The 55,433-nt window shown below is 58.7% G+C and carries 56 protein-coding genes and 1 pseudogene (1 of these 57 running past the window's edge); 28 read left to right on the top strand and 29 right to left on the bottom strand.

All coding sequences use genetic code 11. The features are described 5' to 3' along the window. Together AC2FFA_RS16225 and nth are read right to left on the bottom strand one after the other, a co-directional pair. Window positions 1-688: the 5' portion of an adenosine kinase gene (locus AC2FFA_RS16225; protein ID WP_299899522.1), read on the bottom strand. Its footprint begins 302 nt before the window's first position; the window shows 688 of its 990 coding nt (coding positions 1-688); it begins with the start codon at window positions 686-688; its stop codon lies off the left edge, out of view. Next, window positions 685-1,329 (bottom strand): endonuclease III, encoded by a 645-nt coding sequence (nth, locus tag AC2FFA_RS16220; protein WP_496852399.1) that lies wholly within the window; start codon window positions 1,327-1,329, stop codon window positions 685-687. Before nth ends, AC2FFA_RS16225 begins: the two co-directional genes overlap by 4 nt. Window positions 1,330-1,445: 116 nt before the next feature. Between nth and AC2FFA_RS16215 the strand changes: the two genes are divergently transcribed. Beyond that, a complete protein-coding gene (locus AC2FFA_RS16215; protein ID WP_496674629.1) occupies window positions 1,446-2,297 on the top strand; it encodes a bifunctional helix-turn-helix domain-containing protein/methylated-DNA--[protein]-cysteine S-methyltransferase in 852 nt (283 codons plus the stop codon). 175 nt (window positions 2,298-2,472) lie between these two features. After that, entirely contained in the window at window positions 2,473-2,910 is a 438-nt protein-coding gene (locus tag AC2FFA_RS16210; protein WP_371415287.1) for a glyoxalase superfamily protein, read from the top strand. 59 nt (window positions 2,911-2,969) lie between these two features. On the opposite strand, the gene AC2FFA_RS16205 is transcribed toward AC2FFA_RS16210, so the two are convergent. Further along, the gene (locus AC2FFA_RS16205) at window positions 2,970-4,409 is read right to left on the bottom strand and encodes an aldehyde dehydrogenase family protein (RefSeq protein ID WP_496852398.1); all 1,440 of its coding nucleotides are present in this window, start codon (window positions 4,407-4,409) and stop codon (window positions 2,970-2,972) included. Window positions 4,410-4,622: 213 nt separating this feature from the next. Here AC2FFA_RS16205 and AC2FFA_RS16200 point away from each other — a divergent pair, with 213 nt between their 5' ends. Then, window positions 4,623-5,273: a peroxiredoxin gene (locus AC2FFA_RS16200; RefSeq protein ID WP_152459391.1), complete on the top strand. Its 651-nt coding sequence runs from the start codon at window positions 4,623-4,625 to the stop codon at window positions 5,271-5,273. Between the two features lie 225 nt (window positions 5,274-5,498). Here the strand turns inward: AC2FFA_RS16200 and AC2FFA_RS16195 are convergent, their stop codons facing one another. The 3 genes from AC2FFA_RS16195 to AC2FFA_RS16185 form a co-directional block, all read right to left on the bottom strand. After that, complete coding sequence (locus AC2FFA_RS16195; RefSeq protein WP_496852397.1) at window positions 5,499-6,188, bottom strand: outer membrane protein; 690 nt, start codon at window positions 6,186-6,188, stop codon at window positions 5,499-5,501. Window positions 6,189-6,327: 139 nt separating this feature from the next. Beyond that, window positions 6,328-6,828, bottom strand: a complete 501-nt coding sequence (locus AC2FFA_RS16190) for a helix-turn-helix transcriptional regulator (protein ID WP_299899514.1) — start codon at window positions 6,826-6,828, stop codon at window positions 6,328-6,330. A 23-nt stretch (window positions 6,829-6,851) separates the two neighbouring features. Next, entirely contained in the window at window positions 6,852-7,124 is a 273-nt protein-coding gene (locus AC2FFA_RS16185; protein WP_496852396.1) for a PepSY domain-containing protein, read from the bottom strand. Between the two features lie 235 nt (window positions 7,125-7,359). Here AC2FFA_RS16185 and AC2FFA_RS16180 point away from each other — a divergent pair, with 235 nt between their 5' ends. Continuing rightward, the gene (locus AC2FFA_RS16180; RefSeq protein WP_117872943.1) at window positions 7,360-7,995 is read left to right on the top strand and encodes a DUF1326 domain-containing protein; all 636 of its coding nucleotides are present in this window, start codon (window positions 7,360-7,362) and stop codon (window positions 7,993-7,995) included. Window positions 7,996-8,208: 213 nt separating this feature from the next. Here AC2FFA_RS16180 and AC2FFA_RS16175 read toward each other — a convergent pair. Next, a pseudogene (locus AC2FFA_RS16175) lies at window positions 8,209-8,640 on the bottom strand (Hint domain-containing protein); the annotation flags it as partial. Between the two features lie 546 nt (window positions 8,641-9,186). Further along, complete coding sequence (gene pnp, locus AC2FFA_RS16170; protein WP_496852395.1) at window positions 9,187-11,337, bottom strand: polyribonucleotide nucleotidyltransferase; 2,151 nt, start codon at window positions 11,335-11,337, stop codon at window positions 9,187-9,189. A gap of 482 nt (window positions 11,338-11,819) precedes the next feature. Here pnp and AC2FFA_RS16165 point away from each other — a divergent pair, with 482 nt between their 5' ends. Then, the gene (locus AC2FFA_RS16165; RefSeq protein WP_117871802.1) at window positions 11,820-13,421 is read left to right on the top strand and encodes a BCCT family transporter; all 1,602 of its coding nucleotides are present in this window, start codon (window positions 11,820-11,822) and stop codon (window positions 13,419-13,421) included. Window positions 13,422-13,765: 344 nt separating this feature from the next. Further along, window positions 13,766-14,518, top strand: coding sequence for a class I SAM-dependent methyltransferase (locus tag AC2FFA_RS16160; RefSeq protein ID WP_117871804.1), 753 nt, complete (start codon window positions 13,766-13,768; stop codon window positions 14,516-14,518). A gap of 159 nt (window positions 14,519-14,677) precedes the next feature. Here AC2FFA_RS16160 and rpsO read toward each other — a convergent pair whose 3' ends face one another. From rpsO to rbfA, 6 genes are all read right to left on the bottom strand, one after another. Then, window positions 14,678-14,947 carry a 30S ribosomal protein S15 gene (gene rpsO, locus AC2FFA_RS16155; protein ID WP_117871806.1) on the bottom strand — a complete coding sequence of 90 codons (270 nt, stop codon included), beginning with the start codon at window positions 14,945-14,947 and terminating at the stop codon, window positions 14,678-14,680. A 144-nt stretch (window positions 14,948-15,091) separates the two neighbouring features. Next, complete coding sequence (locus AC2FFA_RS16150) at window positions 15,092-16,105, bottom strand: calcium-binding protein (RefSeq protein ID WP_496852394.1); 1,014 nt, start codon at window positions 16,103-16,105, stop codon at window positions 15,092-15,094. 91 nt (window positions 16,106-16,196) lie between these two features. After that, entirely contained in the window at window positions 16,197-16,703 is a 507-nt protein-coding gene (locus AC2FFA_RS16145; protein WP_117871811.1) for a DUF1643 domain-containing protein, read from the bottom strand. A gap of 21 nt (window positions 16,704-16,724) precedes the next feature. Then, the gene (truB, locus tag AC2FFA_RS16140) at window positions 16,725-17,630 is read right to left on the bottom strand and encodes a tRNA pseudouridine(55) synthase TruB (protein WP_117871813.1); all 906 of its coding nucleotides are present in this window, start codon (window positions 17,628-17,630) and stop codon (window positions 16,725-16,727) included. Window positions 17,631-17,690: 60 nt separating this feature from the next. Further along, a complete protein-coding gene (locus tag AC2FFA_RS16135; protein ID WP_496852393.1) occupies window positions 17,691-18,428 on the bottom strand; it encodes a phosphodiester glycosidase family protein in 738 nt (245 codons plus the stop codon). Beyond that, window positions 18,425-18,820, bottom strand: coding sequence for a 30S ribosome-binding factor RbfA (gene rbfA, locus AC2FFA_RS16130; RefSeq protein ID WP_117871818.1), 396 nt, complete (start codon window positions 18,818-18,820; stop codon window positions 18,425-18,427). The genes AC2FFA_RS16135 and rbfA overlap by 4 nt, the downstream gene beginning before the upstream one ends. 91 nt (window positions 18,821-18,911) lie before the next feature. Between rbfA and dapB the strand changes: the two genes are divergently transcribed. After that, window positions 18,912-19,721: a 4-hydroxy-tetrahydrodipicolinate reductase gene (gene dapB / locus AC2FFA_RS16125; RefSeq protein WP_496852392.1), complete on the top strand. Its 810-nt coding sequence runs from the start codon at window positions 18,912-18,914 to the stop codon at window positions 19,719-19,721. 342 nt (window positions 19,722-20,063) lie between these two features. Then, the gene (locus AC2FFA_RS16120) at window positions 20,064-20,747 is read left to right on the top strand and encodes a hypothetical protein (RefSeq protein WP_496852391.1); all 684 of its coding nucleotides are present in this window, start codon (window positions 20,064-20,066) and stop codon (window positions 20,745-20,747) included. A 328-nt stretch (window positions 20,748-21,075) separates the two neighbouring features. On the opposite strand, the gene AC2FFA_RS16115 is transcribed toward AC2FFA_RS16120, so the two are convergent. The 3 genes from AC2FFA_RS16115 to tmpA are packed head-to-tail and all read right to left on the bottom strand — an operon-like array spanning window position 21,076 to window position 23,464. Beyond that, window positions 21,076-21,744: an ureidoglycolate lyase gene (locus tag AC2FFA_RS16115; RefSeq protein ID WP_496852390.1), complete on the bottom strand. Its 669-nt coding sequence runs from the start codon at window positions 21,742-21,744 to the stop codon at window positions 21,076-21,078. Next, window positions 21,741-22,331 carry a (R)-1-hydroxy-2-trimethylaminoethylphosphonate oxygenase gene (gene tmpB / locus AC2FFA_RS16110; protein WP_496852389.1) on the bottom strand — a complete coding sequence of 197 codons (591 nt, stop codon included), beginning with the start codon at window positions 22,329-22,331 and terminating at the stop codon, window positions 21,741-21,743. Before tmpB ends, AC2FFA_RS16115 begins: the two co-directional genes overlap by 4 nt. Continuing rightward, complete coding sequence (gene tmpA / locus AC2FFA_RS16105) at window positions 22,328-23,464, bottom strand: 2-trimethylaminoethylphosphonate dioxygenase (RefSeq protein ID WP_496852388.1); 1,137 nt, start codon at window positions 23,462-23,464, stop codon at window positions 22,328-22,330. The genes tmpB and tmpA overlap by 4 nt, the downstream gene beginning before the upstream one ends. A gap of 98 nt (window positions 23,465-23,562) precedes the next feature. On the opposite strand from tmpA, the gene AC2FFA_RS16100 reads away from it, so the two are divergent. Further along, window positions 23,563-24,417 carry a LysR family transcriptional regulator gene (locus AC2FFA_RS16100; protein WP_496718927.1) on the top strand — a complete coding sequence of 285 codons (855 nt, stop codon included), beginning with the start codon at window positions 23,563-23,565 and terminating at the stop codon, window positions 24,415-24,417. A 4-nt stretch (window positions 24,418-24,421) separates the two neighbouring features. On the opposite strand, the gene AC2FFA_RS16095 is transcribed toward AC2FFA_RS16100, so the two are convergent. Beyond that, window positions 24,422-24,604, bottom strand: coding sequence for a DUF1674 domain-containing protein (locus tag AC2FFA_RS16095; RefSeq protein ID WP_496852387.1), 183 nt, complete (start codon window positions 24,602-24,604; stop codon window positions 24,422-24,424). Window positions 24,605-24,692: 88 nt separating this feature from the next. On the opposite strand from AC2FFA_RS16095, the gene AC2FFA_RS16090 reads away from it, so the two are divergent. The 7 genes from AC2FFA_RS16090 to AC2FFA_RS16060 all read left to right on the top strand — a co-directional run bounded on the left by AC2FFA_RS16090 (window position 24,693) and on the right by AC2FFA_RS16060 (window position 33,165). Further along, a complete protein-coding gene (locus AC2FFA_RS16090; protein WP_496852386.1) occupies window positions 24,693-25,952 on the top strand; it encodes an RsmB/NOP family class I SAM-dependent RNA methyltransferase in 1,260 nt (419 codons plus the stop codon). A 90-nt stretch (window positions 25,953-26,042) separates the two neighbouring features. After that, window positions 26,043-27,782, top strand: coding sequence for a heparinase II/III family protein (locus AC2FFA_RS16085; RefSeq protein WP_496852385.1), 1,740 nt, complete (start codon window positions 26,043-26,045; stop codon window positions 27,780-27,782). 22 nt (window positions 27,783-27,804) lie between these two features. Then, complete coding sequence (purH, locus tag AC2FFA_RS16080; protein WP_496852384.1) at window positions 27,805-29,394, top strand: bifunctional phosphoribosylaminoimidazolecarboxamide formyltransferase/IMP cyclohydrolase; 1,590 nt, start codon at window positions 27,805-27,807, stop codon at window positions 29,392-29,394. Then, window positions 29,394-29,870 carry a signal peptidase II gene (gene lspA / locus AC2FFA_RS16075; RefSeq protein ID WP_496852383.1) on the top strand — a complete coding sequence of 159 codons (477 nt, stop codon included), beginning with the start codon at window positions 29,394-29,396 and terminating at the stop codon, window positions 29,868-29,870. The genes purH and lspA overlap by 1 nt, the downstream gene beginning before the upstream one ends. 50 nt (window positions 29,871-29,920) lie before the next feature. Then, a complete protein-coding gene (locus AC2FFA_RS16070; protein WP_117871842.1) occupies window positions 29,921-30,436 on the top strand; it encodes a DUF3035 domain-containing protein in 516 nt (171 codons plus the stop codon). A gap of 81 nt (window positions 30,437-30,517) precedes the next feature. Next, on the top strand, window positions 30,518-31,858 hold the full coding sequence (locus tag AC2FFA_RS16065) for a M16 family metallopeptidase (protein ID WP_496674671.1): 1,341 nt from the start codon (window positions 30,518-30,520) through the stop codon (window positions 31,856-31,858). Then, complete coding sequence (locus tag AC2FFA_RS16060) at window positions 31,855-33,165, top strand: M16 family metallopeptidase (protein WP_496852382.1); 1,311 nt, start codon at window positions 31,855-31,857, stop codon at window positions 33,163-33,165. Before AC2FFA_RS16065 ends, AC2FFA_RS16060 begins: the two co-directional genes overlap by 4 nt. Window positions 33,166-33,187: 22 nt before the next feature. Here the strand turns inward: AC2FFA_RS16060 and AC2FFA_RS16055 are convergent, their stop codons facing one another. The 3 genes from AC2FFA_RS16055 to deoC form a co-directional block, all read right to left on the bottom strand. Then, complete coding sequence (locus AC2FFA_RS16055; RefSeq protein WP_496852381.1) at window positions 33,188-33,997, bottom strand: SDR family oxidoreductase; 810 nt, start codon at window positions 33,995-33,997, stop codon at window positions 33,188-33,190. 24 nt (window positions 33,998-34,021) lie between these two features. After that, on the bottom strand, window positions 34,022-36,355 hold the full coding sequence (locus AC2FFA_RS16050) for an aldehyde dehydrogenase family protein (RefSeq protein WP_496852380.1): 2,334 nt from the start codon (window positions 36,353-36,355) through the stop codon (window positions 34,022-34,024). A 74-nt stretch (window positions 36,356-36,429) separates the two neighbouring features. Then, window positions 36,430-37,428, bottom strand: a complete 999-nt coding sequence (deoC, locus tag AC2FFA_RS16045) for a deoxyribose-phosphate aldolase (protein ID WP_496852379.1) — start codon at window positions 37,426-37,428, stop codon at window positions 36,430-36,432. 198 nt (window positions 37,429-37,626) lie between these two features. On the opposite strand from deoC, the gene AC2FFA_RS16040 reads away from it, so the two are divergent. The 6 genes from AC2FFA_RS16040 to AC2FFA_RS16015 all read left to right on the top strand — a co-directional run bounded on the left by AC2FFA_RS16040 (window position 37,627) and on the right by AC2FFA_RS16015 (window position 44,937). Continuing rightward, window positions 37,627-38,580, top strand: coding sequence for a metal ABC transporter solute-binding protein, Zn/Mn family (locus AC2FFA_RS16040; RefSeq protein WP_496852378.1), 954 nt, complete (start codon window positions 37,627-37,629; stop codon window positions 38,578-38,580). 3 nt (window positions 38,581-38,583) lie between these two features. Next, entirely contained in the window at window positions 38,584-39,387 is an 804-nt protein-coding gene (locus tag AC2FFA_RS16035) for a metal ABC transporter ATP-binding protein (RefSeq protein ID WP_117871854.1), read from the top strand. 3 nt (window positions 39,388-39,390) lie between these two features. Further along, window positions 39,391-40,596, top strand: a complete 1,206-nt coding sequence (locus tag AC2FFA_RS16030; RefSeq protein WP_299899466.1) for a metal ABC transporter permease — start codon at window positions 39,391-39,393, stop codon at window positions 40,594-40,596. Beyond that, entirely contained in the window at window positions 40,593-41,522 is a 930-nt protein-coding gene (locus AC2FFA_RS16025; protein ID WP_496852377.1) for a metal ABC transporter permease, read from the top strand. Before AC2FFA_RS16030 ends, AC2FFA_RS16025 begins: the two co-directional genes overlap by 4 nt. Before the next feature lie 262 nt (window positions 41,523-41,784). Further along, complete coding sequence (gene mutL / locus AC2FFA_RS16020; protein ID WP_496852376.1) at window positions 41,785-43,650, top strand: DNA mismatch repair endonuclease MutL; 1,866 nt, start codon at window positions 41,785-41,787, stop codon at window positions 43,648-43,650. A 57-nt stretch (window positions 43,651-43,707) separates the two neighbouring features. Next, window positions 43,708-44,937 (top strand): DNA recombination protein RmuC, encoded by a 1,230-nt coding sequence (locus tag AC2FFA_RS16015; protein ID WP_496852375.1) that lies wholly within the window; start codon window positions 43,708-43,710, stop codon window positions 44,935-44,937. Between the two features lie 3 nt (window positions 44,938-44,940). Here the strand turns inward: AC2FFA_RS16015 and AC2FFA_RS16010 are convergent, their stop codons facing one another. From AC2FFA_RS16010 to AC2FFA_RS16000, 3 genes are read right to left on the bottom strand one after another with little or no spacing between them, the layout of a single operon-like run. Further along, window positions 44,941-45,345: a hypothetical protein gene (locus AC2FFA_RS16010; protein WP_496852374.1), complete on the bottom strand. Its 405-nt coding sequence runs from the start codon at window positions 45,343-45,345 to the stop codon at window positions 44,941-44,943. A gap of 46 nt (window positions 45,346-45,391) precedes the next feature. Then, window positions 45,392-46,042, bottom strand: a complete 651-nt coding sequence (locus AC2FFA_RS16005) for a ChrR family anti-sigma-E factor (protein ID WP_496852373.1) — start codon at window positions 46,040-46,042, stop codon at window positions 45,392-45,394. A 10-nt stretch (window positions 46,043-46,052) separates the two neighbouring features. Beyond that, window positions 46,053-46,709, bottom strand: coding sequence for a sigma-70 family RNA polymerase sigma factor (locus AC2FFA_RS16000; RefSeq protein WP_117871868.1), 657 nt, complete (start codon window positions 46,707-46,709; stop codon window positions 46,053-46,055). Window positions 46,710-46,855: 146 nt separating this feature from the next. Between AC2FFA_RS16000 and AC2FFA_RS15995 the strand changes: the two genes are divergently transcribed. From AC2FFA_RS15995 to AC2FFA_RS15975, 5 genes are all read left to right on the top strand, one after another. Further along, window positions 46,856-47,629 (top strand): DUF1365 domain-containing protein, encoded by a 774-nt coding sequence (locus AC2FFA_RS15995; protein WP_496852372.1) that lies wholly within the window; start codon window positions 46,856-46,858, stop codon window positions 47,627-47,629. Window positions 47,630-47,715: 86 nt separating this feature from the next. Continuing rightward, a complete protein-coding gene (locus AC2FFA_RS15990) occupies window positions 47,716-48,033 on the top strand; it encodes a DUF3775 domain-containing protein (protein ID WP_117871872.1) in 318 nt (105 codons plus the stop codon). Window positions 48,034-48,186: 153 nt separating this feature from the next. Beyond that, window positions 48,187-49,254 carry a hypothetical protein gene (locus tag AC2FFA_RS15985; RefSeq protein ID WP_299899451.1) on the top strand — a complete coding sequence of 356 codons (1,068 nt, stop codon included), beginning with the start codon at window positions 48,187-48,189 and terminating at the stop codon, window positions 49,252-49,254. Window positions 49,255-49,380: 126 nt separating this feature from the next. Then, on the top strand, window positions 49,381-49,608 hold the full coding sequence (locus AC2FFA_RS15980; RefSeq protein ID WP_299899449.1) for a YjiS-like domain-containing protein: 228 nt from the start codon (window positions 49,381-49,383) through the stop codon (window positions 49,606-49,608). Between the two features lie 59 nt (window positions 49,609-49,667). Continuing rightward, on the top strand, window positions 49,668-49,871 hold the full coding sequence (locus AC2FFA_RS15975) for a hypothetical protein (RefSeq protein ID WP_496852371.1): 204 nt from the start codon (window positions 49,668-49,670) through the stop codon (window positions 49,869-49,871). A 91-nt stretch (window positions 49,872-49,962) separates the two neighbouring features. On the opposite strand, the gene AC2FFA_RS15970 is transcribed toward AC2FFA_RS15975, so the two are convergent. From AC2FFA_RS15970 to AC2FFA_RS15950, 5 genes are read right to left on the bottom strand one after another with little or no spacing between them, the layout of a single operon-like run. Further along, the gene (locus AC2FFA_RS15970) at window positions 49,963-51,105 is read right to left on the bottom strand and encodes a saccharopine dehydrogenase family protein (protein ID WP_496852370.1); all 1,143 of its coding nucleotides are present in this window, start codon (window positions 51,103-51,105) and stop codon (window positions 49,963-49,965) included. 22 nt (window positions 51,106-51,127) lie between these two features. Beyond that, on the bottom strand, window positions 51,128-51,376 hold the full coding sequence (locus AC2FFA_RS15965) for a SemiSWEET family sugar transporter (RefSeq protein WP_117871884.1): 249 nt from the start codon (window positions 51,374-51,376) through the stop codon (window positions 51,128-51,130). Between the two features lie 12 nt (window positions 51,377-51,388). Then, window positions 51,389-52,435 (bottom strand): saccharopine dehydrogenase, encoded by a 1,047-nt coding sequence (locus AC2FFA_RS15960; RefSeq protein ID WP_496852369.1) that lies wholly within the window; start codon window positions 52,433-52,435, stop codon window positions 51,389-51,391. A 14-nt stretch (window positions 52,436-52,449) separates the two neighbouring features. Further along, window positions 52,450-53,064 (bottom strand): glutathione S-transferase family protein, encoded by a 615-nt coding sequence (locus tag AC2FFA_RS15955; RefSeq protein WP_299899439.1) that lies wholly within the window; start codon window positions 53,062-53,064, stop codon window positions 52,450-52,452. A gap of 18 nt (window positions 53,065-53,082) precedes the next feature. Further along, window positions 53,083-53,733: a histidine phosphatase family protein gene (locus tag AC2FFA_RS15950; RefSeq protein ID WP_299640004.1), complete on the bottom strand. Its 651-nt coding sequence runs from the start codon at window positions 53,731-53,733 to the stop codon at window positions 53,083-53,085. A gap of 136 nt (window positions 53,734-53,869) precedes the next feature. Here AC2FFA_RS15950 and AC2FFA_RS15945 point away from each other — a divergent pair, with 136 nt between their 5' ends. Next, window positions 53,870-55,057 carry a Zn-dependent hydrolase gene (locus AC2FFA_RS15945; protein WP_496852368.1) on the top strand — a complete coding sequence of 396 codons (1,188 nt, stop codon included), beginning with the start codon at window positions 53,870-53,872 and terminating at the stop codon, window positions 55,055-55,057. The last annotated feature ends 376 nt before the right edge of the window (window positions 55,058-55,433 follow it).

The following is a 55,433-nucleotide window of genomic DNA, read 5'->3' as shown; positions in this document are numbered from 1 at the left end:
CTTCCAGATCGTCAGTTTCGAACAGTGATTTGATCTCGGCCTCATTGCCGATCACGAAGTCCAGCTCATTTTCGATCAGCAGCAGGAAATCGACCCGGTGACGTTCCACGCAGAACGGGTCGGAAATGGCGATGCCGGCCTTGCCGTCACTCTTATGGCAGGCGCGCGCGGCCTCAAGGAATGCCGCCTTGCCTTTTTCCTTGTCGAACAGATACCCCTCGAGGAACATGATCTGGCTGTTTCCAGCGACCTCTTCCGAGACATCCTGAGACGACAGCTCCGAGGAAATGCCCAGATAGGTGTTCATTGACCGCTCACCATCGGGCGACACAAAGATCATCGAACGTGACGTCGGCAATTCACCACCGGGTACAGGTGGGTTCACGAAATCGACGCCATCCTCGTTCATCGCATCTGCATAGAAACGGCCCAGCGCGTCATCGTGAACCCGGCCGATGAACGCAGCATCCAGCCCAAGTGCGCCTGCGCCCGCAATGGTATTGGCCACCGAGCCGCCCGGCGTTTGAACACGGCTTTCCATTGAGGCGTACAGCACCTCGCCGCGTTCCTGTTCGATCAACTGCATGATGCCTTTTTCGATGCCCATCAGCTCCAGGAAGCTGTCATCGGCCTGGGAAATCACATCCACAACGGCATTTCCGATGCCGGTCAGTTGATAAGTCTTCATAGGGTTTTGTCCTCGAATTTACAGAGATCACGGATGATGCAGGTCGGGCATTTCGGCTTGCGCGCCTTGCAATGGTACCGGCCATGCAGGATCAACCAGTGATGCGCATGAAGTTGAAAGTCAGCAGGAATATTGTCTTCGATCGCGCGTTCGACAGTGTCTACATCTTTGCCGGGGCAAATACCGGTGCGGTTGCCGACGCGAAAGATATGGGTGTCCACCGCCTGCGCCGGTTGTCGCCACCACATGTTCAGAACCACGTTGGCCGTCTTGCGGCCCACACCCGGAAGGGATTGCAGGGCAGCCCGGGAATTGGGAACCTCGCCGCCATATTCGTCTACGAGGATACGGCTGAGCTTGATGACGTTCTTGGCCTTCTGGCGGAACAAACCAATGGTCTTGATGTGCTCGATCAGGCCTTCCTCGCCCAGATCCAGCATCTTTTGCGGCGTGTCAGCGATCTTGAACAGCGCGCGCGTCGCTTTGTTGACGCCTGCATCCGTGGCTTGCGCCGAAAGGGCCACGGCGACGACCAGAGTATAGACGTTCACATGCTCCAGCTCGCCCTTGGGTTCCGGGTCGGCCTCCTGAAAGCGCGTGAAAATCTCGCGGATCGTATGATAGTCGAGTTGCTTTGCCATCCGGGCCTTAATGCCGTCCACCGGTCTCTGACACAAGCCCAAAGCCAATGCGCAAGTTCCGGGTCGCGGCAGCGTGGCCTGCGCGCTATGGTTTTGTCAGAAGATGAGGTGGAACCATGAACGTCCAGACCCCGGAAAGCGGATACCATTACAACGTCATGCGCCGCGCAATCGACCTGATTGATCAGGGCGGCGAGGGCCTGAGCCTTGATGAACTGGCACGCCAGATGGATATGAGCCCGGCCCATTTCCAGCGCCTGTTCTCGCGTTGGACCGGAGTGTCGCCAAAACGGTACCAACAATACCTGACACTGGGCCATGCGAAGGCATTGCTGCGCGAACGGTTCACAACACTGGAAACGGCACACAATGTGGGCCTGTCCGGTAGCGGACGTCTGCATGATCTGTTCCTGAAGTGGGAATCCATGAGCCCCGGCGAATATGCCCGCAAGGGCGAAGGTCTGACGATCTATTGGGGGTGGTTCGAATGCCCCTTTGGCCCCGCGCTGGTCATGGGTACCGACAAGGGCATCTGCGGCATGGCCTTCGGGGCCGAGACCGGCGAAGAGGCCGCGATGGAAGACATGATCTCGCGCTGGCCCAAGGCGACGTTTGTCGAAGATCCGATGCGCCTGCGTCCTTGGGCGCTGAGTGCTTTTGGCGCTGCCAACGATCGGTTGGAGCCAACACCGGTTTTCCTGATCGGATCCCCTCTGCAAATCAAGGTGTGGGAAGCGCTGATGCATATCCCGTCCGGGCAGGTCACGACCTACTCCGAGATCGCCCAACGGGTCGGCTCTCCGCAAGCCGTTCGCGCAGTGGGAACGGCAGTTGGCCGCAACCCGGTCAGTTGGCTGATCCCCTGCCATCGGGCATTGCGCAAGTCAGGTGGCCTGGGAGGCTATCACTGGGGATTGCCGGTCAAGCGTGCCATGCTGGCCTACGAGGCGGCGCAGGCAGACGCCTGATTGACAGACGGCCTGACCGCTGCCAAAAGGCACCTCAGGTTCGGGTCCCCTGCCGTTCGCGGCCATTGGCTTTGGTGAAACCCGGTTTTGAAATGCATCTGTTGCCCTTTCTTGGCGCGCGGATGGTAATGCGAGCCCCGTCCTGATTTCGCGCCCGTTCAAGGAAACGAGGCACATGATGACACGATCCCAAACCGTTGCTCCGGTTGAAGAGCTGAAAGCGCAGGCAAAACGCTTGCGGGAAAAACTGAAAACGACGGGTGTTTCTCTGTCGCATAGCGCGGCATTGGAACTTCTGGCCCATCAGCATGGCGTTCGAGACTGGAACACCTTGCATGCGATGTCCGGAAACCGGATGCATCTGCGCGTAGGTGATCGGGTTGAAGGACGCTATTTGGGTCAGGCGTTCACAGCCGAAATTCGCGGCATGACCGTATTGGGCGATGGCGCGCGTCGCCGAGTGACCCTGCATTTCGATACGCCGGTAGATGTGGTCCGCTTTGACAGCTTCTCTGCATTTCGACAGCGCGTCACCGGAGAGATTGGGTGGGACGGTCGGTCCAGACGCCACACGTCCGATGGCGAACCCCAGCTTGTGGTGCGGCCCGTATAGAGCGTAATGGGCGAGGCAACCGCGTTGCCCCGCCCAATCTGTCTGCTTCGCAGGTGAAGTTACTCTGCGGCCCAGCCGCCGACGGCTTTGACTTCAAGGAAATCCTCGAGACCGAAGACTCCGCCTTCCCGCCCGTTGCCGGATTGCTTCATGCCGCCGAACGGTGAGCCCGCGCTGCGCGATTGTCCGTTCATTTCGACCATGCCCGACCGCAGAGCCCGCGCCATGCGATTGGCACGCGCACCATCCTGTGTCTGAACATAATTGGTCAGGCCATAGGGTGTATCATTGGCGGTTTCGACAGCCTCCTCTTCTGTGTCGAAGGGGATTATGGTCAGAACTGGGCCAAAGATTTCTTCGCGGGCGATGGTCATCTGGTTATTTGCATCAGCAAAGACCGTGGGGCGGATATAATAGCCCTTGTTCAGCCCCTCAGGTCGTCCGGTGCCGCCTGCAACCAGCCGCGCACCTTCGTCGATGCCCTTCTGGATCAGGTCCTGAATCTTGGTCCACTGTACTTCATTCACAACCGGACCGATGTGGCGACCTTCCTCCATGGCAGGGCCAACCTTGACCATGTTCGCAACTTCGGCCGCCGTTTCTACAGCCTTGTCGTAGATCGGGCGCTGCACCAACATCCGGCTGGGTGCGTTACAGCTCTGGCCGGTGTTTTGCATCATGTGCAGCACCCCGCGCTTGACCGCTTTTTCGTCCGCATCCTCAAAGATGACGTTGGCTCCTTTGCCTCCCAGTTCCAGATGCACTTTCTTGAGGGTGTCAGCCGCGTTCTTCGAAATCGCAGTGCCCGCGCGAGTCGAACCGGTGAAGCTGACCATATCAACATCCGGATGACCCGAAAGTTGCGATCCAACACCCGCTCCGTCGCCGTTGACCAGATTGAACACACCGGGCGGGAAGCCTGCCTTGTCCATCATCTCGGCAAAAATCATCGCGTTCAGCGGGCTTTGTTCTGACGGTTTCAGAACCATCGTGCAGCCCGCAATCGCAGCAGCACCAACCTTGAGCGTGATCTGGTTCATCGGCCAGTTCCACGGCGTGATCAGAGCGGCAACGCCAACCGCCTCATAAATGATGCGATCATTCGGTGCATGATCCCCCAGCGGGCGCTCGAATTCAAACGACCTTGCGGCGCGGATGAAGTTCTTCAGGTGATAGATGCCGGCACCAGCCTGCGCCGAGCGCGCCAGATCGATCGGGGCGCCCATTTCAAGTGACATCGCCTGCGCCAGATCCTCTGCCCGGGTTGCATAGAGTTCGACCAGCTTTTCCACCAGCGCGATGCGGGTTTCCACTGGAGTTGCCATCCAGCCTGGCAAAGCGGCTTTGGCTGCGGCAACGGCTGCATTCGTGTCGGCTTCGGCGCCAAGCGAGATCACTGCGCAGGGCTCTTCGGTCGAGGGGTTGATGACCTCGAAGTCATTGGGCTGCGACGGGGCCACCCACTGACCGTTAATATAGAAATCCCGCTTTTCGATCATCCTGAGCCCTCCTGAAGGTTCGCCTGAAGCCGGCTGTTCGGGGCCACTCTGTCACCCATGCACAGGCTGAGCAATAGTGAATTTGATCAAATTTTTTTCTGGTCAGACTCACGAAATCCGTATCCCTGGACACGATGGCTGGTTTAACCTGTGCACAAAGTGATTAGGTTCCAGACGACCGACTCAGGTTTTTCACAGAAAAGGAGATGCCCCATGGGTTTGCGCATCAACGACACCGTCCCGAATTTCACGGCAGAAACGGATCAGGGCACCATTCAGTTTCACGACTGGATTGGCGACAGCTGGGCCATTCTGTTCTCGCACCCAAAGGATTTCACGCCTGTTTGCACAACCGAGTTTTCGGCTGTTGCGCAGCTGAATGACGAATGGGCCGCGCGCAACACCAAGGTAATTGGCGTGTCCGTTGATGGTGTCGAAGACCACAAGAAGTGGAAGAAGGACATCGAGGAATATGGCAAGGCCAATCCCGGTTTCCCGATTATCGCTGATGATGGTCTGGCTGTGTCCAAGGCCTTCGACATGCTGCCCGCCGAAGCATATCTGCCTGATGGCCGTACACCGGCTGACAGCGCCACAGTACGCTCGGTCTTCATTATCGGCCCGGACAAGCAGTTGAAGCTGTCGATGACGTACCCGATGACCGTGGGCCGGAACTTTGCTGAAATTCTACGCGCGCTTGACGGGTTGCAGATGTCAGCCAAGGGCGTTGCGACGCCTGCCAATTGGGTGCCGGGCGAAGACGTGATCATCCCGCCAACCGTGTCGAACGAAGATGCCAAGGCCAAGTTTGGCGAGTTCGAAACGATCTTTCCCTATTTGCGTAAGACCAAGGCGCCGTCGTAAGCCGATTGCCGGGTCAGGGGGGCTGTCTGCCCCCCATCGTGGCTGCCGGCACGATTCCCCCCGAGGATGTTTTTAGCCAGATGAAGCTGGCGGTTGTTGCAGGCCGGATGACCACCGGCATATCCAGCGCGCGCTGTTTTTTCAGGGTTTTTCGGGGCCCCCGCACCTGAGGCGCGAGGGCAAAAAGGGGCAGGAAACCGGAGCGAAACCTGACACCCGAAGTGATCAGAAATTATAGCGAAGTCCGAAATTGACGCTGAATATATCCAGATCGTCCTCTACGTTGCCGGTCAAAGTTCCGTTGGGGGCCAGACGCTGCGACGAAACATCAAAGGCACGGGCGTAACGTGCATCAACGGTGAACGCTGTCGACGAGTTGATGTCATATGCCACACCGGCGATCACCTGGGCGGCAAAGGTGGTGTCGGTATCGTCCAGCGCCACACCCGGCCCATAAGAAAAATCCAGATCCGAATAGGTGGCACCCAGACCAAACCCGGCAAACGGTGTCAGCACTCCGGCCTGTCTGAAATCGAACAGCACATTGGCAAATAACGAGGTCTGCGTGACGTCGCCCGAGATATTGCCCTCGGGCCCCGGACCATTGCCGGTAAAATTCACACCATCCACGTCACTGTCGCGATAAGACAGCTCCAGTTCGATCCGCGTTTCGATGATGTCGTTTGACCATTGCGGGATTTCCTTACCTATCGCGAAGCCCAGTCCGAAACCTGAGTCGAATTCGGTATCGACCGATTGCGTCGCGCCACCGATCGTCCCGGTGAAATCGCTGTCCTGTATTTGGCTGTAGCCGATGAAGCCGTGAATATAGGTGCCGTCGCTCAGGCTCTGCGCGGCAAGCGCCGTTGCGCTGATCGTCAGAGCCGAAGAGGCGAGAATGAGGCGCGTGAACATAACCATCTCCAGTGTTCCAAAGTCCGCATGCCATGGATGTGGACAAGGCTGGCCCAAAAAGAAAGGCGCCGGGCCTTCACTTCGTTTCACAGGTTTTTAGGAATGTGTGAGTGAATAGGTACGAGGTTCTGCCACTGTTTCAGGGCACATCCCTGACCAACGGTTCTGACAGGAGTTCGTCGACAAAGAAACTGAGCAACTGCAACCTGCTGGAAACGCCCGCCTTTCGATAGACCGCAGCGCTTTGGGCTTTGATCGTCCCTTCTTTCGTCTGTCGCATTCCGGCGATTTCCGCGATGGAAAGACCCTTGATCGTCAGCATGGCAACGTCACGCTCAGCATCACTGAGCTGCCACTCGCTGAACTGAGTTTCGATGACCTGGGCAAAAGCCCCTTGCGCCACTTCCAGTTGCCGCTGCATGTCGCGCACCCGTCTGGACTGGGAACGGATCAGGGCGATCGTGGCGCTCAGGCCCCCGACAAGCGCCAGCGACAGAAACAGCTCGAACGAATGCAGGTGACGAAACCCCGCGCCGTCGCCGCCAGTCCAATCCAGCAGCGCATCCGTCATGAAAAAGGCGGCGCAGAGGGCCTGCACCACCAGAAGGAGCCAGAGTAAAGACGTTTGAGGTACTTTCATGCGGCCCCTTGGACGTTGCAGGTTCAGTCGTCATCCTCTTCGAGCTCGATGGCTGTCACCACCCCGTCCGTGTCAGACAGAACCAGTTCAGTTTCCACGCCATCCTTGATGAGTTCAACCTCGATCTTCCCACCTTCGAATTCGATCTCTTCGATCTGGTACCCCTGAGCTTCAAGGGCCGCGCGGATATCGGCTTCGCTTGTGCCCAGTATGTCGCCCAGTCCGACATTAGCAAAAGCAAGAACCGGTGCAGTTACGATCAATCCCGTCAGTGTCAGCAGTTTCAAGGTTTCCATATCGCATCTCCTTTTTGTGTTGTGGCAATGCGGTCGAACTGGGGATGGCAGAGGAGACCTGCGATTGGCTTTTGGTTGAAACGGGGCGAATTGAACCAAGGTTTATTCAATTTGCGGCCGTTTCCGCCCGTCAGTTTCAGGTTGCAATCAATTTGTGATAGTTTGTTTTGGGAAAACATACAGGCATGTGACCAACGATGTCGGGCTTTCTGACTGTCTTGAACAGGAGAAGACCATGGCTTTTACAGATTGGTACGTCGAGGGGGAAAGCTTCGGAAACTGCAATTGCGGCTATGCCTGCCCCTGTCAGTTCGAGGAATTGCCGACGCATGGCGATTGCCGGGGTTTCGAAGTGCTTGAAATATTCAAAGGATATTTTGGAGAAACGGATCTTAGTGGAACCAGGGCGGCATTGATCTATGCGTGGCCCGGGCCAATATTCGAGGGTGGTGGTGAAATGCAGGTGATCGTCGATCCTGCGGCCTCACCGGCGCAGCGCGATGCGCTGGAAAAAGTCTTTCACGGTGAAGAAACCGAAGAGATGGCAACACATTGGTACGTGTTCCGGGCCATGTGTGAGACGGTGCATGACACGCTTTACCTGCCGATTGAGCTTGAGATGGACATCGAAGGGCGAACGGCCAGCGTTACCGTTGGTGACGTATTAAAGTCGAACGGGCGCCCGATTCAGGCCCCGCATGGCGGCGGGGAACACCGCGTACGCATCGATATTCCCGGCGGGATCGAATTCACCATTGCCGAGATCGGCAGCGCCTCGACCCGAGCCGATGCGTCGATCAAGCTGGATCTGAAAGACAGTTACGGCCAGTGGCACGTGTTGAAACATGGCCCGGGTGGTGTCACGCACTGACCTGCGGTCAGGCCGCTTTTGAGGTTTCGTTCGGATACACCTTCCAGCCCGGAACCGCCAGATCCGCTGCAAGCACTCGGACTTCAAAGGGTTTGAGGATCGGCAATACGGTTGAACCGTAACCGCATTCACCATTTGCCAGTTCCGGGAACAGTTCAAACAACTGCTCCGGGTTGCGGGCGCCATTGCATCAAGACTTGTGTCACCGGGGTAAAAGGACTCGGACCAGATTCCTTCGACATTCACCAGCTCATGCTGATCAAAGAGGATGTGAATGTACTCCACCCCTTGTGCAGGCGTTTCCTGAACGATGGTCTTTCCATTGATCAGCCCTTTTGCAGGCGCCAACATCGTTGTTTCGCAATGCATCAGTTCCATCATGGCTGAGGTCACGGCAATCCGGTGCTGTGGCGAGATGACGAGATCGCGGGATGGGCCGTTCGGCCCGAAACAGCCCGCTTTGATCCGTACAGGGGATAGGTGAGGGTTTCGCTGCAACTCGGACGCGGACAAACGGCGCTTGCCGATCCAGCGTACCGGACGGGCATGGCCGTCGGCGGTGACAACCGGGTCGCCGGGCTCCAGCGCCTCAACCCGGCGCAGTCCCGTCGGAGTCTGGATCAGCGATCCAAAGGTAAAACACACGAAAGAAGGCAAAGTGTGATACGCGGATGACGGCGCGGTTCCGGCAAAGCCGGTATCTGAAATCGTGTCATTCAGTTCGGCCTGACCGGAAGTGACGATGATGTAACGCGGGTTGGAAAACTGGATCAGGATAAGCGTGACCGGCGCGCCATCGACTGTGCCCGTATAATTTTCGAAAGTACTGAAATTCTGGGTCGAGCCGGAAAAGCCGGGAAGAGACTCAAGATCAAGTTGCGAACTGCCGTCCGGGTCAGGATCTTGCAGCAGGGCGTCATTATCCGTGACTTCGACCGAATAAGCAGCAGTAATATCAACACTGCGGTTGCTGAAGGGGTCTGCGCTGATTTCGTAAACAGTAATCGATGCCACGGTTGAACAGCTTCCCTGAAAACGGCAAAATACCCCTTAAGGTTGAGCTAATACACGCAATAAGTGTTAATAATTGATTTACCAAAATTGCGACGCAGTTCCCCTTCCTGCTGCCCCGCAAACAAAAAAGGCCCCGGATGAAACCGGGGCCTTCTGCTGTCTGTCAGAGGGGGCAGATTATTCTGCGCTTTCCTCTTTCTTTTCTTTCTTCTCGGGAACGATCTCTTCACCGGTTTCCTGATCGACCACTTTCATCGACAGGCGAACCTTGCCGCGATCGTCAAAACCCAGAAGCTTGACCTTCACTTCCTGACCTTCTTTCAGAACATCCGACGGATGGTTCAGACGGCGGTTTTCGATCTGCGACACGTGGACCAGACCGTCGCGCTTACCGAAGAAGTTCACGAAGGCCCCGAAATCGACGATTTTTACAACTTTACCAGTGTAGATCTGACCTTCTTCAGGTTCTGCCACGATCGAATAGATCATGTCATAGGCCTTCTGGATCGATTCACCATCCGGCGAGGCGATCTTAATGACGCCATCGTCGTTGATGTCCACCTTGGCTCCCGAAACCTCAACGATCTCACGGATGACCTTGCCACCTGAACCGATCACTTCACGGATCTTGTCGGTCGGAATGTTCATGGTCTCGATGCGCGGGGCGTGGACCGAGAAATCGTTGGTCTCGGACAGGGCTTTGCCCATCTCGCCCAGGATGTGCAACCGGCCGTCCTTGGCCTGCGCCAGGGCTTTCTCCATGATTTCGGGCGTGATGCCCGCAACCTTGATGTCCATCTGCAGCGAGGTGATGCCGTTTTCGGTACCGGCAACCTTGAAGTCCATGTCGCCCAAGTGGTCTTCGTCACCCAGAATGTCGGACAGGATGGCATAGTCGCCGTCATCTTCCAGGATCAGACCCATGGCCACACCGGCAACCGGTGCTTTCAGCGGAACACCCGCATCCATCATCGACAGCGAACCGCCGCAGACCGACGCCATCGAGCTGGAGCCGTTGGATTCAGTGATCTCCGACACGATACGGATCGTGTAGGGGAAGTCGGTCGCCGCAGGCAGAACCGCCTGCAGGGCGCGCCATGCCAGCTTGCCGTGGCCGATCTCACGACGGCCCGGGCCACCCACGCGGCCAACTTCACCAACCGAATACGGAGGGAAGTTGTAGTGCAGCAGGAAGTTCGATTTGAAGTTGCCATGCAGCGCGTCGATGAACTGTTCATCGTCACCGGTGCCCAGCGTGGTTACGGCCAGCGCCTGCGTTTCACCACGGGTGAACAGGGCAGAACCGTGAGTACGGGGCAGCATCGAGGTTTCTGCAACGATTCCACGGATATCGGTGGTCGAACGACCGTCGATCCGCTTGCCGCCTTTGACGACGTCGCCGCGCAGAATGCCAGCTTCCAGCTTTTTCATAGCCGAACCGAGGTTGCCGTCTTCCAGCTGCTCTTCGGTCAGCGCTTCCTTGATCGCTTCACGGGCAGCGGCAACAGCGGCGGTGCGCTCTTGCTTGTCGGTGATCGCGAAGGCGGCGCGCATCTGTTCTTCACCGGCGGCCTTAACGGCAGCATACAGCTCCGAGTAATCCGGTGCCTGGAAATCGAACGGCTCTTTCGCGGCTTCTTCGGCGAGGCTGATGATCAGGTCGATCACCGGCTGAATCTGTTCATGCGCAAAGTTCACCGCGCCCAGCATTTCCGCCTCAGAGAGCTCGTACGCTTCCGATTCCACCATCATTACGGCGTCTTTGGTCCCGGCAACTACCAGATCCAGACGCTGTTCAGGGTTCAGGCGCAGGTCCTGCATGTCATCGACGGTCGGGTTCAGAACGTATTCACCGTCTTCGAAACCAACACGGGCACCGGCGATCGGGCCCATGAACGGCGCGCCGGAGATGGTCAGAGCAGCCGAAGCGGCGATCATCGCGACGATGTCGGGATCGTTGACCAGATCGTGGCTCAGCACGGTGCACATCACCAGAACTTCGTTTTTGAAGCCGTCAACGAACAGCGGGCGGATCGGACGGTCGATCAAACGCGCAGTCAGCGTCTCTTTCTCGGTCGGGCGCGCCTCGCGCTTGAAGAAGCCACCCGGTACTTTACCGGCGGCATAGTATTTCTCTTGGTAGTGGACGGTCAGCGGGAAAAAGTCCTGACCGGGTTTTTGCGCCCGCGCAAAGGTCACGTTTGCCATGACGCTGGTTTCGCCCAGCGTGGCAATCACGCTGCCGTCAGCCTGACGGGCAACCTTGCCGGTTTCCAGTGTCAGCGTCTCTTCGCCCCACTGCATTGATTTCTTCGTTACATCAAACATATGCGTATCCTAGAAGGGAGCACTCCCGCCCCTGCGGGTCTCCCGTTTGCATGGCGGCCCCATTGCCGCCGACCCCAATTTATCTTCCATTCGAGTGCCGGGGTCAGGGCACAACGTCTCAGATACCGCGCGCATACATGAGAATGCGTTGAAAGGAAAGAGGAACTGGATGGGATGGCCGAATCACGCTGAGACAGACAACGGCTCTCTCTAAGTGTTCAGTTTTCAGATCGCGAGCAAAAGCTGTGAGCGGCGATGCAATGTGTTTCTTCGCAGGCGACGACCCAGAGATCTGTGGGTCGATTACATCGCTAACATCGGTAAAATCGAATGCATTTTGTAAAAATATGAAGGCAGTATAAGCTTTTACCACAAGCCCGCGGACGAAATGACGGAAACGCGCCAAGGGGGTTAATAATCCCATACCCGTCCGCCAACCGAAAACCTTGGCGTTTGCAGCTAGCGAACAGAAGGGCAATCGAATGGCACAAACAAAAAAGATGCTGGATCCGGATCCCCGGATTTACGACTTCGAAACGGAATATGAACTGGGGCAGGATAACGTCCGACCGTTTGGCTTGGACATTCACAACCCGGTCTTTCTGATCTCAAGTATCATGATCTTTGCGTTCGTCCTGATCGCATTAGCCAACCAAGAGGCCGCGGCTTCGTTCTTCGGCTGGCTCCGACCCTGGCTGACCAGCACGTTTGATTGGTTTCTGGTCCTTTCGGTTGATGCAATCACCCTGTTTTGTCTTGTTCTCATCATCCTGCCCGTCGGTAGCGTGCGGATCGGTGGCAAAGACGCCAAGCCTGATTATTCCTATGCGGGATGGATCGCGATGATGTTCGCTGCTGGAATAGGTATCGGTCTGCTGTTCTTTGGCGTGATGGAGCCGGTCTATTACAATTTTGCCGAAGACGGGAACGCAAGCCCGCTGGGCATTGATATCGCGGTGCCGGGAAATGAATATGCCGGTGTCGTCGGAACCATTCATCATTGGGGTCTGGAAGGCTGGGCGGTTTACGCCGCGGTCGGCCTGAGCCTGGCGATCTTCAGTTACAACCTGAACTTGCCGCTGACCTTGCGCTCGGCCTTCTATCCGATCCTTGGCGAACGGGTCTGGGGGTGGTGGGGCCACATCATCGATACGTTGGCGGTCTTTGCCACGTTGTTCGGGTTGACCACATCACTTGGTCTGGGTGCTCAGCAAGTTGCCGCTGGTCTTTACGAGGTCTTCGGCATCGAACCCAGCCCCACTGTCGTTGTCTTGCTGATCATCGGGATCACGTTGATTGCGCTGGGCTCGGTTCTGCTGGGCATGGATGCGGGCGTCAAACGGCTGAGTGAGATCAATATGGTCATGGCCGTCGGACTATTCCTCTTCGTAATCGCCGTAACTGGCATTGGCACGGCCATCGCACGATATTTCAACGTGATGACCGACTACGTGCTGCACTTACCTGCCTTGTCGAACCCGTTCGGACGAGAAGACACCAGCTATTTCCATGGTTGGACGACCTTCTACTGGGCATGGTGGATCGCATGGTCACCCTTTGTGGGCATGTTCATTGCCCGGATCTCGAAGGGTCGTACTGTTCGCGAGTTCATAATCTGCGCGTTGCTGGCGCCGACAGCCGTCTGTGCCCTGTGGATGTCAACCTTCGGCGGCGCCGCCATCGACATGTTGAACGCGGGCGGAGCGGAAGGTGTTCGCGCGACAGTGATTGACAGCTACGCCCCAGAAGGTGCGTTGTTCGGTTTCCTGAAAGAACTGCCGCTTTACGGCATCGTTGCCCCGATTGCCCTTGTCCTGATCGTAATCTTCTTTGTCACCTCATCCGATTCAGGGTCGTTGGTGATCGACACGATCACTGCTGGCGGCAAGATGGACGCCCCCGTGGTTCAGCGCGTGTTCTGGTGCACATTGGAAGGTCTGGTCGCCATCGCATTGCTGTTGGGGGGTGGTCTTTCAGCGCTGCAAGGCGCAGCGGTTTCAACCGGCATCCCCTTTACGCTGGTGGTTTTAACAATGTGCTACTGTTTGTGGCTGGCGCTGAAATCAGAAAAAGCGAAAATGTAGAGCCGTACACATTTCCAAGAATGAAACGCCCACCGATTGGTGGGCGTCTTCGGTTTTGTGGAACTGCACAAGGCATAATGACTTAGATGATGTTTTGACTGAGTTCATGCGCGCACCAGTATCAACAAAAACTGCGTTGGGCGGGGTATGCGTTTGGTGCCAGATGCCGAAATCCCGGGCTTCAGGATATTGCTGAAGGGGGGAAACGTCCAACTATGCACTGAACAGGGAACTTGCCCGTTTTGTCGAGTGTTATCGGGCGCTGCTATTGCGTTGACATTGAATTCTCAGAATAGGACGTTCACGCGAAGAAAACTGCTTTCGACCACCCTCCGGAGGAATAAGTGTCAATTGTTGATGTCCTGGCCGCGCGCCTGATCGAAGATGTCAAATTCAACGACCTGTCAGGAAGCTTCCTGATGCTTGGGCGGCAGGACTGGATAGGTGCGCGTCGGTCGTCATCCGCCGCATTGTTTCGGGAAACCTTGCAGAAGTACCTGCCCGGAGTGAGCGAAGCTGACCTTTGCAACCCGGATGATGGGTACTCGGAAACCTTCTTTCGTAAACTTGGGTTTTCGGAAGTGGACTCTCTGGATTTCTCGGGTTTCGAAGGGGCGAGTATCGTTCAGGATCTCGCGGGGGATTTGCCTGAAAATCTGGTTGGTCGGTTTGACGTTATCTATGACGGTGGAACCTGCGAGCACGTGTTCGACTTGCCGACCGCCTACCGGAACATTGATAAGATGCTGAAGCCCGGGGGGGTGTTTATCGCACACTCGCCATCGAACAATTGGATCAATCACGGCTTCTATCAGATTTGCCCAGAGATAGTGTACGGCTTTTGGGTAAACGCCATGAACTATGAGGCTCTGAAATGCGTGTGGCAGCCCTTAAGGCCATACGCCGCGCGTGATGTGGTGAAAATGACGGATCCCAACAAGACAAAGAAACGTCCGCGCCCGCTGGGAACCTTTGGTCCGGGATTGCCTGTTCTTTTGGATTTTGTGGTTCGAAAACCTGTTGCTGACACCAAGACGAGTGCAAATGTGTCGCAAAGTGACTATGCCACACGTTGGGAAAACACGCGGAAGGCGTAAGGCCCGGTGTCGCAACAGACATTCTCTGACCGTCGGGGAATGTCCAACTGCTCTGGTAAGTTAAGGGGGATGTGTCGCTTTCGGCGGATCCAACAGAAAACGCCCGCCGGGTGGCGGGCGTCGAACCGGAAAACCCGGTTTAAAGTCTTCTGAAAAAGCTTAGCGGCGGATGCCCAGCTTTTTGATCAGATCCTGGTAACGCGCTTCTTCCTTGCCTTTCAGGTAATCCAGCAGCTTACGGCGCTGGGCAACCATCTTCAGCAGACCGCGACGACCGTGGTTGTCTTTTTTGTGGGTCTTGAAGTGCTCGGTCAGGGTGGTGATGCGCGAGGTCAGGATGGCAACCTGGACTTCAGGCGAGCCGGTGTCGCCGTCCTTGGTTGCGAATTCTTTCATGACGCGTGCTTTTTCTTCAGCAGTAATCGACATCGGGGTCTCCTTTGAAAGGTTAGAGTTGATGGCGCAGGCCGGGATGTCGTCCAGCACAGGCCCATGGAGAAAACCGCACCGATTCCGATGCGGATGGGCGCGTATAGGCGCATTTTCACCAAATGGCAAAGGGAAACTGCGGGCTCAGACCATCTGTCCGTACTGGGCCAGTTGCGCTTCGGTGATCAATTGAATGTCGGCCACCGTCATACCTTCGGCCCCGTATACCTGCGCCACTTCCTGACCGTTGATCATCACTCGGGTCAGATTGGCGTTTTCAGCGTCAGGTTCCACCTCAATCTCCGGGTCGGCCTCATCCTCCCAGGTTACGAGCAGCTTGTCCTCACCGGGTTGGAAGCCCGTGACGGTCACGTCTTCGTCACCCGGGCTCAGCACGATGTCATCGGCGCCCTGCCCACCGGTCACCACATCCCCGCCGCCTGCCACAATGGTATCGTCACCAGCGCCGCCATTCAGGAAATCCTTTTCGGCCGCGCCGTCTTCGATACCGAGGACAAAGTCGTCGCCGTCGCCCCCAAAGATCGTATCCTCACCTGCGCCACCGTTCAGGGCATCGTCTCCGAACCCGCCCTGCAATGCGTCGTCATCTGCCCCGCCTGTCAGAGTATCATCGCCCTGACCGCCATAAAGTTCGTCTTCGCCTTCGCCGCCATCCAGGGTGTCGTCCCCGAAATGGCCGAACAGGGCGTCGTTCCCCTGATTGCCGAACAGAAAGTCGTCATCAGCCTCTCCGTGCAGAACATCATCACCCTGACCGCCCGAAATCGTATCCGTACCGTCACCCCCGTGCAGAACGTCGTCGCCCTTGCCGCCGTCGATGGTGTCATCGCCGCCAAACCCGTTGACCTGATCGACACCGACCTGTCCGGTGATCTGGTCCGGGCCATCGCTGCCGGCAATTACGAGGTCTCCTTCGAATTCAGAGATTACGGTGCCAGTGGACGGGGTTTCGATATCGGGATTCACCGGGTCTTCGACGTTTTCGCCAATCTCAAGAAACTCTCCGGTATCGGGTTCAGTTTCTGCGTCATCATTGGGGTCGTCCTCTGATACGTCCTCGTCTTCGATCAGCATGTCGCTCATCGCGTATGCAGCACCGCCGATGGCGGCGAGTCCGATCAATCCGGCCAGAAACATGACACCCCTCCGATCGCAGAATGCTCCGAGGGCGAACATCCCATGCAATCGGCAATCGGATCAAAGTCAAGTTATTGAAATGGTTAATACTTTATTGCCATTGCTCTGGCTGTTGGCTGTAGGCGATATAGAGCGGGTGCTTGGGATGGCCGTCTTTGGTCAAACCCAGATGGAACAGCGGCTGGCTGGTCCGGCGCAGCAGGGTCTCCACCGCCGGGCCCCGGTTCAGATGCGCACCATGGGTGCCCCAGGCAGCGATGACCTGATCGGCCCACCGAACACCTTCCAGAATGGCGGCGTCATTTTCCGGGCCTACCGGATCGGCAGCAGCGCGCATCTTGCGCGGATCGGTGTCGCGCCAGGCAAAGATGTTGGTTACCTGAAACGCGCCAAACCCCAGCGCTCGGGCACGGCGTTCGCAGCGTTCCACTGTCGGGTCGTTCTGCACTTCGGTCGCAGTAGACGGGTTCAACATGACAAACAGCGCCTTGCGCCCTGCCGGGTCCCAAACACGCGTCAGGCTATAGCGGTATTTCTCGCAGTCGGAATAGATGGCGGTCGAGGGCGCATCGCCCTTGGTGTGCGTTCGGGTGATCATGCCTTTCGCCTAACACGTGGTTCAGGCGGCGAACACCCGGCTGGGATGCAATTCGCCTGATTTATAAACCCCTACGGCAACGGCCTTGCCATCCAGTGAGGCCCATGCCTCGTCTCCGTATTCAACATCTGAGGCCAGCACCATGCCCGGGTTACCATTGCGTAGACGGGTCGCGCCTTCGGGGGTGCATTTGAGCTCGGGCAGGTCCGACAGACCGGTTTCCAACGGGTGCAGATATTCGTCCAGCGCGGTGGTCTTTGCCATCTCGTCGATCTGCTCGATGCTCAGCCCGTCTTCGGCCTCGAACGGTCCGGACCAGATCCGGCGAAGTTCCCGGACGTGGCCATGACATCCCAGGGCTTCACCCAGATCGCGGGCGATCGAGCGGACATAACCGCCCTTGCCGCAGGTCATCTCCAGCACCACGTGATCTGCGTCGGGGCGATCGACAAGGATCAGTTCCTCGACCCAAAGGGGCCGGGCGGTCAGTTCCACATCTTCGCCATCGCGGGCCAGTTTGTAGGCGCGCTGGCCGTCGATTTTCACGGCGGAAAACTTGGGCGGGACCTGCATGATGTCGCCCAGAAACGGGGTCAACGCCTGCTTGATGTCTTCATCTGACGGGCGGGCATCGCTTTCGGCAATCACTTCGCCCTCGGCATCGTCAGTGTTGGTGGCCTGACCCAGACGGACAGTGAAGGTGTAAGCCTTCAAAGCATCAGTGATGTAGGGAACGGTCTTGGTCGCCTCACCCAGGGCCACGGCCAGAACGCCGGTGGCCTCGGGGTCCAGCGTACCCGCATGGCCTGCCTTCTTGGCGTCCATGGCCCAGCGCACCTTGTTGACCACGGCGGTCGAAGTCATGCCCGCGGGCTTATCCACCACCAGCCAGCCGGAAATGTCCCGACCCTTGCGTTTGCGTCCCATTTAGCACCTTCAATCTTGCTGAGGCGCGCGACCTAGCGGATCGCCATCGCCCTGTCAATTTCAAGGTGCGTCTTCGACCACACCCACGATAGGCCCCAGCGAAAACCCGACATCGGACCGATTGTTCGCGCGGTCATACATGCGAGAGATATTGCCATCGAAGAACAGCGCATTCGGAGTTTCCAGCACGTCCCGGAACAGACGGCCGAATTCGTGGAACGTGACGTAATCTTCGGAAATCGCAAACACCACACGGGTGCCATCGGCACTGGTGCCCACTCCGTTGCGCACATAGAGCGAGGTCGAATCGGGCAGGAACCGGGGATGCAACTCGCCATTGATCACCAGCATCGGGCCGGATTGGCTGGCGTACCGGCAGTCGGGGGCCTGATCGAGGAAATCCAGCGTCTCGTACACATCAGCACGGCCCTCGCGGATGCAGAAAACGCCGTTGGGCAGCAAGCCAAAATTGCCGGGGCCGGGGTTGGAGATCACCCGCATGACCTCTTTGCCGTTCTCGACATAATGGCCGACGGGCGACCGGTCATCGTGATACATGCCCGCGTTCATGGCAAAGGCCAGACGCTCATCACCGGGGGCCAGCGCCTCGTTCACCGACGAGAAATGCCCCAGAAGATCCCCATTCTCATCGTTGAGAAACAGGCGCAGGTCTTCGGTTTCCGCGTCGACTTCGCAGACGGTATAGCGTTTGTCATCATGGGTCAGCTTTTCGCAAGTAACCGCAGAGGCTTGCACGGCCCAGACAACCGCGCCCAATGTGACAAGTACCCGGATCACTCGTCCAGATCGCGGCGCACCGCGTCCTGTTCGAACATGCGGCGGGTGTCGTCCAGACGGTCGAACGTGTCATCAAGCCGGAACCGCAGATCGGGCGAGAATTTCAGGCCGACCTTCTTGCCAACCATGCGCCGAAGTTCACTTTTGTTGCGGGCGAGCAGTTCGATCACATCCTCCTGCCCCTTGCCGCCCAATGGCAGCACATAGGCGGTGGCGATCTTCAGATCGGGCGAGGTGCGCACCTCGCCTACGGTGATCGACATGCGGTTCAGTTCGGTGTCGTGGACATCTCCGCGCGCCAGAACTTCGGACAGGGTGCGGCGGATCAGTTCGCCGACACGCAGCTGTCGTTGGGACGGGCCGGGGCCATCATGGAATTTGTTCTTTGCCATAAACCCCGATCTAAGCGCAAACCGGGGCTTTGCCAAGCGGGCGCGAACGGGGTAGGAGGCTTTGAGCAGTTTGCAGCAAGGGAATACCGCCATGACCCATATTCCGGGGATCGTCATCACAGGGGCTTCGGGCCGTATGGGGCAGATGCTGATCAACACCGTAACCGACAGTGATCAGGCGCGCCTGGTCGGCGTGATCGAGCGCAAAGGGCATGACTGGGTCGGTCAGGATGTGGGCGAAGCCATGGGTGGCCAGGCGCTGGGCGTCAAAGTTACCGATGACCCGCTGGAAGCATTCGCGCAGGCACAGGCGGTGATCGATTTCACCGCACCCGAGGCGACGCTGGACTTTGCCGCTTTGGCCGCGCAGGCGCGCTGTGTGCATGTAATCGGCACAACCGGCATGACCGACGAACAGATCGCGGCGCTGGAACCTGCCTCGCGTCACGCCGTTATCGTGCGGGCAGGGAACATGAGCCTTGGCGTCAACCTGCTGGTGCAACTGACAAAAAAGGTTGCCGCCGCGCTGGATGAGGATTTCGATATCGAGATCATCGAGGGCCATCACCACCACAAGGTTGATGCCCCCTCCGGCACAGCGCTGATGCTGGGCGAAGCCGCCGCCGAAGGGCGCGGGGTCAATCTGGCGGACGTGTCCGATCGGGGTCGCGACGGCATTACTGGCGCTCGCAAACGTGGCGACATCGGCTTTCACGCCATTCGCGGCGGCGACATCGTGGGCGAGCATGACGTGTTGTTCGCCGCCCCCGGTGAACGCATCGTTCTGCGCCATCTGGCCACCGACCGCGCTATCTTTGCCCGCGGCGCGCTGAAAGCGGCTCTGTGGGGACAGGGCAAGGCACCCGGCCAATATGACATGGTCGATGTATTGGGGCTTTAGGCGCTAAGTTCAATTGTACGCAGTCGCAACAACAAAGAATGCTGCAATTCAAATGGCTGCCGCCAGTCGGTTAAAGACTCATGACCAGCGGATGACGCGGGCCGCGAAAGCGATTGCATGCAGGAAAGTCTTGGGACAGGACCGTATCAGTGACATTGCCAGCAGTACCTAAAAACATTCTCGGGCATAATGAAAAAGCAATAGTAGCGAAACGGGACCTCCCATGAACAAAGAAAATAGGGTTGCGGCTTGAAGGTTGTCATACATCAAGGGTTTCACAAAACAGGAACCAGAACCCTGCAAACTATGTTGTTCAGGAACCGTTCCCGGCTTAAGAGCCGAGTGAACTTTCTTGTCCCCCGTGACCTGAAAGAAGCGGGGTTTGCCGCCCGGCGCTATTCCATTTTGCAAGAAGACAGGGTCCTTGCGAGATTCCGCAAAAGATTTCGTCAAGCTCTTGCTCCTTTCGAAGGTCAAACAGACACGCCTCTTCTTGTCAGCAGCGAGGAGTTTGCCGGCCTGATACCGGGGCGAAACAACGTGTGGTCATATTCGCAGACGCACGTTTTGGCTGATGCGGTGCTAGACGAAATTGACAGGTTCGCGAACGGCAATGCGCGTACCACATTCTTGTTCACGACGAGAAACCGCGCTGACTGGATCAGAAGCGTTTATTGGCAAAACATCCGCTCGAACAGAATCCGAGAGGACCTTTCGGAGTATGCTGATCTTTTGCAGCAGGGTACAGACCTTGAAGGTGTGGTAAGCCGCGTCAAAAACTCCGTGTCTTCGAGGGCTGACGTCCTGTCCTTAAACGTTTCGGAGCTCAACGATCGATTATTTCCTGTGGCAAAGGCGCTATCGATGCTGAACGTAAGGTCTGATGATCTGACGCCTGTCAGTAATCTGAATGTTCAGCCGGTTGGAGTCGCAGAGTACTTTCTGGAGTTGAACCGCTCACCCATGACCGATGAAGAAGTGATGGCGGCAAAACGAGCCCATTTGGACAGTTTGCGGACCTCTTAGCAGTGCGCTTCTGCTCATCTCGTGCAAACTGTCTTGATGCTTCGGGGTCGGATTATGCCGCCACGTCGCGCGCCCTAATTCTAAAATCGGCATTGTAATCGACATCATGTCGCAGCCTGCCATTACAGGCAATGACATCGATGGCAACGGGCAGGGGTTGATCCTGAGTGAAACCACGCACGGCAGAACCGCTCTCACTGTGAATTGCGCCGGTTTTCGCCGGTGCAATCCCATCTGAGTCTCTCTTGCGCACGTACAAAGTGACGCAGCGGTTTGCGGCAAAGATCGTGGGAACTTGAAATGCGTTACCCTAAGGCGGTGCGCTTGGTCAAAGATCGCGGATCTTGTCGGCGCGCAGGGGGCAGGCGAGGTAGACGCCGAACTCCTGCCCGATATCGGCGCTGACACGCGCGTGAACTGCGCCCTGACGGTCAAGGAAACGCTGGTCGTCCTCAACCGGGAAAATGCCCTCATGCCAGATGCCGGGATGAATATAGAGGCCACGCGAGCCATCACACCAGAACGCCACCACTTTTTCGGGCGTCAGGTTGTCGCCAGGCAGGGCAGCTGGGATGATGAAGGGTTTGTTGTCGAGCGGCCAGAACATCTGCCCCCCGTCCGGGTGGTAGTTCATATGCCACAGCAACACCTGATCCCGCGGGGCCGTTTGCCGGTCGGTTTGCGCCTGCTGGGGGTCGGCTGACCAACCTAGCACGTAATGGCCTTTGACCGCCTCGTTCTCACCGTAAAGCACGTCACCCTGCCAGTCGCATTTGAACGTGCCTTCAACCCAGCCGCCTTCGTCACCCGTGCCTTCGTCAACCGGCCGCCAGCCCTGCTGCGGCCAGCGTACGATCTCGATTTCAAAGGTTTCGGGGTCGTCGACCAAACAGCCGTAACCCTTGACCGATGTGTCCGTCGCACGGATCAGGGGAACCTCGTGCCACGGCAGCGAGGGTTTCGAACTGGCCTCGAAGATGTACTCGGGTGCAGTCATGATGCACCCAGATGCCTGTCGACCATGCGCTGAACCATCGGTGCGAAATGGGCGAAGTCCGGTGTCTCCATATCCGTGCGTTTGCCGGCCTCATCCAGATACCGGACCTGAACGATCTCTTTCAGGTTTGGATTGGATTCGAACGCGGCGACTTCCTCAGCGCTCATCGGGCCGCCTTGCAGCTCCAAGGTATGGACCGAGGCGGCGGAGAGGCGGTTGAAATATTCGGGCTTGGTGGCGCAGAGATACCGTTTGGCGGCCACGTGATATCGACAGCAATCGGTGATGACCGAGGGGAAGAACTGTTCCAGAACTTCCGCACCTGCATCCTCATGGTGGCGGTCTTCGGTATCATCGGGGTGGTAGGTCCCGAACTCGGATGTGAAATGGCCGATATCATGCAACAGAGCGCCGACGATGATTTCCTCAGGCTGACCGTTCTGTTCGGCGATGGTGGCGCCTTGCAGCATGTGCTGGGCCATGGTGACGGGTTCACCAAGATATTCCTCACCGCCGCGGCGGTGGAAAATATCCCCGATGAAGGCGACGATATTGTTTCGGCTCAGGGTCGAGAAATCGGGTTTCATTCCGCTGCCTCCGGCTGCGTCATCTCTATCGCCGCCAAAGTCGACAGCAACCCGTCCTTGTCGGCATAGCACCCTTGCAACCAACGCGAACCTGCACCGGAATAGCCCAGTCGTGCGTGCAGAACACGGGTGTTGTCGACGATGAAGCTTTCGCCCGGCTCCAGTTTGAACGACACGCCCATGGCCGGATCGTCGATGATCTCGCCCAGTTGACGATAAGCGGCGTAATAAGCCTCCATCCTGTCGAACGGGACGTCCACGAAGGGCGCGGATGAGCGGTTGTTGAATCGGATGCCGACCAGTTCTCCATCCGGCGACAATTCGATCATCGGACGGCGAGATCGCAGGCAGACACCGTCTGACCCCTTGTATTCGAAGCGGGCGGGGTAGCCTGCCAGCAGGGCAAAGCCCTCGGGGTTCTGCGCACGCAGCTTTTCGGCAGCGCGGAAGCCGTCGACAACGATCGAGTCGCCCCCTTCGGCGCTGTTTTCCAGACAGTAAAGGATTTGTAGCGTCGGTACAGGGTCTCGATAGGGGTTGTCGGTGTGGGCCTGCAAGCCAAGCCCGGTATAGGCGAGGTTGGTCGGGTTCACTTCCGTCCGAACCTCGAAATAAGGGCCATAGTTGGTTTCGCGGACGTAGCCGAACAGGTCGGCCACTTTTAGAAGCGACTCTGGTTCGGTTGGCCCGCTCGTCAGCTTGGCAAAGCCGTAACTCGCCACAGACGCCAGCCAGTTGCGTTTGGCCGCAGGGCGGGAATGAACCTCGTTCCAATCGCCAGAGGGTGCGGCGATCCCGCCTTCCCAGGTGATGATGCCGGGGCGAGTGCGGCCCAGCGTATCATCACGTTCGCAATCATAGTTGTGTTCTGCCAGCCATTCGGCCGGGAAGGTAACGGTTTTGTCCTCGGACTGGAACGTGACCTGAAGGTCGCCCGCGACAACTTCGGCGGAACTGACCGAGATGTCAGCAGGGATATCGCCGACGGTGATCAGTCGCTGGCCGTTGCCCGGGGCGCGGGTTTCCGGATCCAGCGCGTTGTCGCGCAACCAGATGGCGTGAAAGCGGGCTTGCGTTCCCGTGTCGAACACGACGGTGACGACCGAGGTGTCATGAGTGGCGGTGCGCAGCATTGGGGCCTCCTGTTCGGCGCGAACTTTGGTTGAGCAGATACGCCGTTCGTGGCATTACGACAATTAATCCTTATTTCGCCTGAGGCTTGGAAAATCTAATGGCTAAGAAAAAGATCGGACTACCGCCACTGGACTGGTTGCGCGTGTTCGAGGCCGCCGGGCGTCTTGGTGGGTTCTCGGCAGCGGCCAAGGAATTCGGGCTAACGCAGGCCGCTGTCAGCCAGCGGATCGGTAATCTGGAAGCCTGGCTGGGCCGATCCTTGTTTGTGCGCGAGGCGCGGGGCGTGTCACTGACGGTCGAAGGTGAAAGTTATCTGCCCTTGGTGCAGGACAGCCTTCGTGCGCTGGAGCGCAATACCGAGGACCTGTTTGGCAAATCCCCGCGCGAGCTGCGCGTGGCCGGGTTGTCTTCGAGCATCCACGCATTGGTTCTTCCGGCGCTGACCAAGTTCCAGGAGGTGCAGCCCAAGGTTCGGGTAATGACCGACTCGGTCGCACGCCGGTCGTCTTTGGACGAAGAACGAACCTGGCTGCAAATCCGATATGGTCGGGGCTTGTGGGCCGGGCGCGATTCAGCCTTGATCGCGCATGAGGTCCTTGCTCCCCTTGCGGCACCGGGTGTTGACTGGGGCGCCCCACTGATTGATCTGCGCGGAGAACGCCCCGGTTGGAGAGAGTGGAGCCAGAAGAACGGCCAGCAAGACCTGCCGCCTTCAAAAATCAGCTTCGATTCGATGGAACATGCGATTTCGGCAGCGCGGCGCGGCATGGGAGTGGTTCTGGGATCGGTTCCGTTAGCCTCTGCCGATCTGCAGGAGGGGCGGTTGCGCCGACTGGATCTACCCGAATTGCACACCAAAGACGGGTACTGGCTGACGTGGCCTGAAGGCCGGGCGAAGTCCAAGAAACAACGTGCCCTGATCGAAGATTTCCTGAAGGCGCTGCGTGGTTGACCGTTCAGAAGTCGATGGCGATGCCCTTCTTTTCCCAATCACCGTAACGGGCCGGGTCCGGTCCGTCTCGACCACCCAGCTCTTTCGGCAATTCCTGGGCTTGGGCTGTGGCTTTGAGGCGGCGTTCTTCCGCTTCGGCCAGGGCGCGCTGGGCGGCGGGGGGCAAGTCTTTGCGGTCGTCACTCATGACATCGGGTTCCTTTCCGTGCACAGCCTTGATATACGCCCGCGTCCGCCATTGGCAATGCGGGCGCAGGTCACATGAAGGCGGTACCATGTTTAACAGCGCAACAGCAGCACGGCGCAGCGCAATCTATCTTCTGGATCAGGTTCTGGGCGAAGGTCGCCTGCTGGCCGAGTGTCTGGCGGCGGGCGCAGTGGATCGGTTGGAACCCGAGGACCGCGCGCGCGCTCAGCGCCTGGCTTTGGAAACGCTGCGTGGGCTGGAACGTGCCGACCGCCTGTTGGACAATCACCTGAACCGCACGCCTGCCCTGACGGTCCACAACGCACTGAGACTGGGGGCGGTCGAGCTTTGCAATGGCGAAGCCGCGCATGGCGTTGTCAATTCCATGGTCGAGATCGTCAGCCGTTCGCGCAAGCATAGTCGCCTCAAGGGGTTGGTGAATGCCGTTCTGCGCAAGGTTGCGGCAGAAGGCCCCGAGGCGTGGCCAAAGATGCGCGTTCCGCGTTTGCCGGATTGGTTGCGTGAGCCTCTGATCGCAGCGTGGGGCACGGATGCTGTTACCGGAATGGAGCAGGCACATTTCGCGGGCGCACCACTGGACCTTACCTTGAAACCAGGGGCGGAAGGCCCTTCAGGCGAGATCCTTCCGACCGGGTCGCTGCGTATACACGACGCGGGTCAGGTCTCGACCCTGCCGGGGTACGAAGCAGGTGACTGGTGGGTGCAGGACGCCGCTGCGGCTTTGCCGGTTCGCATTCTGGACCCGAAGGCGGGCGAAAAAGTGCTGGATCTCTGCGCGGCCCCAGGTGGGAAAACGATGCAACTTGCGGCCGCAGGGGCCGATGTCACGGCACTGGATTTGTCGGCCTCGCGGATGGAACGGGTGCGCGAAAACCTTGCAAGGACCGGCCTGAAGGCGAAGGTCGTTGTTGGCGATGCGTTGGAACACGAGGGCCAGTACGACGCGATCTTGCTGGACGCGCCGTGCTCGGCCACAGGTACGATCCGCAGGCATCCTGACTTGCCGTTTGCCAAGGACGGTTCGGACTTCGGCGGTCTGATCGAGCTCCAGTCGCGCATGTTGGCCCAGGCGTGGAGTTTGCTGAAACCCGGTGGCCGTCTGGTCTATTGCACCTGCTCCCTACTGCCGGATGAAGGTGAAGTTCAGGTGGAAGAGGCGTTGGACATGTATCCTGACATGAGAGCGGATCGCGACGCGCTGAACGTACCCGGTGTTGAAACAGATTGGCTCACTGAAGAAGGCGGCTTGCGATTGCGTCCCGATTATTGGCTGGACCGGGGCGGTATGGATGGGTTCTATATCGCGTGCCTGACCAAATCCGCCTGAGCGCACGCTTTTCGATGACTTGACGATCAGCGCGGTCTATCGTTGGGTCTCAAGCGCCAGCAGAGCGTAAGGGGCAGAGTAACACGCGTCATGTCGAAATCGGACACCATGACCAGCCGGTGGATGCGGTTTCAGAACCGCTTCTATGCGCGCCTGAGCCAGCGGCAGAAGGCGGTCACAGGGTTTGTTGCACAACCGGATCCGCGCTCGGTGGGTTCGTTTGCACGTGGGCGGCAACTGGTTGCCGGAAACCTGTTGTTCGCCGGGTATCTGGTCGAGGCCGAAGATACCGGGCTTTGGGACGTCACCGCCCCCAGCGCCGGCTTTGACGAAGAACGTCATGGTTTTGCCTGGCTGGATGATCTGGCTGCGGTCGGAGACATGCGTGCGCGGGAAAAGGCGCAGCGCTGGGTCTGGGGATGGATCGAGGCGCATGGGCGCGGGCAAGGCCCTGGCTGGGTGCCTGATCTGACCGGACGACGGGTCACGCGCTGGATCAACCAGGCGATTTTTCTGCTGCGAGGGGCGGATGAAAGGCAAAGCAAGCTGTTTTTCCGCTCGCTGGCCCAACAGACATGGTTTCTGTCCAAACGGTGGCAGGCCGCGACCCCGGGTCTGCCTCGGTTTGAGGCGCTGGCTGGACTGGTACAGGTCGGGCTGGCGTTGGAGGGGCTGGAGCACATGGCCGACCCGGCCCTGCGCGCCCTGGCCGGAGAATGTGACCGTCAGGTCGACGCGCAGGGCGGCATTCCAACACGCAATCCGGAAGAACTGCTCGAGGTCTTCACATTGCTCAGCTGGACTTCGGCGGCGCTGAACGATCTTGGGCGCGGGACGCCTGCCGCTCAGGCCAATGCGATCAAACGAATCGCGCCGACCCTGCGCAGCCTGCGCCATGCGGATGGGGCGTTGGCGCGGTTCCATGGTGGCGGGCGCGGTGTCGAGGGGCGTCTGGAACAGGCGCTTGCGCAAAGCGGTGTCAAACACAAGGCAGCCACTGCGTTGCCGATGGGCTATGCCCGGCTGGCAGCCGCACGCACCACGGTGATCGTGGATGCCAGCGTGCCGCCGTCGGGGGCGGCCTCCTACAATGCGCATGCTTCTACATTGGCGTTTGAGCTGACCTCGGGGCGGCGTCCGTTGATCGTGAACTGCGGGTCGGGGGCCAGTTTCGGGTTGGAATGGCGCCGCGCCGGACGGGCGACACCGTCGCATTCGACGCTTTGCCTGGATGGGTTCTCAAGCGCCCGGCTGGCCAACCCGGTGCCGGGGCGTGAAGCTCAGGCGCTGGTCGACGCGCCACAGGAGGTGCCCGTTGATTTCGAGGACGCGTTCGAGGGCATCCGCTTTATGGCCGGGCATGATGGATATGCCAAGGTGTTTGGCCTGACCCACGCGCGCACATTCGAATTGCGATTTGACGGTCGGGAACTGACCGTTGAGGATATTCTGCTGACCGCGACCGACAAGGCGAAGCGACAGTTTGACAAGGCGATGGATGCTTCGGGGCTCAATGGCATCGGTTACGACATCCGGTTTCATCTGCATCCTGATGTTGATGCGGCGCTGGATTTGGGCGGGGCGGCGGTGTCGATGGCGCTCAAAAGCGGTGAGATCTGGGTTTTCCGCCATGATGGCGTTGGAAAATTGTCCGTAGAGCCAAGCGTTTATCTTGAAAAAGGGCGTTTAAAGCCACGCGCGACAAAACAGATCGTTCTATCTGGCCGCGCAATGGAGTATGCGACGCGCATCCGGTGGACTCTGAGCAAGGCACAAGACACAGCCTATGCCGTGCGCGATACGCACCGGGACGAGCCAGAATTCGACTGACGCCAAAAGGACCTTTGGACCCATGAACGATCTTCACCCCGTGCGCCGCGCGTTGCTTTCCGTATCCGACAAAACCGGGCTGATCGAGCTGGGCAAGGCGCTGGCCGAGCGCGGGGTCGAGCTGCTGTCGACCGGTGGCACGGCCAAGGCGCTGCGTGATGCAGGGCTCGCGGTGAAGGATGTCAGCGAGATCACTGGCTTCCCCGAGATGATGGATGGTCGGGTCAAGACCCTGCACCCGATGGTGCATGGCGGACTGCTGGCCCTGCGTGACAATGACACCCATGTTGCAGCCATGAAGGAACACGGCATCGGTGCAATCGATCTGTTGGTTGTGAACCTGTATCCGTTTGAAGCAACTGCGGCCAAAGGCGCAGGTTACGATGAGTGCGTCGAGAATATCGACATCGGTGGCCCGGCGATGATTCGCGCAGCGGCCAAGAACCATGCGTTTGTGAACGTGGTCGTGGACGTTGAGGATTACGACAAACTGCTGGACGATATGGATCAGCACGACGGCGCGACATGTCCGAAATTCCGCCGCAAGCTGGCGCAGAAGGCCTATGCCCGCACCGCCGCCTATGACACCGCAGTGTCCAACTGGCTGGCCGACGCGCTGGAGCTTGAGGCCCCCAGGCGTCGCGCGTTTGCCGGTGAATTGAAACAGACCTTGCGCTATGGCGAGAACAGCCATCAGCAAGCCGCGTTCTACACCGACGGCACCAATCGGCCCGGTGTGGCCACCGCTGTTCAGCATCAGGGCAAGGAACTCAGCTACAACAATATCAACGACACCGACGCGGCCTTTGAACTGGTTGCCGAGTTTGACCCCGAGCAGGGTGCCGCCTGCGCCATCATCAAGCACGCCAACCCATGTGGCGTGGCCAAGGGGGCGACCCTGCTTGAGGCCTACAAGGCCGCCTTCGACTGCGATCGCACCTCTGCCTTCGGCGGGATCGTGGCGTTGAATCAACCGTTGGACGCCGAGACCGCGCAGGAGATCACCGGGATTTTCACCGAGGTCGTGATCGCTCCGGGCGCATCGGATGAGGCCAAGGCCATCTTTGCCGCCAAGAAAAACCTGCGCCTCTTGACGACCGAAGCTCTGCCGGATGTGACCGCCGGTGGGAAAACCGTGCGTCAGGTGGCCGGTGGGTTGCTGGTGCAGGACAAGGACAACGGCTTTGTCGGCATGGATGATCTGAAAGTTGTAACCAAGAAGGCCCCGACCGACGAACAGATGCGTGACCTTTTGTTTGCCTGGAAAGTGGCAAAACACGTCAAGTCCAACGCTATCGTCTATGTCAAAGACGGCGCCACCGTGGGCGTCGGCGCGGGCCAGATGAGCCGTGTGGACTCGGCCCTGATCGCCGCCAAGAAAGCCGAACGTATGGCCGACGTGCTGGGCTTGGCGCAACCGCTGACCATCGGCTCGGCCGTTGCGTCGGACGCATTTTTTCCCTTCCCTGACGGCCTGATGGAAGCGGCCGAGGCAGGCGCAACCTGTGTGATCCAGCCCGGTGGGTCCATGCGTGACGATGAAGTCATCGCCGCCGCGGATGAGGCCGGCCTGGCCATGGTCTTTACCGGCATGCGCCATTTCCGTCACTGATGCGGTCACGCCTGCTTCTCTGGGCGGCCTTGGCCGCCTTTGCGATCGACCAGATCAGCAAATACCTGGTCGTTCATGCCATGCGCGTGGCCGAACAGCCCGGTGGTATTGATGTTTTGCCACCGCTGCTGGTGTTCAAATACGGCGAGAACCGGGGCATCAATTTCGGCCTGTTGCAAGGGAACTCGGAGGCCGCGCGCTGGATTTTGATCGGAGTTTCCGTGGCGATCTGTGTTGGCGTGCTTGTCTGGCTCAGCCGTGCAGCCCCCTCAAGACTGATGCTGTTTTGTGGTGGTTTGTTGGTCGGCGGTGCGCTTGCGAATGTGGTGGACCGGGTCCTTTACGGATATGTACTGGATTTCCTGAACATGTCTTGTTGCGGCATCAACAACCCGTTTGTGTTCAACCTAGCAGATGTGTTCATATTTGCGGGTGCCATCGGGCTGGTGCTGTTTGACGGCAAAAAGGCCTCGTGACGCGCGGAATGATATGCGATAAAAGCCCCTGAAACAGGCTGGAGACACCAATGCGGATGCCGCGCGCCCTATTTGTTTTGACTGTTGCTGCTGCGGTTGCGGCGTGTTCGAATCCTGGTCTTCGGGATCTGGCGCCTCCGGGTCCGGGTCCGGATGAGTTTTCGGTGTTGCCTGTAAAACCACTGACTCAGCCTCAGGATTATGCCTTCTTGCCTGCGCCTACTCCGGGTGGCGCAAACCTGACTGATCCGAACCCCAATGCCGATGCTGTGGCTGCACTGGGCGGCAATGCCGCTGCACTAAACCCGAATACGGCTGTGCCATCCTCGGATGCAGCGCTTGTCACGGCGTCCAGCCGCTATGGTGTTTCCCCCGATGCGCGGCAGGTGGTCGAGGCTGATGACGCCGCGTTCCGCAAACGCCGGGGGCGCTGGACCGGTCTGCGCCTGTTCCCGGTCGACCGCTATAGTCAGGTTTACGAAAAACAATCGATCGATCCGTTCGCGGAAACAGAAGCTGCCCGTCGGGCTGGGATCGAAACCCCATCTTCGCCGCCGGGTGAATAATTCTTAACTTTCCGTCATCGGGCTTGAACCCGGGCCGCGTCACCGTAGTTTGAATACCAGAAACGAAACGGAGGATGCCCTATGGTTCGGGCCCTGGCCTTGTCGGCTGCCCTGATCGCTGCCACCCCGGTTTTTGCCGAGGACGGGAAAGAAGCGGTCACCACATTCACATTGGACAACGGAATGGATGTCGTTGTGGTCGAAGACCGCCGCGCACCAGTCGTACAACACATGGTCTGGTACCGTGCCGGATCCGCAGATGAGCCGATCGGATCGTCAGGTGTGGCGCATTTTCTGGAACACCTTCTGTTCAAAGGCACCGACACGCTGGCCCCGGGTGAGTTTTCGGCCACCGTGGCGGCCAATGGCGGCAACGACAACGCCTTTACCTCGTATGACTACACCGCATATTTTCAGCGTGTCGCTGCCGACAGGCTTGAGCTGATGATGCGGATGGAATCCGATCGGATGCGAAACCTTCGGCTGAATGAAGAGGATATTCTGACCGAACGGGACGTGATTCTTGAGGAACGCAACCAGCGCACCGAAAACAATCCGCGCGCCCTGTTCGGCGAGCAGATGAGTGCGGCTCAGTATCTTAACCACCGCTACGGCGTGCCGATCATCGGCTGGATGCACGAGATGGAGGATCTGGACATGGAGGACGCGCTATCGTTCTACCAGACCCATTATGCACCCAATAACGCCATTCTGGTGGTCACGGGCGATGTTGATCCCGACGAAGTCCGCGCGCTTGCCGATCAGTATTACGGTGTGATTCCCGCCAACCCGGACCTGCCCGAGCGGGTGCGGTCACAGGAACCGCCGCAAACGGCCGAGCGCCGTCTGACCTTCAAGGACCCGCGCGTGGCCCAGCCTTACGTTCAGCGCAGCTATCTGGCACCGGAACGCGATCCGGGCGAACAGGAGAAAGCAGCGGCTCTGTTCTTGCTGGCCGAATTGCTGGGTGGAAGCACCACCTCTTATCTGAACGAAAAGTTGCAGTTTGATCAACAGAAGGTCGTCTATGCCGGGGCGTTCTATCGTGGTGTTTCGCTGGATGACACGACATTTGATCTTATTGTCGTTCCGGCCGAAGGTGTTTCCCTGCAAGAAGCCGAAGACGAAATGGATCAGGCCGTGGCAGATTTCATTGCCGAAGGTGTGAACGAAGACGATCTTGGCCGCATCAAGATGCAGTTGCGCGCGGCCCAGACCTATGCGCGCGACAATGTGGACGGCATCGGCAACCGCTATGGCCGGGCCCTGACCAGCGGTCTGACGGTCGAAGATGTGCAGGCCTGGCCCGAGATCCTTCAGGCCGTGACCGGAGATGAGATCATCGCCGCAGCCCGCGAAGTTCTGCAACCAGAGGCGTCGGTCACCGGCTGGCTGATGCGCGATGACGAGGTGACGCAATGAAACGGTTTATTGCAACGCTGATTGCCTGTTTAGTCGCCCTGCCGGCTTTGGCCGAGATCGAGATAGAAGAAGTGACCTCGCCCGGTGGCATCAAAGCCTGGCTGGTCGAGGATCATTCCATCCCATTTGCCGCGCTGGAACTGCGATTCCGTGGTGGCACATCGTTGGACGACCCTGACAAACGCGGCGCGGTCTACCTTATGAGCGGGCTGATCGAAGAAGGTGCGAGCGACATGGATGCGCGGACCTATGCCCGTGAGCTGGAGGCTCTGGCCGCCTCATTCCGATACAATGCCGGCGACGATTCAGTTTCGATTTCCGCGCGTTTTCTGTCCGAAAACCGGGATGAAGTGGTTGATTTGCTGCGCACAACGATCCACGAGCCGCGTTTTGATCAGGATGCGGTTGACCGGGTGCGCGCGCAGATTCTGTCGGGTCTGCGCTCGGACCAGACTGACCCGAACGAAATCGCGGGGCACAGTTTTGCGCAGATGGCCTATGGAGATCATCCCTACGGATCTGAAGGGAAAGGCACCATTGAAAGCGTCTCGGCCCTGACGCGTGACGACGTGGTCGCGGCTTATGAAGGCGTCTTTGCCAAGGATCGCCTGTACGTGGCGGCCGTCGGCGATATCACGGCAGAGGAACTGGGTTTCCTGCTTGATACCCTGCTCGGCGACTTGTCGGACACCGGAAAGCCCATCCCCGGCAAGGCTGATGTCAACATTTCCGGCGGCGTCAGTGTTGTCGAATTCGACACGCCTCAGTCCGTGGCCTTGTTTGGTCAAGCAGGGATTGATCGGGACGATCCGGATTTCTTTGCAGCTTTCGTTCTAAACCACATTCTTGGCGGTGGCGGGTTTGAAAGCCGACTGATGCAGGAGGTGCGAGAAAAGCGCGGTCTTACCTATGGGGTCGGGACTTATCTGGTGCCCAAGGATCTGGCCTCGGTCTACCTTGGATCCGTGTCCTCTGCCAATGACCGTATCGCCGAAGCCATCGACGTAATTCGCGATGAATGGGCGCGCGCGGCCACTGAGGGTGTGACGCAAGAGGAACTTGATGACGCCAAGACCTATCTGACCGGCGCCTATCCGCTGCGGTTTGACGGCAACGGACAGATTGCCGGGATCATGGTTGGGATGCAGATGGAAGGTCTGCCGATCGACTATATCGCCACCCGGAATGACAAGGTGAACGCGGTGACATTGGAAGATGTAAACCGGGTCGCCGCCGAACTGCTCGACCCGGATGGTTTGCATTTTGTTGTCGTTGGCAAACCGGTTGGCATGGAAACAACGAACTGAACCTGTGGGGGTAAGCTGCGGCTTACCCCTTTTTCATGCTCCGCAGCATCTGCCCCATCATCTGGCCGAACTTGCCTGAGCCACGCTGATACAGCGCTCCGTCAACAGCCAGAACCGTACCACTGATGTAACTCGCCATGTCCGAGCTGAGGAACAGGCAAGCGTTGGCCACGTCCTGCGGCCGGCCCCAACGGCCCAGCGGCACGTCGCGGCGCAAGGCCTCACCAGCATCGGGAGTCGGGGCAAGGCGCTTGGCGCCTTCCGTGCCTTCGATGAAGCCCGGCACGACCGAGTTCACGCGAATGCCCTCCACACCCCATTCCATCGAGAGTGTGCGTGTAATCTGGTCGACACCTGCCTTGGCGGCGCAGACATGTGCCTGACCCTCATAGGGTAGATAGGATTGCGGGGCCGAGATGTTGATGATGCTTGCACCCGGGCGCTTAAGGTATGGATATGCCCCCTTCATCACGTGGATCGTGCCCATCAGGTCGATATCGATCACTGTCTTGAACGCGTTGACTGACATTTCAGCAGCCAATGCCGGAAAATTGCCCGCCGCACCCGAGATCAGCACATCGAAATCACCAAATGCGTCGTGGAACTGCTTGAGACCCGCCGCCACCGCATCAGGGTCACGCACATCGAACGCCGCCCCGATCGCATCCTGTGCACCAGCGGCTTTCAGCGCGGCAACGGTGTCATCGACCTTTTCCTGCGACCGACTGGCAACGGCCAGTTTGGCACCTGCGGCCGCGAAAGCCTCGGCAATGCCGCGGTTGATACCGCTGGTTCCGCCGATGACGATGACGGTTTTTCCCGAAAAATCCATATAGGCCTCCCTAGGCGGGGAGCCCTACTCGCCGTAGGGCACCCAGATGTTTTTCACTTCGGTCGAAGCCTGAAGGAAGCGGCGGGAATGGTCCATGCCCCAATCAAATGCCGTCGCGTTATTGACCCATGTCCGTTTCAGGTTCCCGGCAGAGACGACCTCGATCTCCTTCGACAGGTCGGTGGACGAGAACGACCAGACCGCATCCACATTCAGGTGCGAGGCCAGCGGTTTCGCCAGCTCTGCATGGCTGCCGGTCAGGATGTTGACCACACCCGCAGGCACGTCAGAGGTCTCGAGGATCTGGTAGAAGTCCGTCGCGGCCAGAGGGTATGGCTCGGACGTCACCAGAACTGTCCGGTTGCCCATCGCAATCGCAGGCGCCATGGCCGAGACCAGACCCAGCAGCGGCGCCTCGTCCGCACAGAGCGCGCCGATCACGCCCACCGGTTCCTTCATCGCAATCGCCACGCCCCGGATCGGAACGCCATGCACCTGACCGTCATACTTGTCGGCCCAGGCAGCGGCGGTGAACAGGCGCTGGATCGCGGCGTCGACCTCTTTCGCGCCGTCCTTGCGGCCGGTCATCGCGTCGATGCGCCCGACGAATTCATCCGCGCGGGCCGAGAGGTTCTCGCCGATATAGTACAGGATCTGCGCCCGCAGATGGCCGGTGGTCTTGGACCAGCCCTTGGCCCCCGCCGCGGCCTCTACCGCGTTTCGGACGTCCTTTCGGTTGGCAAGGCCCACGTGGCCCAGCAGCCCCGCCTTACCCCAGACCGGCTTCGAATAGCCGCTGTCAGGCCGCGCCTGCTTGCCTCCGACATACATCTTGGCCGTGCGGTCGATCGGATCTACCGGCGCACCTTCGCCGGTGACTGCTTCGACCTTCGCCAGCGGTTTTGCCTTGCCTTTGGGCTTGGTGTACGCGGCCAGTCCTTCCCAGCCTCCTTCTCGACCAAAGCCGCTTTCGCGTACACCGCCAAACCCGGCGGCTGCGTCGAACAGGTTGGTGGCGTTTACCCAAACCACGCCCGCGACCAGCTTGGGAGCGATGTCCAGCGCAAGGTTCACGTTCTCGGTCCAGGCCGTCGCGGCCAGCCCGTAACGGGTGTTGTTGGCCAGTTCGACTGCCTCTTCCGGGGTGCGGAAGGTGGACGAGACCAGAACCGGGCCAAAGATCTCCTCCTGCATCAGAGGGTCCGAGGTCTCCAGGCCCGAGATCAAAGTCGGCGGATAGTAACACCCGTTCGCAGGTAAATCACACGCGGCCTGGTGAACGTGACCAGCAGTGTTGCTTTCGACCATGCCTTTGATGGTCTGCAACTGAACCGGGTCGACCACGGCGCCCACGTCGATGCATTTGTCCAGAGGATTGCCGACACGCAGCTTGTCCATCCGGGCACGCAGCTTGTCATGGAAACGGTCGGCGATGCCTTCCTGCACCAGCAGGCGCGAGCCCGCACAGCAGACCTGACCCTGATTGAACCAGATCGCATCGACCAGACCTTCGATGGCTGAATCAATATCGGCGTCGTCAAAGACGATATAGGGCGACTTGCCGCCCAGCTCGAGCGTCAGGGACTTGCAGGAACCGGCGGTGGCCTCGCGGATGCGGCGGCCCACTTCGGTCGAACCGGTAAAGGCGATCTTGTCCACGTCCGCGTTCACGATCATCTCGCCCACTGCGCCGTCGCCTGTCACGATGTTGACCACGCCCTTGGGCAGACCGGCCTGCTGGCAGATATCGGCAAACACCAGCGCGGTCAGCGAAGTGTATTCCGCCGGTTTCAGAACAACCGTATTGCCCATCGCCAGTGCAGGCGCGATCTTCCACGCCAGCATCAGCAATGGAAAGTTCCACGGGATGATCTGGCCGCACACACCCAGTGCCTCAGCGTCTGGCAGCTCGCTTTCCATCAGCTGGGCCATGCCCGCATGAAAATAGAAATGCCGCTGCGCCAGAGGGATGTCGATGTCACGCGATTCACGGATCGGCTTGCCGTTGTCGAGGCTTTCCAGCACGGCAAACAGGCGCGAATGCTTCTGCAACAGGCGCGCGATGGCGTAGAGGTATCGCGCACGGCCCGCGCCACCCAGTTTTTCCCACTTGGGTTGCGCTTTGCGCGCGGCGGTCACGGCAGCGTCCACGTCTGCCTGTTTCGCTTGCGTCAGCTTGGCCAGAACCTCTCCGGTCGCCGGGTTGCGGCTTTCGAACCCCTTGCCGGGTTTGGTAAAGGTACCATCGATATAGTGTCCAAACTTGTCGCCCTGATCGACCAGCCAGGCCAACGCCTCGGCAGCGCTTTCGGGGGCGGGTCCGTATTCCATGGTTTCGAAAATCTCTTTGACTGTCATAGTTCTTGTCCTTTTCCGGGGCTTCGCCCGTTCAGCGCTGAAATCGTTCCACCGGAACGAGTTCCGGGCGCGCCTCACCCCATGGAGTGACGGTAACCGGCGGAGTAAGCGCCTGTCACATAGTGTTCCAACTGCCGCTCGATATCGCCCAACAGCGACGAGGCGCCAAAGCGGAACAGGTCGGGTTGCAGCCAGCGGTCGCCAAGCTCGTCCTTGATCAGCGACAGGTAGACCAGCGCGTCCTTGGCCTTGGAAATCCCGCCCGCAGGCTTGTAGCCCACGCGATAGCCGGTGCGGTCGTAATAGTCACGGATCGCCCGGATCATCACCAGCGACACCGGCAGGGTGGCGTTGACGCTTTCCTTGCCGGTCGAAGTCTTGATGAAATCCGCCCCCGCCATCATGCAGACCAGCGAGGCGCGCGCAACATTACGCAGGCTGCCCAGTTCGCCGGTGGCGAGGATGGCTTTGACATGCGCATTACCGCAGGCCACACGGAAGGCCTTCATCTCATCGTACAACGCCTGCCAGTCGCCCGACAGCACATGTCGACGCGAGATCACGATATCGATTTCCTCGGCCCCGGCTTTCACGCTCTCTTCAATCTCGGCCACGCGCAGGTGGAAGGGGGACAGGCCCGCCGGAAAGCCGGTCGAAACGGCTGCGACAGGAATCCCGGTGCCTGCCAGGGCATCCACGGCGGGTTCGATCATGTCGTGATAGACACAGACCGCCCCGGTGGTGATCGGTGGCATATCCAGCGCTTGCAGCACTGAAGGGGCAACAGGTTGCCGTGCCTTGGCACACAGGCGGCGCACGCGACCCACGGTATCATCGCCTGACAAGGTGGTCAGGTCGATCATCGTGATCGCCTTCAGCAGCCAGGCTGCCTGATATTCCTTTTTGACCGACCGGCGGCCCGGCAGGGTCGCGGCGCGGCGCTCGATAGCCGAGGTATTGGCCTGAATGGCGCGCACCCAGTCCAGATCCAGATCCATGCCAGGGTTCCGGGATTCGGTCACTTGCGGCAGATGCGCGGTGCGCACGGGGCTTTCTGAGCTCTGCGTATCCATTGTCACGTCCTTTGGGAGGTTTGCGACAAAATCGCACGGGAGACCGGGGAATGGAAGATGTAGACGGGCAATGATTGGAAAAATTTTGACCAAATGGACAAAAAAACGACTTTCTTGCGAATAATTCGCATTAGCGTTGACTTACTTGCGAATGGTTCTCATATTCAGTTCAACAGGAAGCAAAAGCTGAGGTCGAAGATGATTCGCCGGAATTTTCTTGCAGTATTGGCGCTGGCCGTATCCCTGCCAGTCACAGCCTGGGCCGATGCACCCCTCAAGGTGGTGGCCACGACGGGCATGATTGCCGACGCGGCACGTCAGGTCGGCGGTGATCAGGTTGACGTCAGGGGATTGATGGGTCCCGGCGTCGACCCGCATGCCTATCGCCAGACCCGCAGCGATATCGTGGCGATGACGCGTGCGGATCTGATCCTGTGGCATGGCCTGTACCTCGAAGCACAGATGGAAGATTTCTTCCATGACCTTGATCGCAAGCGAACCGTGGTTGCAGTTGCCGAAGGAATCGATAAGTCGAAGCTGCGCGCGCATGACGATTATGCGGACAAATATGATCCGCATGTTTGGATGACGCCCGAGTTGTGGCGGGACGTAGTGCTTGAAGTGCAAGCAGCCCTCACCGAGGTACGTCCTGAAGCGGCCGAGGTTTTTGCGGCGAACGCGCAGGCACACCTGGCAGGTATCGATCGTCTGACAGCCTATGCGGACAAAGCTCTGGCGTCTGTTCCGGACAACAACAAGGTTCTTGTCACCGCCCATGATGCCTTTGGGTATTTCGGTGAAAGCTTCGGATTCGAGGTTCTGGGAATTCAGGGCATCTCAACCCAGTCCGAGGCTGGTCTGAACCGGATTGGTGAACTGGTCGATCTGCTGGTTGACCGGAAGATCACGGCTGTTTTCGTCGAAAGCTCGGTCTCGGATCGTTCAATCCGCGCGCTGATCGAGGGCGCGGCTGCCAAGGGACATGAGGTGCACGTGGGGGGCGAACTGTTCTCGGACGCCATGGGTGAAGAAGGAACCTATGAAGGCACTTATGTTGGAATGTTGGATCACAACATTACGGTCATTGCCAGTGCTTTGGGTGGTGATGTGCCGGATCGCGGAATGGACGGAAAACTGTCGGCGGGGTTTTGATCGATGCTGGATCTGATTAGCGACGAAGGTATGACCGTTGACGACAACGGGTTGGTCGACAGCCCCCTTGCCCTGCGCGGCCTGACGGTCTCATACGGGCAGAAACCTGCGGTGTTTTCAGTCGACATGACCGTACGGCCCGGGGCGATGACCGCGATCATCGGACCGAACGGAGCCGGGAAGTCCACATTGCTCAAGGCGGCGCTTGGCATCGTTTCCCCCCTGTCAGGTCAGGTGACCGTGTTTGGCCAGCCATTGGACACGCAGCGCGCACGCATTGCCTATGTACCTCAGCGCGCCAGCGTGGATTGGGATTTTCCAACGCGCGTCATCGACGTGGTTCTGATGGGCCTGTCGCGCGAACTTGGCTTGCTGGGCCGTGTGCGTGCCCGCCACAAGGCGTGCGCGATGGATTGTTTGCACCGTGTTGGAATGCGGGATTTCGCGGATCGCCAGATCGGGCAGTTGTCCGGCGGGCAGCAACAACGCGTATTTCTGGCGCGCGCGCTGGCGCAGGGCGCTGATCTGTACCTTCTGGACGAACCTTTCGCAGGCGTGGATGCGGCCACCGAGAAAGCTATCATCTCGGTGCTGAAATCCCTGAAAAAGTCGGGCAAGACGGTTGTCGTGGTGCATCACGACCTGGCGACCGTGACCGACTATTTCGACCACGTCTTCCTGATCAATACACGTAAGGTGGCCGAGGGACCGGTGGCCGAGGCCTTCACGGCGGAAACATTGCAATCAGCATATGGCGGTCGACTGGCAACCGCGCAGATCGATCAGATATCGCGCGCGCTGGGGTAACGCATGCTTTGGGATGCTCTGACTCTTCAACTTGGTTACAACGCCACGCTGGTTGCCATCGGTGCAACCTTGCTGGGTGTTTCAGCCGGAGTGACGGGGACATTTCTGTTCCTGCGCAAGCGCGCTTTGGTCAGTGATGCAATCAGCCACGCGACTCTGCCAGGCGTCTGTCTGGCTTTCATGGTGTTGGTCGCGCTGGGAGGGGACGGGCGCAACCTGCTGGGCCTGTTGACAGGATCGGCCATCTCGGCCTGGATCGGCCTTCTCTGCATGAACTGGCTGACGCGTCACACGCGTTTGGCCGAGGACGCCGCCATCGGAGCGGTCCTGTCGGTTTTCTTCGGCTTTGGCATCGTGTTGCTGACTGTCATACAGACGATGGGCGTAGGCCGTCAGGCCGGATTGGAAGGCTTCCTGCTAGGGTCTACTGCCGGGATGCTCTGGGCTGATGCAATGATCATTGCAATCGGGGGGGCGGCGACGCTGCTGATGGTCATGATCATTCGTCGCCCAATGATTCTTGTCGCCTTCGATCCCGAGTTTGCTGCGGCCCGCGGGTTGCCGGTGCACAGAATTGATCTGGCCATGATGGGTTTGGTCATGGCCGTCACAGTGGTTGGCCTTAAAATCGTGGGTCTGATTCTGATCGTGGCTTTGCTGATCATTCCCGCCGTGACCGCGCGGTTCTGGTCCGAACGCTCGGACCATGTTGTTCTTCTTGCCGGAGTTGCTGGCGGGCTGGCTGGTTACATTGGCGCGGCCATTTCGGCCTCGGCGCCAAACCTGCCGACAGGGCCGATCATCGTTCTGGTCAGCTTTGCCTTCTTTGTCGTGTCTTTGTTTTTTGCACCGATACGTGGCGTTTTGGCTGCGGTGTTACGCCATCTGCGCTTCCAGCGTCGGGTGCATATTCGTCAGGGTCTTTTGGCCTTGGCGCAAGGGCAAAAGATTTACGAGCCCCTGACCCTGCGCTTGCTGCGCCGCGCTGGGCTGGTGCGCGCGGACGGCGTTGCGACCGACATCGGCAAAGCCCGCGCGGCCAAGGCGTTGCGGGACGAAAAGCGTTGGGAAATCGTGCGCGCAGATCAGGCGCATGAGGCGACAGCCGCGCTTTATGATGGGTTACGGGACATCGAAACCGTCCTGACCCGCGATCAGATCGCCGAGATAGACCGCCGCATCGGCGGGCCAATGGGGGTGCCGGTATGAGTGGTGAAGAATTCGTCCCCCTGTCTCTGACGCCGTTGTTGATCGGTACATTCGCGGCCATTGCCTGCGCATTACCTGGCAATTTTCTGGTGTTGCGCAAACAGGCATTGATCGGAGACGCGATCAGCCATGTGGTGCTGCCGGGAATTGTTGTGGCGTTTCTGATCACAGGGACGATATCGACCTGGCCGATGATGCTGGGCGCGGCAGGCGCTGCCGTTGTGGCCGTGGTGCTGATCGAAGCCATTCGCCGATTGGGTCAGATCGAACCCGGGGCCGCCATGGGCGTGGTCTTTACCACCATGTTCGCCGCGGGCGTCCTGTTGCTTGAGCAGACGGATACGTCGACGGTGCATCTGGATGTGGAACATGCGCTTTACGGCAATCTCGAAAGCCTGATCTGGCTGGACGCCACCGGATGGTCGTCCTTGCTGGACACAGAGGCGCTGTCCGGGATGCCCCCGGAATTACCCCGCATTGCGCTGACACTGGTCGGTGTATCTTTGTTCACATGGCTTTTCTGGCGGCCGCTGAAGATCTCTACCTTCGATGAAGGCTTTGCTCGGACCATTGGCATACGCACCGGCGTTCTGGGCATGGCACTGGTTATCACCGCGGCAATTGCGGCGGTGGCGGCTTTTGACGCGGTGGGCTCGATCATCGTGATCGCCATGTTCATCTGCCCGCCCGCCGCGGCACGGATGTTGACCAACCGGCTGGAAACGCAGATTGCCTGGAGCGTTGTGTTCGCCATTGCCGCGGCGGTGTCGGGCTATGTACTTGCAGGCTATGGCCCGCTGTGGCTGGGTGGTGCGGATGCCGTCAGCGCGTCGGGTATGATCGCCACGATGTCAGGCCTGATTCTCGCTTTGGCAGCGATGTTCGGCCCCTGCCGGGCTCGGATCGGCGCTCACATGTCTGTCTGATCGGGCATTTTCCCGCCACTCTTGCCCATACGCCATCGGCCAAACTCTGCCCAGAAACTGAGCGGGAAAATCTTAAGCAGATTTTCCAACACGTGCATGATACATCCTGCCCTATTAATTAGCTGAAACACACCACTCACTTGGCACGTCCGGGTGATCCGGAATGAGGACTCGTTCGCGGACACCCGGACGCCCCCTCCCTTCAAAACGTACTGTTCAAACCGGTGGCAGAATCGTGCGCGATTATGCTAGGTCTAGGGGTATGGCCCAGGCAAACCCCAATATCGGCGAAAAACGCCCCGTGATTAAGCAGCTCGATGATGCCGCAATCAACCGCATCGCGGCTGGTGAGGTGGTGGAACGACCGGCCTCGGCGGTCAAGGAACTGGTCGAGAACGCAATCGATGCAGGGGCCACCCGGATTGCCATCGATGTTGCCGATGGTGGCAAGACCCTGATCCGTGTCACGGATGATGGGTGCGGTATCTCGGCGGAAGATCTTCCGCTGGCCTTGTCCCGCCATGCCACGTCAAAGATTGACGGGTCGGACCTGCTGAACATCCACACTTTCGGCTTTCGGGGCGAGGCTCTGCCGTCCTTGGGGGCCGTCGGGCGTCTGACCATAACCAGCTGCGTTCCCGGCGCGGATGCGGCGCAGGTGCACGTCGCGGGTGGCAAAATGGATGCGGTCAAACCCGCCGCACTGCGCACGGGGACTGTGGTCGAACTGCGCGATCTGTTCTACGCCACACCGGCCCGCCTGAAATTCATGCGCACCGACCGGGCCGAGGGGCAGGCAATCACCGACATAGTGAAACGGCTGGCCATGGCCGAATCTTCCGTGACATTTACCTTGCGAGATGTGTCCGGTGGCGGAGAGGGTCGCGTGACTTTTCGCGCAGATCGCGAGAACGGAGACCTGTTTGATGCGCTCCACGCCCGACTGGCCCGCGTGATCGGGCGCGAATTTGCAGAAAACTCCTTGCAGATTGATGCCACACGTGAAGGCATCCGTCTTTACGGCTACGCCGCCCTGCCGACCTATTCGCGGGGCGCAGCCGTGGCACAGTACCTTTTCGTCAACGGACGCCCCGTGCGCGACAAGATGCTGACCGGCGCGCTGCGGGCGGCTTATTTCGATTTCCTGAGCCGCGACCGCCACCCGGCTGCGGCTTTGTTCATCGACTGCGACCCCACGCTGGTTGACGTGAACGTCCACCCTGCCAAATCCGAGGTCCGGTTCCGAGATCCCGGTATTGCGCGGGGACTGATCGTTTCCAGCCTGCGCCATGCTTTGGCGGAAGCCGGGCACAGGGCATCCTCGACCGTCGCGAATGCGACGCTGGGCGCAATGCGGCCGGAACCGGCACAGCCGGCACCTGCGCGGGTTTATCAGATGGATCGCCCGTCGCCTGCCGCGCGCACGGAGGCGTTTCGTCCGCAGGCTCCGGGATTTGCCGAACTGGCCAACGACTACAGTGGCAGCATTGTCGAGCCGACTCCGATTGCACAGGTCGCCGAGATTCAGGAGCAACCTCAGGCGCAGGATCTGCCGCTTGGTGCAGCCCGCGGACAGGTGCATGAGAATTACATCATTGCTCAGACCGCCGATGGCATGGTGATCGTTGATCAACATGCTGCACATGAACGGCTGGTTTATGAAAAGCTGAAAACGCAGATGGCCGAGAATGGCGTCGCGGCGCAGGCACTGCTGATTCCGGAAATCGTGGAATTGTCCGAAGGGGATTGCGCCCGCCTGATGGCCGTCGCAGATGATTTGACGCGCTTTGGCTTAACCATCGAACCCTTCGGTGGAAGCGCCATTGCCGTACGCGAAACCCCTGCCATTCTGGGCGAAGTCGATGCGCGGGCGATGATCCTCGATATCCTGGATGAAATCGCGGATCAGGGTGAAAGTCAGATGGTGCAGTCAAGGATCGAGGCGATCCTCAGCCGTGTGGCCTGCCATGGGTCGATCCGATCCGGTCGACGGATGCGCGCCGAAGAAATGAATGCCCTGCTGCGCGAGATGGAGGCGACGCCGCATTCCGGCCAGTGCAACCATGGGCGACCAACTTATGTGGAACTTAAACTCAGCGATATCGAACGCCTGTTCGGACGCAGTTGATCTGGTTTCAAACATGGCTTAACAAGATAGAAACAAAACGAGAACAAGCTGAACCCCATGATCCAGATTGCAGGCACTGAGATGGCGTTGAATGATCCCGCGATACTGACCGTGGGTGGCGTGGTGGCGTTGATTCTGCTGCTGCTGTTCCTGTCGTTGCGGGCGGCCAACCGCTCGGCCCGGTTGGCGGAACCTCTGGCGCGGCAGATGGCGCATCTGGGTCAGCACGTCCAGCAACTGGGCCAGGGACAGGAACAGTTGCGCGGCGGCCTTCAGCATGTCTCGGACACTCAGGCCAACGCGCAGATGCAGGTGATTCAGACGGTCGAGGCGCGTTTGGCTTCGGTCCAGCAGCAGATGAATGACCGGCTGGCGGATAATGCGATGAAATCGGCGCGTGCGCTGGCCGAGATGCAGGAACGGATGAAAGAGACGTTGCATGGCTCGTCGAAACAGACGGCGACCTCGCTGACCCAATTGCAGGAACGTCTGGCCGCCATCGACAAGGCGCAGGACAATATAACCAAACTGTCGGGCGATGTGCTGTCTTTGCAGGATATCCTGTCGAACAAACAGAGGCGCGGGATGTTCGGGGAAATCCAGCTGAACGATATCGTGTCCAAGGCGCTGCCCGCTGACAGTTATTCGCTGCAGGCCACATTGTCGAACGGCAGGCGGGCGGATTGCCTGATTCACCTGCCGAACCCGCCGGGACCGATCGTGATCGACGCAAAATTCCCTTTGGAGGATTTCGAGGCGCTGGCCGCTGCGCAGACGAAGGCGGATGTCGATAGATGCCTGCGGGCATTCGGCGCAGCGGTGAAAGTGCATATCAATGCGATTTCCGAGAAGTACATCCTGGATGGGGAAACCGCGGACGGTGCTTTGATGTTCGTGCCGTCCGAAGCGATTTATGCCGAGCTGCACGCCCGTCTTCCCGACGTTGTACGCGAGGGGTTCGCCGCGCGGGTCTGGATCGTGTCCCCGACCACGTGCATGGCCACGCTGAATACCATGCGGGCGATCCTGAAAGATGCGCGTATGCGCGAACAGGCCGGTGCAATACGCAAAGAGTTGGGGCTGCTGCATAAGGATGTGGACCGCCTGGGTGATCGCGTCTCGAACCTGGATCGTCATTTCGGGCAGGCGGCCAAGGATATCTCAGAGATCAAGATCAGCGCCGAAAAAGCAGGCCGCCGTGCGCAGCGTCTGGACAATTTCGACTTTGAAGAAATCGAGACGAAGGCCGAAACTGACGTTGTGCCCCTTGCAAGACACGAAGGTTGAAATCTATTGGATGGACAGGTCTAGATTGTACCCTACGGTTTTACCGGTGTCCCTATCATTGCCCATCAGATAGACGCGGATCGTATAGTCTCCATCGTCGGGCAGATTGATCCGGGCGGTGTTGCCGTCGATCGATCCGTTATAGATCGCGACACCGTCGCTGCCCGGCGGCAGGATGTTGAAATAGATCACGCCGTTACCATTGGTATCGCTGACCTGAAGATCGGCAAACATCTCCTGCCCGGTTTTGGCGCCAAGCGTATAGTCGAAGTACCCATCTCCCGAGATGGTCCCACTGACCATGGTTCCATAATTGCCGGGCTGAAACTGAACCTCGGCCGACATTTGGGCCGAGACGACGGGCGCGACTGCAACGAGAAGGACGGATACAAAAAGTCTTCCGAACATGATCATTCCTTTCAAAACACGCCTTGCGCGGGGATCGCAGGTAAAGTCAGATGCGCAGGAAGGGCTGGAACAGGCGCGGCATCAGCTTGTTGAACTTCAACGGTGCATCCGTAACCGCCAGACAAATGCAATCTTCCGAAATGTCCGCCAAAGGTGTGTGTTCCAAATCCTCGTCTGCGATCTCGACGTCGCCACGGGCGAAGTGATCCACTTCGTCCGAGAAAGCGCCCTGAAGCACCATCGTCAGTTCCATTCCATGATGCCCGTGATCAGGAACGGCAGCACCGGCTGGAATGAGCAGCAAGCGGGCCGTCGCGTCCTTTGTCGTCGGCAGGATGACTTGCTTTACGCCCATGCCGACGGGTCTCCAGCGGATATCAGAGACAGTCCCGCCGACATAGTCCTGCAAGGGCGCCGGCAACACTGGGCAATTCGGACGCGCAGGTTTCGCCGCTGGTGCGCCTTTGGCGATTAATGCCATTGTCGCGGCCAGAGATGTATCACTCATGGCGATGGATTCTGTCTGTTCCTCCAGAACATGTCCACCTACGGCGTCGTAACTCCCGGCCCGCGCACGGCAATGGTCGCACAGAGACAGATGCGTCGCGACCATCAGGTCGAAGGCTTCGGGCAGACTTCCTGCGGCATATGCCATCAACAGGTCATCTGTCAGGTGATGTTTGATCGACTTACTCATGTTACCCATCTCAGTTCATCGCATGGCGCAAGCGGTCCAGCGCCAGCCTAATTCGTGACTTGATCGTTCCCAGCGGCAAGCCGGTCTGTGACGCGATTTCCCGATGGCTCAGATCACCGAAATACGCCTTTTCGATCAGTTCTCTCTGCGCGTCCGGCAGCGCTGTCAAAGCGGTGCGCAGCTGCGCGGTTTCCTGTTGCAGCGCGATGACATCGTCCTGCTCAGGCTCGGCCTCGGGACCCCACCACAGATCTTCGGGTTCGGGGCGGCGTTGCTTGCGCAGAACGTCAATGCGCTTGTTCCGAGCGATGGTGAACACCCAGGTGGCCACCGTTGCCCGCGTCGGGTCGAACAGATGGGACTTGCGCCATAAGGTCGCCATCACCTCTTGGGCGCACTCTTCCGCCATCGCGGCGTCTGACCCTGACTTCATCAGGAACGCCTTGATGCGCGGCGCGAAATGCTGGAACAGCTCGGCAAATGCCGCCTGATCCTGCTCGTCGCGGATGCGCCTGACGTGGTCCACCCATTCGGTTCTCGTCTCGCGCCTGCCGTTGGTTCCGTTCACCCGTCCACCCTTGATGCGTTTCTTTTCGCGCCGAGGCTGAAGGGCGGCCGGTTGAGCCGCAGGTTCGTCCAAGGTCACGGTATCGATCTCGGTAAACATAACCTCAATACGGCGCGTTACCCAAGCCGGATCACTTTATAGGGACATTATGATCCAATTTGTGCAAATTTCCGTATCAAGGTTATCGGCATCTGAAGAAATTCAGTGCAGTTAAAGGTGTTTACGAGAAGGCCGGAAAGCAACGGATGACGCAGGAAATAGACCATATCGCGGGCCACACCTACCACGGGCGCAAGGGCGCGATCGAAAACGCGTTTCGTTACTCGGTCGACTACATTCTGCTGGATCCCGAAGCAGCACAGAACACGCCCTTGCTGTTTTCGGTTGATCGCGCGAATGTCACGAACTGGCGCACCAGAGATCATGGAGGAGAGCCAGGTCGGGGCGAAGGCGCGCTTTGGCTGCGTGCGCGTTTTGATGAGATGTCGGTACAACAACCGGCGCGCTTCGAGTTGCTGACCCAACCTCGCGTTTTTGGGCACGTCTTCAATCCCGTCAGTTTTTGGTTCTGTTTTGACGACAGTGACCATCTTTATGCCGTGGTCGCCGAAGTCACCAATACTTATGGCACCCGCCATAGCTACCTGTGTCACAAACCCGATTTCTCGGCCATCGAACCGACTGACAGGGTGGTGGCGGACAAGCTGATGCATGTCTCACCGTTTCAGAAGATCGAAGGCAGTTATACGTTCCGCTTTGACTATCGCCCGGATCGGGTCGGCGTCTGGATCGACTATGGCCGCGCTGGCGGTGGGCTGATCGCGACGCTGACCGGACCGCGGCAGCCCCTGACCAACCGGGTGATCCTGTGGTCCTTGCTGCGGCGACCATTTGGCGCCCGGAGAACCTTTGCACTGATCGTCTGGCAGGCTTTCAGGCTGTGGTTGAAAAAAGCAACCTTTCGCCCGTTTCGCAGGCAACCGGTACCGGACCAGCCGGTTTCACGGGCGCGGCACTAGGGCCGTTGTTTGCGTAAGATCAAAGACTCGGGTGGTGTTCGGTGATTGTGATGGCATGACAACCGCGAACACGAGGAACATGATCCATGTTGGAAATATCGGCAAGAAAGGTCGCTCAGATAGCCATGATGGGGCGCGAGCTAAACCGGGCAGAAGGTGAAATGCGCGCCTTTATCGAACGTATGAGCGAAGACGAGCAAGCCGAACTGGTTGCCATCATGTGGATCGGCCGCGAAAGTTTTTTCGCCGAAGATCTGGCCGAAGCGATTGCCACTGCCAAGGCCGAGGCCTCAACCCCCTGCGCCGACTACCTGATCGGTACTCCGCACATGTCCGATCATCTTGAGAATGGTTTGGATGCGTTGGGGATATCGGCCGAGGACGTCGAAAATGATCTGATGTAGACGGGACCCAAGGTCATGAAGCAATCTAAACCGATAGTTCGCCCCTAGACCAAGCCACCGACGTTCAAGAAATGGCATATGCTCTCAAATTGAGTTAGTTTACAACCTACGAACAGGGTGGGTTTTGGATTTAGGGGCAGGAACTTGCGACGTATGACACGGCTTTTCGGGTTCTTTGTCTCGATTTTTTTGGGGACTACGAGCGTCCGACCTGTGGAGGCATGCAGCATCTGTCTAACTTTGCCGGAGTTTACGCTTGCTGACCGCATACTATCGGCGAACGTAGTTATTCTGGCACGGCCAGCGTTTGATAACGCTTTTAAGTATCAGCCGGTTACCATTATCAAAGGAACTCAGGGAAAGCTTTCGTCGCTACCAGATATTCCCTTTCTCATTGATAGCGCAACACGCGCGGCATTTCGATCAGATACTGAGGCCCGCGTTTTGCTGATTTACGGCACCGACGACATCGATGCCGCCGGTCGCGGGTTTTCGCGGAGCTGGAAAAAGGTTTTTCGGATTACTCCGGAACGGGCTCGGTTTTTGGACGCACTTCAGACCAACGGGCAAAACTGGATTCTGGGTGAAACGAAAGACATCGAACGAGTGACTTTCTTTGGCAGCTTTCTCACACATTCCGACCGGATATTGCGTGATACGGCGATGGTCGAGATCAGTCGTGCACCATACGAGTTAGTTCGTGCCGCTGGACTGGCTGTACCAACGGAGCAGCTGTTACAGGAAGTTCAGACATTACAGCGGTTCAACTATGCGCCGGTATCGATCAGGCTACTCGGGTTACAATCGGACGCAACTGCGGTTTCTATTGTTCGGTCGCGATACAAGGCGCGGCTACAGAACGGTGGGGTGCATCTGGAGGAGTGGGCACTCGCGGGAATTGAAGCGGACAGTTCAGAAGCCCTTGCCAGGATCGAGGCAGCTCTTACTCAAGCGACTTTGTCATTTGACGAAAAAAGCAGCTTGATCCGAGCCCTGTCTGATGCGGGCACGTCGATGCCCGAACATCGTGCTAAAATATTGGAGATCTATGGCCGCGTATTAGATCGTGATACTTCACTGGCTGCGCAAACCGCCATTGCGGTTCGGTATTGGGACTTTTCTCCTTTGCAACACAGGTTCGATGCTCTCCTTTCCGCTGGGAACATCGATCCGGCGACGCGTTTTGCCATTCAGACAGTCTTGCCCACCGAAAGCAGGTAAAGTCGGGTCCGGCACTAGCGCAGGATCTTTAAACGCACGTTAATGTTTTGGAATGGCGTCCTTAACGAATGCCTCCTTTATTTGATGTCAGGAAGACAATGACATCAAGTTCAGGAGGAGAAAGACATGTCACATACACAAACGTTCGCAGGCCGGGGTGGCCTGCTTGACGGTCTGTTTTCAAACTATGCGGATGCAAAGGTTGAGCATTTCCGCCGCCGGATTTTCTCGAAAACCGTGCGGGATCTGGAAAAGCTTGATGACCTGCAACTGGCCGATATCGGCGTCCAGCGGGATCAGATCAAACGATGCGCATATGAGAGTGTTTATAACAACAAGCCTTACCGGCAGTGATGAAGCACTCAGCGTGACCTGAAACCAATTCCCGTGATCCTGTTAGTGAGGTTACCAGTATGTTCGACGTCATACCGCCCACCAATCAATCGGCTCCGGCTGCCAGCGCGCTTTTGCTGTTCGATCGTGCAATGCGAATCCGTTCGATCAGCCCTGATATTGTCCGCGCAGCGCAGCATCTGAATGCAATGACCGATCATAAATTGTCAGAGCTCGGAATCAACCGCAGTGATATCGAAGATACTATCCAGCGGTATATCTAAAGGTCGGGTGAGAGAAACCCGAATGAGTACAACATGCATAAAGAAGAACAATGAAAGCCATTCCAGACTGTCTGGAATGGCTTTTTTGCATTCAGGCCGTGTGATCGACGATTTGCAGATGCTGGGCCAGCCTGTTGATTTCGCTCATCCACCCCTGCACCAGCTTGGGATCACTGGGGGCCGCGTGAACTCCGGCCGGGATGGCGCGGTTCAATACGGCCTCGACGGCAAGTGAGACCGGAATGGACACCAGACGCGCCATCGCCGTCCCACGCTCATCCCCCCAGGCGTCCATGACATAGGTCTTGTGCCAGACGGGGATACCGTTTTTCTCGGCCTTCAATCCCACGCACAGTACAACGCGATCAGGCTCGCCTTCGTCATAGGCGTTTTCCTCCCAGAACTGGTCCGACATCTCTTTCAGACGCGCATCTCCTTCGGGACCAGACAGGGTTTCGATCTCGGTGAACACTTCCGACCACGCGTCGGCCCAGCCGTTCAAGCGCAGGGTGCCGCGGACGAATTCCTTGACCGGCCAGTGATCCTCGAAATGGTATTGCGCCATGAAGGGGATCGAGTCGCGGTTCGGATAGACTTCGAAGCTTTCCGGCGCTGGCAGCGGGGCAATGTAGCTGCTGATTGCATCCCACGGGCGGGTTACGTCCAGCGGCGCGTAATCGCGGATCGACTTCGACGGCGACCGCAGTGCTTTCAGCACGCCCAGCGGCGACCAGCTGAACTTGTATCGGAACGGGTTCGGATGTTTGGGAATGCCACCGCAATATGAGATGAAGCTGAGGTGGTTTTTCGGATCGAATGAATCAGAACTGCGGTAGTCGTCGATCAGCGCATGCGCCATCAGGTGATCGATGCCCGGGTCCAGACCGACCTCGTTGACCAGTGCGACACCGGCCTCGCGCGCCTTGTCATCCAGCGCGCGCATCTCGGGCGCGATATACGAGGACGAGACGAAATTGGCTCCTTTCGAAATCGCCAGTTCTGCCAGCGGCACGTGCCAGTCGCCCGGCAGCATCGAGACGATCACATCGCCCTTCTCCAATACAGCGCCGAGCGCGTCGGTGTCGAAGGCGCGGATGTCGTCGGTCAGGTCTCCGACCTCGGCCTTGGCCTTTTCGATGGTCCGGTTCCAGACGGTGACCTTATGGCCGCCTTCGATCAGGCGGCGCAGGCCGGGAATGGCCGAGAGGCCGGTGCCACACCAATGAATGGTCATTAGAAAACTCCTCTGAGGCTGTTCAGCCGAACTTCAATTTCGCGGTCACAATCGCACCGACAAGAAGGATCGATATCACATTGCCGAGGATCAGCGGCCACGCCGAGATCATCAACCCATAGATCAGCCACAAAGTCAGGGTGGTCAGAATCAACAGGTTTGCGGGCAGAGACAAATCCTTGGTCTCGCGGCTGCGCCAGGTTTTCAGGGTCTGCGGCAACCAGCAGATGGTACCCAGAACCGCCGCCGCCCCTCCGATCAGGTGTTCCATGCGTGTGCTCGCCTAAACATGTTTGTTGAACTCGTCCCGCGCGCGACCCCAGACACCCTTTTCCAGATCGGTCAGGGTCAGCAGGGACGGCAGAAGCTGCGCCGCGTAGTCTTCCGAGCTTTCAACCGGCAGCATAGACGGAAGGTTGTCGATTGCCATCACGTCCATCACCGGGTCGGTGGCCACGCGCAGGGCGGGTGCTTCCCATGTGGTGGCGCGGTCATAGACGGGCACCGGGTTGTAGTCGCTGTCCGGGTCGCAGGCCACGTCGCCGATGGCTGTCAGGTTGCGGCGGGCTGTCAGCGCCTCGCGCGGGACAAAGACCGGAGTGCCGGGCCGCGCGAAAATGCAGTTCAGGAACAGATCATGGTCAAGGATTTCTGGGAAAGGTCCACCGCTGGCCGTCTCGGCCATGTCCCATTTGGTGACCGCGACGCCCATCGCCACACACAGGTCTGCGGCACCGGTGCCGACGCGGCCCAAAGCTCCGATGACGATGGCGCGCGGGCGCGTTGCACCGGTGGCGTCAAGCTCATCCCGAAGTTCCGCATTCAGCGCATCCTTGCCAGCGTACACGCCAACGGGCGGGCATATCCCGCCTCGTTGCTGCGCCGCCCAGGTCTTGAGCGTCACGGCAGCACCCGCATAACCGGCCCAATACCCGAATGCCGCGACCCGGCGACCATCCTCATTCACGAGGTATTCCAGATCATAAAGCGTGCCGCCACCGGCCTTGAACCGCTCCAGCAGCTTGCGGCCCGAATGCTGGCCCTTGTAGGCGTGGCCGAACATGATGTGGCGGTGGGGCAGGGGTGTACCGTCTTCGGGTAGCTCCTTGAGGCCGAAGATAATCGCGTCCAGCGGGGCATCGGGCCAGGAATTCTCGGGCGCGATCTCGCAGCCAGCGTCCTTGTAGCCGTCCAGTGGGATGGCGCGGGCATGGCTTTCCTCGACCGTCACGCGGATGCCAGCCGCGATCAGCGCGGCGGCACCTTCCGGTGTCAGCCCAACCCGTTCTTCGTTCGGGCGCTGTTCTGCCCGGACCCAGAGATGTGTCATCTTACTTCCTTTTGTCAGAGCATTCCGGCGGCACGCACCGCCTGAACCGAGGGACGTGCCTCCATCGCCTCACGGAAGGCGACGATTTTGGAAAAGGCCGAAACATCGACTCCGTCGCCTTCAAGCCAGCTGCACACCACGAACAGGTAAGCATCGGCCAGCGAGAACGCCTCGCCCAGCACAAATGGTCCACGCAGCCCGCTCAACGAGATGTAAGTGCAGGATTCGGTCATCGTTTGCGCGACCTTGTCTTTCATGTCCTTCCAGCTGGATTTCTTGTCGGCCCAGCGGTGCCCGCGCAACTTGTGCGCATGATTCACATGCATGGTCGAGGCAAGGTAGAACATCACTTCGCGCATCCGCGCGGCCATCACCGGATCGGGAGGCACCAGCCCTGCTTCGGGGGCCTTGGCGGCAACAAACTCCAGCAAAGCCCCGGTCTCGGTCAGGATGCCTCCATCAACGACCAGCGCCGGAACGCGGCCCTTGGGATTGATCTGTTTGTAGGCCGGTTTCGTCTGCTCGCCCCCGGCGAAGTCGAGCTTGATTGCTTCGTATTCCAGTCCGGCCTCTTCCAGGGCAATCGCAACAGCGACCGAGATGGTACGGGGTGCATAGTAGAGCTGCATCAGGCGTCTCCGGTCTGGTTACAGGTGGGTCTGCGCGAACTGTCGGTCAGGGGCTTCCAAATGCGGTACGGCATTGAAAAGAACCGGGCTCAGTTGAGCGCCAATCGGGTGCAGACGATGCATTGACGTGTTCATGATGGCAAGGGCCACCCGTGCCATTGACGGGATATCCAACCCCATCGCCTGACGCACCACCATCGAAATTAACCCGCCTGAGGTCACGACAATGGCCGATCCGCCCTCGGTTCCGATCTCGTGCAGCGCGTCGCGCACGCGCGTCTCGAATTCTACGAAAGTTTCCGGCGGGTTCTCAATTTCGCCATTGGCCCAGGCCGCAAACGTTTTGGGCAGATGTTCGACAAAACCTTCGCGGTCCGTGGGGATCGCGACACCGTGTTGGTCCTCGAACAATTGCGCCAGCGTGAAATACTCGATCTCGTTCAGTCGTGCGTCGCGGATTGGATTGGGCAAGTCCATACTGGCCGCTGTCTCGGCGTGGCGGGTCAGGGTGCCGCAATAGACCCGGGTATAATGGCTGCGGGTATCACGCAGATGCGCCCCCAGCCAGCGGGCCTGCTGATGCCCCAAGTCGCTGAGCCTGTCGTAACTTACCTCGTCCCGTGCTGTTGTGTTTGCCTGCCCGTGACGCACCAATGTGATATGTGACATGTCGGTCCCTCTTGCGCCGAAGTCTTAGGGCAGGTTCCCCTCCGGTGCCAGAGGGGTTTCATGTCCGTTGAAAAAAACCTCGCCCCTTTTCTGTTTCTGGCTATGGTTCGCCCCGAACAAGTCTTCGGAGGGGTTTATGACCGTCGATCACATGCGTTTTCTGACCGACCTGCATAAGTTGCGTGAATTCGGTGCCTCGGGTGTGGGCAAGGGGGTTGTCCGCCCCGCCTATTCGGACGCGGATATCGCCGCGCGCCAGTGGCTTGCCGGACGTATGCGCGAAGCAGACCTGACCCCGCAGTTTGACCCGGTTGGCAACCTGTTCGGATTGGTGACCGGCCCCTCGCTGCTTTTGGGATCACATTCTGACAGTCAGCCTGAAGGCGGCTGGCTGGATGGTGCGCTGGGCGTTATTGCCGCGCTGGAAATCGCACGTTCCAGCGACCGGCCCGTTTCGGTTGTCAGCTTTCAGGACGAAGAGGGGCGGTTTGGTGTGACCACTGGCTCGGCCGTCTGGTCGGGCGGGTTACCTCTGGAAAAAGCCGATGTGTTGACGGATGGGGCCGGTGTCAGCTTTGGCCAGGCCCGATCATCCATGGCAGACCTGGCGCAAGGTTTCGTGGACCCGTCCCGTTTCACTGGCTTCATAGAGATGCATATCGAACAGGGCCCCTCGCTGGACGCGTCTGGAGGCCAGATTGGCGTGGTCACCGATATCGTTGGCATCCGCGATATGTCGATCACCTTCGAAGGTCAGCAGAATCACGCCGGCACCACTCCCATGCACCTGCGTCGTGACGCATTTCAGGCCCTGTCCCTGTTCAACACCCGGCTCAATGAGTGGTTTCGCAATGTTGTCACCCCGCAGACTGTCTGGACTATCGGGCGGGTCGACCTGCATCCAAACGCATCGTCCATCGTGCCGGGACGGGTTCGCTTCTCGATGCAATGGCGCGATGGTGATGCAGACCGTTTGGCCCGGATGGAGGAGATCATTCGAGCGTCAGCTCATGAGACGGCCGAGGAACTGGGACTGAATTTGGACTACGACCCGATGCTGGGGCTGGAACCCGTCGCCATGGATCAAACCTTGCGCCGCGCACTCGAAAACGGTGCGGAGCGGGTCGCTCCGAATAGGTGGCGCACAATGCCGTCAGGGGCCTTGCACGATGCCACCAACGTTTCTCGATTGATGCCGGTCGCGATGGTGTTCGTGCCCTCGATCGGCGGAATCAGCCATGACTTTGCCGAAGATACGGCAGAGGCCGATTTGATTGCGGGGCTCGAAGTTCTGGATCATGCCGTGCGGACACTCTCCACTTGAGCGTCACTTTGCAAAATACTGCCGAAGAAGATGTTGCATCAGCGGAGAAGTCCCTCTTCTTGGCTTTTGGCAAGATGAATGGATTTTTTACCCGGTGAAAACGAGGACTGTTGCCTAACGGAAAAAAGTTTCCTATAGGAACATTCATGGTGCATGCGTCTGTATACCGCCTCTTCTTCGGATCGGTGTTTCACAAAAAACCGGGTGGAATCATTGCATTCTATGCGGCTTGGGGCAGACTGACTGTCATGCATTTTGACCTTTAAATAATCGGAAGTTGGCCGGATCATGACGTCACCGAAACGCACGCCTCTTCACTCGTTGCACGTTGCTTTGGGTGGTAAGATGGTTGATTTTGCTGGGTGGGAGATGCCTG

The organism is Ruegeria sp. YTSB088, assembly GCF_059609825.1.
Note: the sequence above shows the minus strand (reverse complement) of the source record. Positions and strands in the feature narration are given on the sequence as shown.

Bases quoted from the DNA above. Each gene is read 5' to 3' on its own strand.
- tmpA (WP_496852388.1), bottom strand. From the start codon at position 23,464: ATGCTGCGCACCGCCACTCATGACACCTCGGTCGTCACCGTCGTGTTC.
- AC2FFA_RS16000 (WP_117871868.1), bottom strand. From the start codon at position 46,709: ATGTTTACCGAGATCGATACCGTGACCTTGGACGAACCTGCGGCTCAA.
- AC2FFA_RS16035 (WP_117871854.1), top strand. From the start codon at position 38,584: ATGCTGGATCTGATTAGCGACGAAGGTATGACCGTTGACGACAACGGG.
- AC2FFA_RS16210 (WP_371415287.1), top strand. From the start codon at position 2,473: ATGATGACACGATCCCAAACCGTTGCTCCGGTTGAAGAGCTGAAAGCG.
- nth (WP_496852399.1), bottom strand. From the start codon at position 1,329: ATGGCAAAGCAACTCGACTATCATACGATCCGCGAGATTTTCACGCGC.
- AC2FFA_RS16185 (WP_496852396.1), bottom strand. From the start codon at position 7,124: ATGGAAACCTTGAAACTGCTGACACTGACGGGATTGATCGTAACTGCA.
- tmpB (WP_496852389.1), bottom strand. From the start codon at position 22,331: ATGAAACCCGATTTCTCGACCCTGAGCCGAAACAATATCGTCGCCTTC.
- AC2FFA_RS16065 (WP_496674671.1), top strand. From the start codon at position 30,518: ATGGTTCGGGCCCTGGCCTTGTCGGCTGCCCTGATCGCTGCCACCCCG.
- purH (WP_496852384.1), top strand. From the start codon at position 27,805: ATGAACGATCTTCACCCCGTGCGCCGCGCGTTGCTTTCCGTATCCGAC.
- AC2FFA_RS16180 (WP_117872943.1), top strand. From the start codon at position 7,360: ATGGCTTTTACAGATTGGTACGTCGAGGGGGAAAGCTTCGGAAACTGC.
- AC2FFA_RS16115 (WP_496852390.1), bottom strand. From the start codon at position 21,744: ATGACTGCACCCGAGTACATCTTCGAGGCCAGTTCGAAACCCTCGCTG.
- pnp (WP_496852395.1), bottom strand. From the start codon at position 11,337: ATGTTTGATGTAACGAAGAAATCAATGCAGTGGGGCGAAGAGACGCTG.
- AC2FFA_RS16165 (WP_117871802.1), top strand. From the start codon at position 11,820: ATGGCACAAACAAAAAAGATGCTGGATCCGGATCCCCGGATTTACGAC.
- deoC (WP_496852379.1), bottom strand. From the start codon at position 37,428: ATGGATACGCAGAGCTCAGAAAGCCCCGTGCGCACCGCGCATCTGCCG.
- mutL (WP_496852376.1), top strand. From the start codon at position 41,785: ATGGCCCAGGCAAACCCCAATATCGGCGAAAAACGCCCCGTGATTAAG.
- AC2FFA_RS16015 (WP_496852375.1), top strand. From the start codon at position 43,708: ATGATCCAGATTGCAGGCACTGAGATGGCGTTGAATGATCCCGCGATA.
- AC2FFA_RS16095 (WP_496852387.1), bottom strand. From the start codon at position 24,604: ATGAGTGACGACCGCAAAGACTTGCCCCCCGCCGCCCAGCGCGCCCTG.
- AC2FFA_RS16055 (WP_496852381.1), bottom strand. From the start codon at position 33,997: ATGGATTTTTCGGGAAAAACCGTCATCGTCATCGGCGGAACCAGCGGT.
- AC2FFA_RS16090 (WP_496852386.1), top strand. From the start codon at position 24,693: ATGTTTAACAGCGCAACAGCAGCACGGCGCAGCGCAATCTATCTTCTG.
- AC2FFA_RS16010 (WP_496852374.1), bottom strand. From the start codon at position 45,345: ATGTTCGGAAGACTTTTTGTATCCGTCCTTCTCGTTGCAGTCGCGCCC.
- AC2FFA_RS16085 (WP_496852385.1), top strand. From the start codon at position 26,043: ATGTCGAAATCGGACACCATGACCAGCCGGTGGATGCGGTTTCAGAAC.
- AC2FFA_RS15990 (WP_117871872.1), top strand. From the start codon at position 47,716: ATGTTGGAAATATCGGCAAGAAAGGTCGCTCAGATAGCCATGATGGGG.
- AC2FFA_RS15955 (WP_299899439.1), bottom strand. From the start codon at position 53,064: ATGCAGCTCTACTATGCACCCCGTACCATCTCGGTCGCTGTTGCGATT.
- AC2FFA_RS16005 (WP_496852373.1), bottom strand. From the start codon at position 46,042: ATGAGTAAGTCGATCAAACATCACCTGACAGATGACCTGTTGATGGCA.
- AC2FFA_RS16100 (WP_496718927.1), top strand. From the start codon at position 23,563: ATGGCTAAGAAAAAGATCGGACTACCGCCACTGGACTGGTTGCGCGTG.
- AC2FFA_RS16070 (WP_117871842.1), top strand. From the start codon at position 29,921: ATGCGGATGCCGCGCGCCCTATTTGTTTTGACTGTTGCTGCTGCGGTT.
- AC2FFA_RS15995 (WP_496852372.1), top strand. From the start codon at position 46,856: ATGACGCAGGAAATAGACCATATCGCGGGCCACACCTACCACGGGCGC.
- AC2FFA_RS16205 (WP_496852398.1), bottom strand. From the start codon at position 4,409: ATGATCGAAAAGCGGGATTTCTATATTAACGGTCAGTGGGTGGCCCCG.
- AC2FFA_RS16195 (WP_496852397.1), bottom strand. From the start codon at position 6,188: ATGTTCACGCGCCTCATTCTCGCCTCTTCGGCTCTGACGATCAGCGCA.
- AC2FFA_RS16150 (WP_496852394.1), bottom strand. From the start codon at position 16,105: ATGTTTCTGGCCGGATTGATCGGACTCGCCGCCATCGGCGGTGCTGCA.
- AC2FFA_RS16050 (WP_496852380.1), bottom strand. From the start codon at position 36,355: ATGACAGTCAAAGAGATTTTCGAAACCATGGAATACGGACCCGCCCCC.
- AC2FFA_RS16200 (WP_152459391.1), top strand. From the start codon at position 4,623: ATGGGTTTGCGCATCAACGACACCGTCCCGAATTTCACGGCAGAAACG.
- AC2FFA_RS16040 (WP_496852378.1), top strand. From the start codon at position 37,627: ATGATTCGCCGGAATTTTCTTGCAGTATTGGCGCTGGCCGTATCCCTG.
- AC2FFA_RS15975 (WP_496852371.1), top strand. From the start codon at position 49,668: ATGTTCGACGTCATACCGCCCACCAATCAATCGGCTCCGGCTGCCAGC.
- dapB (WP_496852392.1), top strand. From the start codon at position 18,912: ATGACCCATATTCCGGGGATCGTCATCACAGGGGCTTCGGGCCGTATG.
- AC2FFA_RS16025 (WP_496852377.1), top strand. From the start codon at position 40,593: ATGAGTGGTGAAGAATTCGTCCCCCTGTCTCTGACGCCGTTGTTGATC.
- AC2FFA_RS15980 (WP_299899449.1), top strand. From the start codon at position 49,381: ATGTCACATACACAAACGTTCGCAGGCCGGGGTGGCCTGCTTGACGGT.
- AC2FFA_RS15965 (WP_117871884.1), bottom strand. From the start codon at position 51,376: ATGGAACACCTGATCGGAGGGGCGGCGGCGGTTCTGGGTACCATCTGC.
- AC2FFA_RS16030 (WP_299899466.1), top strand. From the start codon at position 39,391: ATGCTTTGGGATGCTCTGACTCTTCAACTTGGTTACAACGCCACGCTG.
- AC2FFA_RS15985 (WP_299899451.1), top strand. From the start codon at position 48,187: ATGACACGGCTTTTCGGGTTCTTTGTCTCGATTTTTTTGGGGACTACG.
- AC2FFA_RS16145 (WP_117871811.1), bottom strand. From the start codon at position 16,703: ATGATCACCCGAACGCACACCAAGGGCGATGCGCCCTCGACCGCCATC.
- truB (WP_117871813.1), bottom strand. From the start codon at position 17,630: ATGGGACGCAAACGCAAGGGTCGGGACATTTCCGGCTGGCTGGTGGTG.
- AC2FFA_RS16215 (WP_496674629.1), top strand. From the start codon at position 1,446: ATGAACGTCCAGACCCCGGAAAGCGGATACCATTACAACGTCATGCGC.
- rbfA (WP_117871818.1), bottom strand. From the start codon at position 18,820: ATGGCAAAGAACAAATTCCATGATGGCCCCGGCCCGTCCCAACGACAG.
- lspA (WP_496852383.1), top strand. From the start codon at position 29,394: ATGCGGTCACGCCTGCTTCTCTGGGCGGCCTTGGCCGCCTTTGCGATC.
- AC2FFA_RS15960 (WP_496852369.1), bottom strand. From the start codon at position 52,435: ATGACACATCTCTGGGTCCGGGCAGAACAGCGCCCGAACGAAGAACGG.
- AC2FFA_RS15970 (WP_496852370.1), bottom strand. From the start codon at position 51,105: ATGACCATTCATTGGTGTGGCACCGGCCTCTCGGCCATTCCCGGCCTG.
- rpsO (WP_117871806.1), bottom strand. From the start codon at position 14,947: ATGTCGATTACTGCTGAAGAAAAAGCACGCGTCATGAAAGAATTCGCA.
- AC2FFA_RS15950 (WP_299640004.1), bottom strand. From the start codon at position 53,733: ATGTCACATATCACATTGGTGCGTCACGGGCAGGCAAACACAACAGCA.
- AC2FFA_RS15945 (WP_496852368.1), top strand. From the start codon at position 53,870: ATGACCGTCGATCACATGCGTTTTCTGACCGACCTGCATAAGTTGCGT.
- AC2FFA_RS16190 (WP_299899514.1), bottom strand. From the start codon at position 6,828: ATGAAAGTACCTCAAACGTCTTTACTCTGGCTCCTTCTGGTGGTGCAG.
- AC2FFA_RS16060 (WP_496852382.1), top strand. From the start codon at position 31,855: ATGAAACGGTTTATTGCAACGCTGATTGCCTGTTTAGTCGCCCTGCCG.